Consider the following 57,671-nt stretch of genomic DNA (forward strand, 5'->3'; position numbering starts at 1 on the left):
GAGAACGAGTGAAACGTTATATTCTTCCAGAAAAAAGAAAACGGCCCAAAAGTAGGACCGTTCGAATTTCAAAAACTCGGTACACCATTAAGTCAAAGCATGCTTAACTGAATGGTGTTAAGCCTATAGCTGGGTTTATAATACCAATTTTATTAAAAACATGATCATTCTAGCGTATTAAATAACTCACTAACGACGTTAAAAATTATTTATATAGAACAACTATGTATCATAATTTTAGCCTTGTTATTGAGCTATTTTCTTATCGCTATAATAGATCACTAATTTAATGCAATTGGTATAAAAATAACTGAGGTTTTATTTTATCAAATTTAAACTAAACGGGTAATTAAACTCTTTACCTTCGTTAGCTTTAATACTCGCCATTACAACCATTACAAACCCAAAAATTGCCACTATAGGTAGTAATATTAAGCCTACTGCTACAAACATCAGTAAAAAACAAACTACATATGCAATTGCCATCGTTATTTGAAAGTTAAGCGCCTTTTTACCGTGCACGTCAACAACTGGCATCTCATCTCTTTTAATTAACCACACAATTAATGGCCCAATTATTGAGCCAAACGGCACAATAAATCCGGCAAGCGCACTCAAATGGCATAACATAGCCCACATACGGTCATCTTTATTAACTGGTTCAACCTGTTGATTTTCTTCCATAACACTCTCCTTTTTGTTTTATGTATGTTGCCTCTTAACTAAACAAATGTCTACAAATCAACCAACGTATTTGTATTTAAAAATCACAGCGTAAAATCTTGTGATAAAAAAGTGATAAGTTTGTGAGAGTTTCTGGAGACGATTATTCAATACTTAACTCGAATCATCACTTACAGGAATAATAATGAAAACTTCTACATTAACAATTGCAATTCTTTTAGCGGCAGCTAGCCAATCGACTATGGCCGCAGAATTAGACCTAAAAGTTACTAACCTAACCAAGGGTATTCACTTCACTCCACTGTTAATTACAGCACACAACAGCGAAGACACACTATTTGAAGTAGCAACAGAGGCATCTACAGCATTACAAACAATGGCTGAAGGCGGCGATATTGCAGAGCTAGTTGCACAAGCAACTGCAGCGGGCAGTGATATGGCTGCAAATCCAGCTGAAGGCTTACTTGCACCAGCCGCATCTACAACGGCAACACTTACCACTACCGACGGTAACGAGTACCTATCATTAACTGCAATGATGCTACCAACTAATGATGGCTTTGTAGGCTTAAACAGCTGGAAAATCCCAACAGAAGCGGGTACTTACACAATTAATTTAAATGCTTACGATGCAGGCACAGAACAGAACAATGAGCTTGTAGTTGAAGGCTCTGGCGCTCCAGGTACTCCGGGTATTCCTGCGGCTCCAGGTGGCGACGCTGGCACTGGCGGTACAGGTATATTAAGTGGTGATACAAATACAAGCATCCATATTCACCCAGGTAGCTTAGGTGATGACGATTTAGAAGCGGGTAATAGCGATTTAAGTAATACAGTACACAGATGGTTAAACCCAGTAGCGCAATTAACCGTTACAGTTAAGTAGGAGCATGATTATGTCATCTGCTAACAACCTTAAAAAAAGTCTACTAGTGCTTGCACTTGCAACCACACTTGCAGCGTGTAGCGATAATGATAACGACCCAGTGGTTGAAGAGCCGGTCGTTGTTGAGCCAATTGTTGTAGAACCTGTGATCAGTGAGTTTACTATTACTTTTAGTAACTTAACTGCAGGACAGCCTTTGTCACCACTCTCTGTCATTGCTTTTGAAGATGAAGCACCTTGGTCATTCGGTACTACAGCTTCTGTTGGTTTAGAAATGCTTGCAGAAAGCGGTGCAAATGAAGAATACCTCAGCTACGAAAGTGCACTTGCTGCAGTTTCAGCTGAAGGCGCTATTGGCCCTGGTGAAACCACCACAGTAATCATTACTGTTGAAGAGCAAGAAACGCTTAATTTGTCATTTGCTGCCATGCTTGGGAATACAAATGATGCTTTTACCGGTCTTAGTTCTTTAGATGTATCAACATTAGAAGTTGGCGGTTCGTTATCACGCACTACGACTGCTTATGATGCGGGTACGGAAGCAAATACAGAAACAGCTGAAACTGTGCCAGGTCCTGCCGCTAGCGGTGAAGGGTTCAACGAAATACGTGACGATACAGCCGATATAATAACGATGCATCCAGGCATTGTTTCAAATCAAGATGGATTATCTACATCAGCACTTGGTGTTGAACATAAGTTTGATAACCCAGTATCGAAAATAGTAATTACGCGCACGCAGTAACGTTTCAGCTTGTAATGGGGAAGTAAGGGAGCACGGATGCCCCCCTTTTTACGAGGTAATACATGCGTCACGAAAAAATATTAGTAGTAGAAGATGACAGAGAAATAGGTAAGTTAATTACCACGCAGCTAACGTCGCTTAACTTACATGTTGATCATGTTGTAAGCGCAGAACTTGCCTTAAAAAAAATAGCTAAGCATCCCTACGGACTTATTTTACTCGATATAAACTTACCCCAAATGGATGGTTTGAGCTTATGCCGAAAAATAAAAGAGCATTACCCAACTACCTCCGTAATTTTACTCACCGCGCTTAGTAGCGATATGGACAGAGTTATTGGCCTTGAAATGGGCGCCGATGATTATATTTGTAAACCCTTTTTTGCACGCGAATTACAAGCCAGAGTAAAAACCCAATTACGCCACAGAGCACAGCTACTCGCTAACCAAAATAACGACAACTCCCCCGTTGATAGCGAACAAACACTAAATGTAGGCTCACTCAATATAGAATTTAGTTCGCACCAAGTGTATTTAGGCAAGCAAGCCCTTAACCTTACCGCCACCGAATTTGATTTACTCGTTTACTTTGCACGCCATCCTAATCATGTTTTTAGCCGCCAGCAGTTACTCGATAAAGTATGGGGTTACCAACACAGTGGGTACGAGCATACGGTTAATTCACATATAAACCGCTTACGTGCCAAGCTAGAAGAACACCAACAAGCGCCTATCATCGAAACAGTTTGGGGTGTTGGTTACAAACTAAACCCTAGCCAACTCAATTAAGACACCTATTATGAAATTATCTTTGTATCAAAAATTAGCTATATCGCTAGTCGTGATTTTTTGTTTTATTTGCGCCCTAGTTTACGGCTGGAGCAAGCAATTAGAACTGACTTCAAAACACCACGCCGAACAAAATCTGCACTTAGCGTTAGCGGAACATTTAGTACAAGATAACCCACTAATAAAAGAAGGGGTTTACGACTATAAAGCGCTTGAAAACCTCTTCCATACCTTAATGTTATTAGGCCCGGCGTTTGAATTTTATTTTGTAGACGAAACCGGAAAAATTCTTACTTACTCAGCAAAGCCGGGTAAAGTTAAACGCACGCATATTAGTTTAACGCCTTTAAAAAGGCTGATTAACGACCCAAGCGCTGCACCTATTTATGGTGATAATCCTCGTAATAAAGAGCAACAAAAAATATTTTCAGCCGCGCCAGTATTTAATCAAGATAAGCTACAAGGTTATTTATATGTAATTATTGGTGGTGAGGCTTACGATACCTCACTAAGCACTGTAAAAAATAATGATAAGTTATGGCTAGCTGCTTTATGGCTTGGCTCTGCACTCGCATTTTTATTTATTGCGATGCTAATTTTACTACGTTTTTTTACCAACCCAATTCAGCGCTTAGCACGCGATGTTAGTAATATTGAAGCCGCTAACTACAGCCTTACCGACACCAAGCTAAGTAACTATTCAACGCAAAAAAGTAACGAAGTGCATAGTTTAGGGCGAAGTATTCAAGCCATGCTAACGCGTATTAACGAGCAGTTTAAAGCGCTTGAACAAGGCGATAAACAACGCAAAGAGTTGCTGACCCATCTATCGCACGACCTACGTACACCACTTGCTTCACTGCAGGGGTTTTTAGAAGTATTAAATCAGTCAGGCGAGCAGCTAAGTAAACAAGAGCAGCAAGAATACTTACAGGTATCGCTTAATAATTGTGGGCAATTAAAGTTACTCATAGAACAAATATTTGAACTTGCTCACTTAGAAAATGGCGAAATAAGTATAAATAAAGAAACCTTTAATTTAGGTGAACTCATTTACGATTGCATGGCAAAATTTAGTTTAGCCGTTGACAAAAAAGGCATTAGTTTGTCGGTAGAACCTGCGATTTGTGATTTTCCTGTGGTTGCCGATATAGCTAAATTAGAGCGCGTGTTAAGTAACTTAATTGATAATGCAATTAGGCATACCCCTCGCGGCGGCAGCATTGCAGTACATGTAAAACGCAGTGACGATAATCAACTATTTGTGCATGTATCAGACACGGGCGTAGGCATAAAAGAAGATGAGCTGAATGCTATTTTTGATCCGCACTACCAAGCAAGTAATTCTAATAAAGAAGGGCGCCAGCAAGGTGGTTTAGGATTGGCTATTTGCAGAGGGTTATTAAAACTGATGGATAGCGAAATTTACGTACAAAGTGAAATTGGTAAAGGCACAATGTTTAGCTTTAACTTGCCACAAAAAAAGGTGCTTTCTTAAAAAGCACCTTACATTTTTGTTTATTTTAAATATATAAATTAATTACTTTTTAATACCCGCTAAATTAAGCATAAATGCATAGTTTAGCGCGGTATCTTCTAAGCGCTTAAAGCGACCCGATGCGCCGCCGTGCCCTGCTTCCATATCTATTTTAAACAGTAACTTATTGTCATCAGTTTTATAGTCACGCAGCTTAGCAACCCATTTTGCAGGTTCAAAGTATTGAACTTGTGAATCGTGCAAGCCAGTCGTTACCAACATATTAGGATATGCTTGCTTAGATACTTGGTCGTATGGCGAGTAAGACAGCATGTAATCGTAATACGCTTTTTCGTTCGGATTACCCCACTCGCCGTATTCATTTGTTGTAAGCGGAATGCTCGCATCAAGCATCGTTGTTACTACATCTACAAACGGTACCGCAGCAACCATGCCTTTATAAAGCTCAGGCGCTTGGTTTGCTACTGCGCCCATTAATAAGCCACCAGCACTGCCACCTAACGCAAATATTTCATCTTTTGCGCCATACTTTTGAGAAACCAATGCTTTGGTTACGTCAACAAAGTCATTAAACGTATTCTTTTTAGTGAGTAGCTTGCCGTCTTCGTACCAAGGTCGACCTAGCATTTGCGAGCCACGTACATGGGCAATTGCAAATACAAAACCACGGTCTAACAAGCTCAAACGTGAGCTTGAGAACGTTGGATCCATGGTTGCGCCGTACGACCCATAACCATATTGCAGTAGCGGGTTAGTGCCATCTTTTTTAAACGCATCTTTACTGTAAACTAAACTTACCGGTACTTTTATGCCATCGCGTGCTGTTACAAAAATGCGCTCTGAAGCGTAATTTTCAGCATCAAAATCACCTAACACAACCTGTTGCTTAAGAAGCGTTTTATCGCCAGTCGCTAAATTTACATCGTACGATGAGCTTGGAGTGGTCATGCTTGTGTAGTAAACACGTAACGTGCTGCTATCTATATCGTTATTGCCATAAGTACCAATTGTATAAGCGCTATCGTTAAAGCTCAGTGGTAACTCTTTACCTGTTTTTAAATCACGCGCAATCAACTTTGATTGGCCCATTTCACGTTCTTGGTAAACTAAGTAGTCATTAAATAAATCAATGCCTTCGAGTTTAATATCATCGCGCGCTGGGATCACACTTTGCCAATTAGCCTTGTCGCCTGCTTTATCAATATCAACTTTCATCAGCTGAAAATTTACAGCATCTAAGTTAGTTACAATGTAGTAAGTATTCCCTAGCTTCGAAATATCATATTCAAGCCCTGCTTCGCGCTCAATTAAGCGTTTAGGCATTGCCTTAGTATCATCAGCACTTAATACAGATACGCCTGATGCAGCCGTGCTACTGTGCCAAATATAAATCTCTGACTCATCTTTGCTTTTACTCATACCCATGTAGTAACTGGTATCAGTTTCTTCGTAAATTAGCTCATCATCAGCTTGCGATGTACCTAATGTATGACGATACACTTGGTAACCTAGTAGAGTTTGTAAATCTTTTTTAATGTAGTAAACCGTTTTATTATCGTTTGCCCACACAATGCCACCGTTGGTGCCTTCAAGTGTGTCTTCGAGTAATTTACCGGTAGTTAAATCTTTTATTTTTACGCTATAAATACGACGGCTAACAGTATCTTCGCCATAAGCCATTAAATTGCCATTAGGGCTTACATCTAAACCACTTACTGCATAATAATCATGACCTTTAGCAAGCTCATTTACATCTAAAATAACTTGCTGATCGGTACCTGCAAAATCGCTGCTGCGTAAGTAAGTAGTGTACTCGTTATCGCCACGTGTTTGTGTTGAGTAAAAATAATCACCGTTTTTAACTGGGACCGAATCATCGTCTTTTTGAATACGCCCTTTTAGCTCTTTAAACAACTCACTTTGCAGCGTTTTAGTATGTGCGAGCATTGCATCAGTGTATGTGTTTTCAGCTTCTAAGTAGTTAATTACCTCAGGTGCTTTACGTTCATCATCACGCAGCCAATAGTAATCATCTATACGTGTATCACCATGAATAGTCATTTCATGTGGCACTTTTTTAGCTACCGGCGCTACAGCTTGGGCTACTTGAACCGTTTTAACTTGTGTATTACTTTTTTTGGTTTCTTCAGGGGCTTGATTACAGCCACTTAAAATAGCGAGCGATAGTGCTGCGAGTGCGAATGGAGTACGTTTCATCAGTCAAAGTCCTTGTTGTATTTTTATTTTTTATTAAGTAATTAAATATACCTAAAAATAACCTATGTTGTGATTTAGTTTGTGAAGCTATGTAAAGTAAATCAACGTAATTCCTCTTTTCTTAATAAGCCTACATCAGGTACTCTGTAGATATATAAATCACTTTTAAGCTCAACTGATTAAGGGTAGTAATGAATAACGAAGTAATAAACATTTTAACCATGGCCAAAGTGATTCAAACAGCTGTCGCTCCTGTATTCTTAATCACGGGTATTGCTGCTACTTTAGGTGTTTTATCTAATCGCTTAGCACGAATTACCGACAGAGCGCGTTTACTGGAGCGAAGATTAAAAGTAAATACAGATGACGATTTTAGTAAGTCGCTAGCAACAGAACTGCGCGCTTTATTAAAAAGATCTCGATGTATACATATTGCTTTTAGTTTAAGTGTATTAAGTGCCTTACTTGTATGTGCTGTGGTTATGTTTTTATTCTTGTCGCACATTCAATCAATTAACTTAAGCGTGACCATTGCTTGTTGTTTTGTAGCTGCCATGGCGTTACTCATTTGTGCATTTATTTCGTTATTAGGTGAAGTATTTTTAGCAACGCGCAGCATGCGACGAGGCATGATATTTGCCGATATAGGCATTAATGATTAACTTTTCATTAAATCCGTCGTATTCGCTTGAATAAAAATGACGTTGCATACAAGATATTAAATTAGGAATAATACTCAACAGGGGCAAACTATGAAATTAAAAAAAATATTAGCAGGTGTAGCATTAGCTACATGTGCATTTAGCGTATCGGCAAATTCTGCATTTAAAGAACCAAGTGACGCGATTGAATACCGCCAAGCTGCGTTTTCAATGATCTCAGTGCAAATTGGTGACATGGGCGCAATGCTAAAAGGTAAAGTACCTTTTGACGCAGAGCAATTTAAAATGCGTGCTAACAACGCTGCTGCACTTTCAAAAATGCCATGGGAAGCGTTTTACGAAGGGACAGATAAAGGCGATACAGCTGCACTTGCTGCTGTTTGGGCCGAAAATGCAACCTTTGTTGAAAAAGCGAATGCTTTTGCAGCAAATGCAGATAAGCTAGCGTTAGCAGCCCAATCGGGCGATAAAGCCGTAATTGGTAAAGCTTTTGGCGCATGGGCTAAAGGCTGTAAAGATTGCCATAAGCAATTTAAAGATTAATTATTGTTGTAGCCAGTTTAACAACAATAAATAGATAATAAAAAGCACTGAGCGTTAATAACGGTCAGTGCTTTTTTATGTTTTTTATCTACGAGACTTTCACAGCTCGGCTTTTAAATGGGCGTTTAAATACGGCACCAATATCACCTAAAATAATATATAAACACGGTACTAATATAAGCGTTATTAACGTTGCAAACATAACAGCAAAGCCAAGTGCTACTGCCATAGGTATTACAAACTTAGCCTGCAGGCTTGTTTCAAACATAATAGGTAATACACCAGCAAAGGTTGTTATAGACGTTAATAGTATTGCTCTAAAGCGGGCACAACCGGCTTCTATTACTGCATTTTTAACGCTAACACCTTCGCGGCGAACTTGGTTTACATAATCTGTCATTACAAGTGAATCATTTATAACAACACCTGCTGCGGCAATTAAGCCAAATCCCGACATTAAGCTCATATCTAAATCAAACCAGTAATGACCCCAAATAGCCCCGGTTAAACTAAACGGAATAACCGACATTACAATAAGCGGTTGTGAATAGCTTTTAAGCGGCACAGCTAGCAGTATGTATACTAAAATCATTCCGCCAATAAAAAACATTATTTGCTCATTAGCTTGAGCTTGCTGCTCTTCTATTGCGCCACCGAGCTCTGATTTAACACTTGGGAATTCTTCTATTAGCTGTGGTAGTAGATTTTCTTTTACTTGCTTAACCACTTCGCCTGGCTCAATTTGCTCTTCATCAATATTGCCATAAACATACACGGTACGGTAACCACCTTCGCGGCGTATATAGCTAATACCAGGCGTTTCTGTTAGCTCTACTACATCACCAAGAAGTACTTCTCGCCCTTGTGGGGTGGTAACAACGGTGTGTTTAAGCGATGAAAATGCCTCACGAGTCAGCTTAGGGTAACGTACCATTACGCGTACTTCTTCGCCGTTTCGGATTACGCGCTGCGCTTCGCCACCATAAAAACTGGCTCCCACTTGATTTGCAATACCTGCCAAATCTAAGCCTAAATCGTAAGCAACAGGTTTAAGGCTCATTTGCACTTCTTTGCTCGCAGGATCTATGGTTGAGCTAATATCAAACAACCCTTTTTGCTGTTGAAGTAATTGAATAAAACGACGACCCGCTTGATTTAAAGTATCTATGTCTGAGCCATACAGTAAATAGCCAAACTCGCCGCCGCCATTACCACCGCCGCCACCAACATCGTCTTGAATAGTTAACGACTTAATACCAGCAATAGTCGGCATAGCCTCACGCCACCGGCGAGAAAGTTCAAATGCATTGTATGGACGTGAATCTTCGTCAACTAATGGAGCTAGTAACTGCGACTCAGTTCTGCCTTGATTAAATACCAATACATCACGAATAATTTTTTGGCCAAACTCACGCTCAGTTTCTTCATCGACTCTAAGTACCATAGCTTCTATTTCACGAATAGCAGCAATGGTTTGTAAGTCAGAAACGTTGTCGTTCATTTCTACTTGAATTTGTGGAAAGTCGTGCGGCACTTTAGGAGTTGGAACTGTACGTACTTTATTAGACGTAATAAGTGCAATACTAATTATAAACATTGCAATAAAAGCAAACAAAACAGTCCAGCGCCAATCAACACACTTAGCAATAAAACGTTTGTATGGGCCATTTACGAAACCAAAAAAGCGTGTATTGAAGCGATCGCGCCAGCTACCTTTTTTAATCGGCGAAAAGTGCGTATGAGCAATGTGAGCTGGCAGTATCAGCTTTGATTCAATCAAACTAAATACTAAACACAGCATTACCACAACGGCTATACCATAAAAGAAGGCACTTTCTGGCCCGCTCGACATTGTGAATGGTGCAAATACAGCAATCGTTGTTAACACACCAAAGGTTGCTGGGGTCGCGACTCGGTTAGCGCCACGCACAACATTTTCTACACCACCGCCGCTTTTTTCAACTTCGGTGTAGGCAGCTTCCCCTATCACTATGGCATCATCCACCACTATGCCGAGCACCATTATAAAAGCGAATAACGAAATAATGTTAATGCTAATGCCAAATAGTGGCATCATCATCATGGCCCCTAAAAAACAAACAGGTAAGCCAATCATTACCCAAAGCGCTAGTTTAAAACGCAAGAATAACGACAACATAATTGCCACCAAAATGGCACCTTGAAACAGGTTAGCTTTCATCATATCAAGGCGAGCATTTAGGTAGTAGGTCATATCCATTAATGGCTCTAATCGAATACCCGGCGGTAGTTGCTTATTTTTTTGATCAATAAACGCTTTAACCGAATCCGCAACGGGAATCATGTTTTGCTCTTGCGTTGCTTTTACCGATAAATACACCGCGTTTTCGCCATTAAACTTAAAGTAGCGCTCACCTTCGGTAAATTGATCTTTAATAACTGCAATATCTTGCAGTAAAACTTTAGCGCCATACTCGCCAATTTTTACCGGAATTTGCCTAAACTCTTCACCCGAGTAAAACTGATTCTCGACGCGAACAGAAATAACACCTGCGTCTGTTTTTAGCTGCCCCGCCGAAAAGTTAGCTGAGTAACGGCGTACCGCATTCATCACATCACTAAGGGTTAGATTATATTGGCGCAGCGTATCGGGCTCTATTTCAATTGCTATTTCATCAAGAGGAACATCGTTTACCACTAACGACACGTTAGATAACTGTAGTAACTCATCCTCTATTTGGTTTGCTATAGGCTTAAGCTCTGTAAGTGGTAAGTCAGCAACGAGCGTCATACCTATTACGTCTTGCCTAAACTCAACCTGACTTATGGTGACCGGTTCCATACCCGCCGGAAAAGTCGCAATACCATCAACACGCAACTTTACTTTATCAAGCACATCGGTAAGTTTTGCATCGGTGTTTATTTCCAGGCTGGCTGTACCACCATTTCTAAATGCGCGATACACGCCTTTTTTAATTTCGGTTATATCTTTAAGTGACTCTTCAACTTTTATAAGAATACTTTCTTCTATTTCCTGAGGAGAGGCACCTGGGTAATTAGCCTCAATATTAATGTAGTTAATCTCTACATTAGGAAACATTTGACGCTGAATCGTAAAGTAACTTATAGCCCCCATAATAATGATAAAAAACATCATTAAATTAGCGGCTACTGAATTATTAGCAAAGTAGGCAATTAGCCCTGTTTGTTTTTGTTGTATTGACTCGCTCATAACTATTACACCCTACAGCTGTTGCGTGTTTGAAGTGCTCGTTTCTGAGCTTTCAGGTTTTGCAGCTACACCTGCAATTTTAACCTGCATTCCTTTTTGCGGGTATTCAGGTAGAGTAATAACAAGTTTGTCATCGACATTTAAACCACTGCTAATATAAAAATACTCACCCTCTTCACGAATAACCGTTACTTTGCGAGGCTCTAGTTCTTGATTTTCGTTTACTACCCACACAGTTTGGTTGTTAACCAAAGCTTGCGGTAAACGGTAAATATTATTAAGCATTGCACCTGCAAAATTCACCTGTACGTAGCTGCCAAACTTAATGGCTGGTTGTATGTTTTTAAGACCGTATGGGTCTTCTATACGCACTACTAGACTGCTCATACGCGTAGCGTTATCAACAATCCCTAGGTCGCGGTCAATTACACCTTCACGGGTGAAGCTGTTTAGGCCCTTTTGAATAATCGTCGCGGTAATGCCTTTAATACGTTCTGGCAAAAAAACGCTATCGAACCCTGCTATAGGAATAATCACTTCAGCAGTTTCAATATTATTGAGCTCAGCAACTTGCGAACCCATAGTGACAAATTGACCAACACCTACATTTCGGCTAATAACCAATGCATCGTAAGGGGCTGTAACTTCACAATTATCTAAGTCACGTTGTGCACGTTTTAATGCAGCTTGCGCCGACTTTACAGATGCCTGCGCACTTAACACTTGAGGCTTACGTAAAAATAAGTCGGTACGCGCTTTACTTGGAAAACGCTTTGCTTCATCTGCGGCTACTTGAGCTTGGGCCTGCTCTTCAATTAAGCCTGCTTGTGCACGAGCAATTTCTGCCTCTGCAACAAGTACTGCTGCTTCGTAGTTGTCTTTTTCGATAGTGAATAACGTTTCACCGCGAGCAACGATGCCACCGGCTACAAAATTAGGATGCCAACTTAACACTTCACCCGACACCTGCGCCGAAAGCTGTGTACTTTCAAGAGGCTTTACTTCACCGTAGCTATTAATAATAACTTGATGATCGTTTGCAGCCACTGGCTCAACTTGCACTGTTGGACGAGTATCAATTACTTCTTTTTTTTCTGGCTCTTGTGCAATGGCATTTATTCCCATAAAGCCAACAACACCAACAACTAGTGCTACAAATGGAAAAACCCATCTAAGTGAATTTGTTTGCATATCCTATTATCCCCAAAATTCTATTAACGTCATAATACCAGAGCCATATGAAACATTAAGGTGACATTTGTAAGCAACTGTTACAAATGCGTATATTAATAGATAAAATAAAGGAAGTAGCTTAAAAAAACGACTAGTATAATAATAAAAAACAAGCAGTTGGTATGATTTTGAAATGAATAATTAAACCTTGTTCCTTGTCAAATATAAAGCTCCTAATTAAATATAAATAGTGCCTTTTAAATACCTTACAGCATGCCCCGTTAAGGTGACGGTTGTATCACCCACTTCACATAGTAAATACCCGCCTCTGCTTGAAGCCTGATAAGCGCTTAACGTAGTTTTACCCAATTGCTGCGCCCAGTAAGGTGCCAAGCCAGTATGAATAGAGCCTGTTACATAATCTTCGTCGCCACCGCTTGCAGGCCAAAAATAACGAGATATAAAATCATATTCAGCACTTGCAGCAGTGGCAACTACATCAAGTGGATAAAGCGTTTTTAAAAGCTCTGAGCTAGTTTTTAATTCAAGTATTTGATCGGCGTTTTCATAAATAACAAAGTAGGCTTGGCGATTTTTAAGCACTTTACTCGGTTGCATAGACAGGCCATCAAGCAGTTGCTGAGGCACATTTTGCACTTCAACCGGTGCTTGTTTTGGAAAGGTCATTGCAAAGCTACCATCAGCGTTTTTATTAACGATTAGCTCGCCCACCGCATCAGCAATAAAGCGAATTTGCGATATGTTATGCTCTTCACATAAAACATAGGCAGCCGCAAGTGTGGCGTGACCACAAAAATCGATTTCCATTAACGGCGAAAACCAACGAATAACAAAACTTCCATCGTCTTGCAGGCAGGTAAAAGCAGTTTCAGATACGTTATTCTCAGCGCCAACCTTTAGCATTAAATCGTCACTTAACCACGATTCTAGTGGGATCACTGCCGCATAGTTACCTTTAAATAACTCATTCGTAAACGCATCAATTTGATGAATAGCTAATTGCACTTTAATCCCCTAAACTATTTTATATACACGCTGAAGGTAAAATTTCTTTTGGTACTGTTGTTTTATTTTCGCCAACCGCTTGCATGCCAGTTACCGGTTCGTCAAACCCACATAACCACGCAATCGGGCTTGTAGGGCTTCCCGTTACAACTGCGGGTCTGAATGTTAAAACTGTATCTTGCAAAAGCTGTGAAGCTTTATTACCCAAGCTAATATGAATAGCACCATTATCAACTGTAATACCTGTTACCCGATTGCCAATCAAAAATTTACTTGCAGGCACACCGGCTTGTTCATTACTTGCTGGAAAACGCCTGTTTTCAAGATAATAAACCGTAACGTCTTCTCTAATGGCAGCTGCCATTGCAAGTGGGTCAACAAGTTCTGCTCGTTGTATATACTTACTGTATTGAGGTAGCGCAACCGCAGCTAAAATACCAATAATGGACACCACCACCATCAACTCTATTAACGTAAATCCTTTTGTTCTCATAGCACTTCTCCTAGCATAAATAGTGGTTGATAAGCCGCTTTCACAAATAAGCAAATAGACACAACAATGACCAAACCATAAACAATAACGAGCTTACTTATAAAGCTTTTAATATGTGTTTTAAGTAACTTTAGCTGCTGCTTTAATAACGCTTTAAATTCTTCTTGGGTTTCTAAACCTAGCAGCTCGCATTGAGCTAAGTGCTGGGTTTGAGGTGTAGAGGCTTTAACACCCTTTTTATGATTACTTGGAAATAATAGCGTGGTAATTAAAGAGTTATGCTCATTAATTAATTGACGAGGAATAAGAAATTTAAATAAACCCGAAAAAGGCTTTAGCTCTGTGAGAGCACTTACATTTTTTAGCTTTAAAATAACGGTAAAAATAATACTCAGCAATAAAACGAGTAAAATAATTGGCACATACCAGTAAGTAAAATAATCATCAAACACATGATTTAAAGAAATAGTATGCTTGCTATATATCTCTACAAAAGTAGGCACAACAAAAGACTGATACAACAAAGAGGATAAAACATAAATAACAAATACAATGGTTAAGTAACTAAGCCAGCCCTTGTGCTCAAACTTAAATTCGTTAACTAATTCCGGTAAACATTGATAATACGTAGCTTGCTTTTGCGATGTTGCTTCATCTTGGGATGCAATTTGCGTCACCAGATTATGCGCTAATTTACTATGCGACCCGCTATTGGCATACATATTTAAATGGGACTGTGTACTTAGCTCATCTTTTTGCTCTGTACTTAGTGTTTTAGAGCTATTAACACGGCAAATATAGCCAAACTGATTCCAATTCATACTTTATCCTTTTATTAGATAAAGTAATTTGCCATAAATTAAGCTAAATAGGAACTTAAGTAGCTTGTTTTCAAGCCATTACAGGTCGCATTCTATAATATTGCATACAACCAAATTGCACAGCATTGGTAAGCAATAGCATAATAAACATAAGTAAGTGCGCCGTGCTTGGAGCAACTGTTGTAAGCTCAACAACTAAGCCGCAAATACCAGCAATAAACTGCAAGCTAAAGTAGCGCGCGCTTAAATTACTCACATTACCCGTACGCAATGTTTTATAAGTTTGCGGCATAACACGTACCGAACTCATCACAAGGCCAACATACGTTAAAGCGCTTAATACCGTTGCAGTATCGAGGCTTGAATTCAAAAGCAGTGAAAAAGGCAGTAACGAAAAACCTAGCATAGTAAACAACTGTACCCGTTCTCGTTTAGCTGCGTTATAACGTGCAAAAAAATACAAAATAAGTCCGCTTAACGCACCAGTTACAATAAATGGTAACGCAATATAAAAACGCTCAAAATAAATATTGTAGGTTATAAAATAAAGGCTTTGTGCTAACCCAAACGTCATCATCAATAGTGATAAACCTGAGACACTACGATTTTTTCGAATTTTGTTTAGTAATGGTAAAAAACTAAAAACCAAAATAAATGAAGACAATATAGGCAAATAATGCGCCAAAGCAACCTCGCTCGTTACATAAATGTTAATTAATCACGAAAATAAAAACATTTAATAAACATTTGTTTTAAAAGGCTTTTACTATGAGCGCGGCATTGTAGAGCCGGGTAAATTTAACTCAACTAAATAAGAAATTCTTGTTTTAGGTACTGGCAAGCTAGGTATACAAAAACCGTAGAATTAAGTTCACGGTTTACCGGTTTAATAGAAAGCCTCACCGCCTAACTATTAAATAAAAATGATAGTTGTTATCATGCGCAAGTCATTAACTGCTGTATATAAAACTACCTATGAGAAAAACTCTTTTTAAAATTCACAGTTGGATCGCTCTAATAGCTATCATTCCATTGATTGTTATTAGTATTACAGGGAGCGTATTAGTTTTTAAAAGTGAAATAGATGGCTTACTTATGCCAAGCAGCCACTTTGTTGTAAATGCACTGCCAGAGCGCATGCCAATCGACACGTTAATTGCAAAAACAGAGCATGCTTACCCTGAATATGTAGTAGGTAGTTGGGAAATATTTAACGATGATACAGCTGATCGGGTTTACTTAGTCAAACGCGGCACAGAGCAATGGTATAAGTTTCATTTAAACCAGTATACGGGTGACATTTTGTCTGAACCTGTTGGTACCAGCCATTATTTTACCGATTGGTTTTTAGAACTACATTACACTTTTTTACTGAACGACTTTAAAAACCTGCCAGGGCAAACAGGCACTGTACTAGGCTTCTTTTTTGCTCTGTTTTTATTGGTATTAGGTATTACTGGGCTTATTATTTATCGTAAATTTTGGCAGCGTCTATTTAGTGTGCGCTGGCGTGCAACACTGCAAATTGTACTTAGCGACATTCATAAAATGACGGGGGTTATAGGATCTCCCATCATTATTATTTTAGCTATCACAGGTGGCTACTTTAACTGGGCGGTGTGGTATCACGAAGTTATTGAACACGCAGAGGAAGAGCACTTTGTACTAACCAAAAACCTACACAGTAGCGATATTTCGTTTCAACGCATACTTGATGACAGTAAAAAGCAAATACCCACTTTTAACGGCACGTTTTTAGTTATGCCACTCGAGCCTGACGAAAACATTACCTTATTCGGCGAAGTCGATACCGCCAACCCACTTGCTAGTGAGTATGCCAATACGGTTAGCTATAACAAGCTAACAGGCGAGCACATAGCCAACTGGGATATTCGCGAAGTAGGTGTTGGCTGGCAGGTAATTGATAGCTTTAGAAAGCTTCATTTTGGCTACTTTGCAGGGCTAATAAGTAAAATACTGTGGTGCGTAATTGGTTTAAGCCCAGTGTGGCTAGCAGGTACTGGTTTTTACTTATGGTTTACTCGCCGAAAACGTAAAAAACAATCACAAAAAAACCGCTTAAGTAAACGCAGTACAGCAAGTGCTTGATTAAAAACCCACCACATTGTAATGTAAAATTTAACAATGGAGTGGGTTTATGATGTTTTATAAAATAGCAGTCTGTATTACTTTTTTATATTTAGTTGGATGTAACACAACCAAGGTTCAGCAAGTAGAACAACAAATAGAGCTTGAACAACTATTAAACCATTCTTTGTTTAATAAACTCGACACACCTTCTGAGCACAGTATTTTTGAGTTACCAAATGCTGAAAAAGAAAAATTTTTAGCCTATGCCGAAAAACAAAAACAGTCTGAAATCCGTCATGACCGCATTATTTACAACTACCTCGAAAGCCAGATAGCTAACTTTAAATACCATGGCGATACACTTACTTCAGCTCAAACCTTAAAGCGTTCGCAAGGTAATTGCATTAGTTTAGCCATTTTAACGCAAAGCTATGCACAAGCTCTCGGGTTAGAAACAAGCTTTCAAGAAGTAACAAGTCAGCCTGTATACGCAAAAGAAAATAATGTTGTTTATGTAGCAAGCCACTTTAGAACAAGAGTATACGCCCCAAAAGTAGAGAAAAAAGATGATAATATTGTTGAATTTTTCAGAGCGGGCACCTTAATCGACTACTTCCCTACCCGTCGCAGTTTTTATTCAAGCAGCGCAGACTATAACGATTTAGTTTCTAAGTTTTACAGTAATTTAGCTGCAATAGCGCTAGCAGACAAACAGCTGGATATTGCTTACTCACTTATTTTACAAGCAAACAAATACACTCCCAATGATCCTGAATTATTTAATATAGCGGGCGTTTTGCATCGTCGGGCTGGTGATTTACAAAGCGCTAAAAACATCTATCAAACAGCACTTAGTAATAATGAAATAAGTATTAATTTAATCAGCAACTATCAGCTTTTAGCTAAAAAATTAGGCGACAAAGGGCTTGTTAAAGAGCTCACCTCACAATTAATTAATAAAGAGAAAGACCCATACGAATTACTAGTGATCGCTAAAAACAACTTACAAGCTGGCCACGCTCATCAGGCTAAAGCACACCTTGAGCAAGCGATTACTAAAGCGCCTTACATTGCTGAGCTATACTTGGAACTCGCAAAAGTTCGCTATCAACAAGGTAATATTAAACAAACACAAACCTTACTTGAGAAAGCAATTGAACTAGAACGTGATAATCAAAAACTCGATGTATATCAAGCTAAGTTACTATCCTTGCAGATGGATAAGTAACTTAGCCAATTAATATTTATAACGAATAATAAAAGCTCAGCCACGCTCGCATTTCATCTTCAAAACTGTCGCCTTCTACTCGCGACAGTCCCATATTAAACGTTAAATCGTTTACACCTGCTGGCCCCATTCCAAAACTAAAGTCACCTTGGTATTTTAAGCCGTAGCTTTGTGCGTATACGGTGTCGTCGAGTTGATGTTGCTTATAATAAAGCCACGGCATGCCTTCTTTAAAGCTAAAGCCGCCACCGTAGCCTTGATAGCGCTTTGCAGTTGCACTGTAAAAAGGCAGCTCAGATGAAAGTACATATTCACTATTTTGCTGCTGATTAATAAGATTTGAGCTAAAGCCACCTAATGCAAGGCTGCTGTCGTCACGTTGCTTTTGATCAAAGTTTGCATAAAGAGGAATACCAAACGCTTTACCAAAAATTTTGGCGGCTAAATCATAACCTTGCCAATTATTACTTTTGCTACTGCCATCGTACCAACTCGCATAAATACTTTGGCCTATAGCAAAGTCTTGACGATCATATTGCCAATTTTGAGCAATACCTAAACGCGTCCAACTTTTATGGCTTTGCTTATAATCAGTGTAATTGTAGGCAAGCTCTGGCGTTAAACTTAACTGCCCAAATATAACGGGGTAACTTATTGCGGCAAAACCACCACGGGCATCCATGTCTGCACTTAGACTTTGCTGATACTGGCGCGATGTATCTAAATTGTAGTCAAACAGTGCAAGTTTCAGTTTTACATCAAGCGCATTATATTTTGCCTGCACATAACCACCGTGCAATGCCCCATCGTGTAAATCAGTGCTATAACCCGCTTGTAAGTCGAGCTGCTTTAATAAGTCGCTACTTTTAATGCTTAAATCTAACAAACTGGTAGAAGCCGAATAATATTGAGAGCCAATCGCGAAAGTAGCGTGCTGGTCGAGCACGTTGTAATTTGTTTGCTCTGTAATTTCGTGCTTATATATTTTAGCTTTTGGAAGTGTATGTTCGTTTACTATTAGCAGCGGTGCTTTTTTGTTAGCTGCAAACTCAGTAACTACAGTGCTTTTTATAGCTTTTGGCAGTGTTATTACATTTGGCCCATCTGCAGTTATCGAAAAATAGAGTAACGAGCCATCAGCCATTTCAATTGGGTGGGCAACGGCCTCTTGCCCTTGGGTTAACTTGGTGAGTGTTTTACTCTCTATGTTGTAGTTATAAATATCGGTGGCGCTATTTAAACCTGCAACAAAATAAAGTGACTCGCCATTATGGCTAAAGCTTGGCTGACTTAAATATTGATACCCGTTTGGCATAGGTACTGACAGCTGTTGTTCGCCGTTTACACCTTGTATATACAATTGCCAATTTTCATTTAATGACGTTGATAAATAAGCTAATTTAGTTTCATCAGGACTGAGTATTGGGTAATCGTAAGTTGTCTCAAGGCTTTTTGTAAATAATGGTGTGATGGTTTGCGTATTGAGATCAACCTTTACTAATTCAGAGTAGCCATCTCTTATTTGCTCGCCATACAAGGTTTCGCCGTTACTGGTTACGCCAAATCGTCGTATACCAGCAAGTTCGGTAAGTTGTGTAATATTTCCAGTGTCAGTGTTATAGCTAAATATGTCAGACACTTTGTTATAAATACCCGACTCTTCATTGCTGTACGCATTGAAATATAAAGTTGTGCTATTTACCCATTGAGGATTTGCAATACCGGCTCGGTTAATTTGATTAAGCACTTGTTTTTGTTCGCGCTTAAACACACTGGGCGCTGTATCGGGAATATCTTGTGCATCGTTTTCGAGTAGCTCTTTTTGCGCTTTAGTAAACTCTTCTTGCGCTTTAATGTTGTCATCCGTGCTATAAATTATAAGCTTGGTATTACTCTCTTTATCTCGCTCAACAATCGCAATTTTACTACCATCTTTTGAAAGTACTGGGTTACTTGCATATAAGTTAAGCTCAAGCCAAAGTTCACTATTAAGTAACGGCTCCCCTTGCTCTATTTGCATTGCTTTATAGGTATATTCAGCTATAAATCGGCGATATAGCTTGGCTGCACTTTGCCCAAACACACCGCTAAATGCCTCATCAAAATTCCGCGTTTTTACGCCTTGCATTCGCGTCCAAACACTATCGAGTGTTTGTTCTGAATAGTTTTTCTCTAACCAATTTAAAAAGCGACTACCCATTAAATACGCCATTGAGCCGCCCATAAAGCCCTGCTCGCCATTTAACTGCCCATAGGTTGGCAGTGCGCCCTGTTGAGCAAATTCTCGCAGTATTGACTCTGAGTAGTTATCAAACAAACGTCCACGCCCCGTCATTTTAGACTCAATCAATGTGGCATAACCTTCGGCTACCCAGCGCGGCGTATCACTGTAGGTTAAGTCGTATAAATCCCATATACCACGTACTTTCTGCTGCCAGTGATTGCGTGTAGGCTGTGCTAAGTGCACTAAGTGAATATATTCATGCAACACAAGCAACTGCTGCCAGCCAGAGCTGTTTGATATAACTGTGTCGGATTGTGGTGGGGTTGTAAAAAGTGTCATTACAGGGTTACTTGAGGTAGGTAACGCAAAGCCGTTTGCTGCATTTAGGGGATCAAACACCACTACATCAACTGTTTTATCAAGTGCTCTGTTTTGCTGCTCAAGCACTTTGGTGCGAACTATTTCAAGCTCTGTTGCAGTTGATTTAGCAAAATCAGCATGCTCAACACTGTAGTGAATGTTGAAATGTTCGGTATGAATAGTTTGCCAATCGGCTGCAAAGCTTGGTGCTGCTAGTAATAAAGCTGATGCGATAAGTGTTTTTTTCATGAGCGTCCCTAAAAGAATTCCTTAATACCATCTAGGGTATTATTAAATGTCTTTCATGGGCAGTAAGAAAGTGTAATAAAGCATGTGCAAATGTGTATTTACACATGTTTTACTAGGGGAGTTTACATCCAGCTGCGAGTATCTGACTCAATCTGCTTAATTGTAAAATCAATAATAAAGTCAGCATCTTGCTGCTTTATGTAGGGCATAAATGCAAACCCTGAAGCAAGTTGTATATACAGGCTTTTTAAGCCTGACTTTCTCATTAAGTACGTGCTTATACTGCGTGCACTTTGCGCTTTATAAAGCTCAAAAACACGGTAATGAACGCCAATCATACCTTTGCGTACAACCATGTAAAATCGACCATTATCCTCATGCATGTAATAACCATAACGCTGATACGACAAAGTTACCAAGCCAGAAAACACCACCAAAACACCAAGGCTTATCAAAGTATTAATATCAGCAATAAAACAAAAGCCAAACACTAATACACTGGGTAACAATGAATAAAAGCCTAAATTTTTATACAAAAGCGCTCGCTCTGCGCGCTTAAAAGCGAGTTTTTTACTATTAAACCACGGGTAAATCCATTGGCATACACTATCAACTTGTTCGCTATTTAATACAGGTAATACTAAGGTTTGTTTATTTTTTTTAGCCGCAACACCGGCTGCTATTCCGCCGCTACTTGCTTGCAAGCACTCAACGGTAAATCGCTTTAGCAATCGCCCCATTAGGTTTTGCTTTATAACAATAGATTGCACTTTATCCATGCTCATTGAAAGCTGATGACGCTCTAACAAGCCAGCAATACGTTTAAACTTTTGACCTTTAAAATAAAGCTCAAAGTTATAAAAACGAATAAGCGACATAGTCACCGATAGCATTACAGCCACCAAAACTAACAAAACAATTAAGGTGATCATCGCAAAGGTAGCAGCACTTGCCAGCATACCAAGCTCTTGTTGGTAAAAGCCTTCTACTTTCGCAATAATTTGCTTCTCTAAAAAATCAACAATCAGGTTTATAAAAGGGGCCAAAGCAGCGATTGCTAAAATAGCCATATTCGACATCAAACCAAATTTGGCTATTTCTTTATTGCTAATGCTTAGGCTGTTTTCGATAGTGTCTGTTTCGCTTTGTTCAGTATTTTGTATTTCTTGCTGTTGCTGCGCTTTAAAATCAAATATTTGTTTACGCATTTGCTGTGCGTAATCTTTAGTGACGCCAGGTAAAACAACTTCTTGCGACACACTGCCAGCTGCATCAAAAATACAATTAACTAAGTTTACGGGGGTAAAATAAAATGGCTCGGCAATATTAACGTTTTGCACACGGCCAAATTTAAGCGTAAGTCGCTCTTTTTTAAATACACCTTTGTTAAGCAATATTTCGTTGTCGCTACTAATACAAAACTTAAAATTTAAATAATATAAAAATGAGTAAATAAGCAACGAAATTAGCGCAATCCCACCTGCAACCTGTGCCCAAAACAACTTATTTTCTACTTGAGTAACAAACACGACAAGCATAGGTAGTAAGTTTAAAAGGCCATCTTTTACAAAGCGCACACTAAAGTGCACAACAAAGTATAAAAGCGCCCAGGGCGATACTTTTTGCCAGTAAATAGGGCTCGCTTTATCTTCGATAGTTGTATTACTCATCGACTAAAGTTGCCTGAGTAGTTGCGTCGTCTTGGCGGTAGTTTTGTACAAATTGGCGCATATTTTTACAATCATCATGGGTTAGCCCACTAATTTGTAAATCGGCACTTACACCGCCAGCGCTAAATAATTTAATACTCGCAAGGCTAAGTTTTCGCTCTATTGGCCCTTGGTGTATTTCCATATGCTGTACACGCGCTAAAGGTAATACCGTCACTTGTTGCCAAATAACGCCTTTTTTAAAAGCAATGTCATGATTTCGCACTGCAAAACCTCGCAGCCTCACACTTATCATGTTGTACGCCATAGATACTGCCACCAAAATAGGCATACCAATTAGCAAATACGTTTGTGCATTATTAGCAAAGGCTTCATTAAAATAACAAACAGCAATAAGCGCTCCAATTAGCGGTATATAAAACAGAAGCGAGCTAAGCTGTGTATGTAATAAGGCTTTATCAGCCAATGGCTTAAAGCTAATATCACTATGCTTTGGTAAATCCATTATTTGTTGATTGTTAAACACTATTTGTCCCTATTCCTGCTTTTAATTATGGCTAGCTTACCAACCAATGGTGGTTATTAAGGTGTGGCTTTGTTTTGGCTCAAGCGTTACTTTATCTGTCAGTACATTAGCAGCCTCTAAGCAGAGCATTGTTTTATATTCATCATCAGCAAAGTTAGATAAGCGTTTTGATTTTTCTATCCATGGGTTCCACAGTACACACGAACTTGAGTTTTCGCGGCTCACATTAATAACACCTTCTGGCGTTTTAATAGTTTGCATTGTATTTGCTTGTGTATAAACCATGTCGGTTTCGCGATTAAAGCTTACAACATCATTTTGTACAAATGGCCCTTCTCTAAACTCAATATATTGCGCGCCTTGCAAACCATCTACATGGGTATTTGTAATGTCTGATGTAGGAAAATAGGTATGTAGCGCTTGAGTAAAGCTAAATGGCGCACTCCCTAAGTTAGCGGTCGTTAAGCGAACCTGTAATTTGTCGCTTAACACAAACTCAACTTTTAATGCTGACTGATGTGGCCAATACGTCGTATTAACAAGCTTCATGGGTAGCTTTAAACTAACTGTAATTTGCTCATCAGATTCGTGTACTTCATCAGCTTGCCACACGCTTGTGCGCGCAAAACCATGGGCAGGCCAGCCATCATTCGCGTGTGTACCAAACCACGGCCAACAAATAGGAATACCACCTCGAATACTTGCCCCTTCTTGATAAGTTTCGTCTTGTGATACCCATATAAGTGGCTTGTTATTTTTAGGGATAAACTCGGTAATTTGCCCACCTTGCAAAAATATTTTTGCGTCGCACTTTGAGCTAGCTATTTTAATAAACTCAAGACCGGTTTCGCTTTGCTCAATGCTAACTGATGGCGATAATTTCATACCTTCCCCTATAATACTGATACTAAAGATTTTTAATATTTGTGCAGAAACAATAATGCATGCTTAAAGTATACGCTATTGATATTAAATATTGATTGCTGAATTTGTTCATTGCCGATTAATACATATACAGTAAACTCACAAACAATTACTTTGTACTAACAGCTGTAAATGAATAATACTAAAGTCTATACAATAAGACTTGCCAATTATTCACAACATACGTACTGTGCGCAACTTAATGCACACAAGATGCTAAGAAAATTTACTATAATTTAAACAATATAATTTTACATTAGTTACTGCTCTAACTATTAAAAACCAACAAAAGCGGCCTAATGTGCAATATATTGTTTGAATTCAATTTATTTGATGTGTAACATTTCGCGATTACGGCAAACTACCGCCCCATCGATGAGATAAGCAAATGCAAAAATATGACGAGTTATTGGTTTCTTTACGTAAAGTGATCCGCGCGATTGACTTACATTCTAAGCAGCTAAATAAAACTTCGGGTTTAACTGGCCCACAATTGCTTATAATGCAAGAAGTTAAAAAAACCGATGGAATAACGGCGAGCCGTATTGCTCAAAACGTAAATTTAAGCCCAGCAACGGTCACCAATATTCTCGACAGAATAGAAAGCAGAAACTTAGTAACACGCGTACGCAGTCAAATGGATAAACGCAGAGTGAGCTTATACCTCACCGAGAAAGGAAAAGAGTTACTTGATAAAGCACCTCAGCCATTGCAAGAACACTTTATTGAAAAGTTTTCTGCGCTTGCTGAGTGGGAACAGAGCCTTTTACTCTCATCAATGCAGCGTGTAGCCGCGATGATGGATGCAGATAAATTAGATGCATCGCCCCTTCTAGAAGTTGGTGCACTTACTCAAGCTCCTAAAGAATAAACAATAAAAAAAATACATAGTTTTGTACTTACTCTAAACGTAAGGCGTTTTTTGACGTCTTGAATTTTTTATTTTTTAATCACAAGCAGAGCGGCTATTATGACTAAACTCTCAAAATTAACACTAGCACTAGTCCTAGGTGGTGTTACAAGCACTTCTTATGCGTCTGATGATCTAGACACACTACAAAGCCAACTTAAACAGCTAAAGCAACAAATGCAATTGCTTGAAAATAAGTTAGCTGATGAAAAAACAAAACAACAGCAAATTAATAAGCAGCACGAACAACAAGTTGCAAACATCAGTAAAAAATCTGATCAAAAAGTAGTTGAAGTTGCCGCAGCTGAACCTGAGAAAAAAGATGAAGGCATTAAAGTTGGTGGAGCAATACGCTTTAATTACAGCACCAACACATACGATGAAGATACCCAAGATCGCGGTGGCGATTTTGATTTTGATATTTTCCGTATAAATGTATCTGGTGAGATTAACGATATTTCACTTAACGGCGAAATACGTTTTTACGATTACATGACCGTTGTTAAGTATGCTTACTTAGGTTACGAGTTTGCAGATGGCTGGGAAGGACAAGCAGGTATTGCACCTGTGCCTTTTGGTAATGGCCCATACAACTCACACAGCTACTTTTTCAGTACTAATTATTACGTAGGTCTAGAAGACGACTTTGACTTAGGTGTAGTAGTAAAACGTAAGCTTAAAGATAACTGGAAACTAGACCTAGGCTTTTTCAAAAATGATGAGCTAGGTGGTATAGACGGTGGCTCTTCAGATATTAACCATCGTTACTCTTACGACATTATTGGTAGTCGCTCAGCAGAGGAAGGTACATACGATGCTCCAGGCTCTCGCATAGGCGAATACAATACCTTTGCCGGGCGTGCAACATACCAAATTGAACACAGCAAAAATATAACTACCGATGTGGGTGTATCATTATTAAGTGGTGGCTTACATGACGGTAACGATCGTGCAGGTAACTACGGCGCATGGGCATTTCATGTTGATAGCACAATTAACAACTGGAATATCCAATTTCAACACGGTGAATACGACTACGATCTAGACGACAGCAGCGACCGTTTTGTTGTTGGTGCGTATGCTTATTACGATACCGTATCTAGCGAAGCAACTATGACTAACTTTAACGTTGCTTATAATTACTCGCTTGATTGGGGCCCAGTTACCGACATTCAATTTTACAACGATTACGGCATTATTTATGACAAGTCTGACGATAGCGCAGATACATGGATGAACGTAACGGGTATGAGTGTTGCTGCAGGTGGTTTCTTTAGTTACTTCGACTTTATTCAAGCACGTAACCAGCCATTTATTGGCGGAACAATTATTGGTGATGGCGATACAGAACGTCGCTTCAACATAAATATTGGTTACTACTTCTAAACTGTTAACCGCATTTATTTTTAAAAGGGCAAACTTAGTTTGCCCTTTTTTATTGATTTTAAGCTTCGAATTAATAGCTATTTAGCCTACAATTAGAGATACCATAACACGCCTAAAAAGAGCCTAAGTGAATATAAAAGCAGTGTTTATTTGTTATAAAAACTTATGGTTTAAAGCGCTTGGCTTAATACTTGTAGCCTTGGGTATTATTGGCATTGTGCTGCCGGTCATGCCTACCACTATATTTTTTATTTTAGCGCTCACCTGCTTTACTCGCTCATCACCCGCGCTTGAACAATGGCTGTTAAACCACCCTCGTTACGGTGTAACTCTGCAGCAATGGCAAGCCCATAAAGTAGTGCCTGTTAAAGCCAAATGCTACGCCGCCATTGGCATGTTAATTGGATTTATATTTTTACTGTATTCAGCCGCCCCTATTTGGGTTATTTATCTCGTTGCAGTAATAGAAGTATCGGTAATGATTTACCTTATTTTAAGACCCTCCAGCCCCCCTAAGCATTAAATATTCATTTTTTACCTGCATACCACCTCTGTTTTAAAGTTTTTATGTAAAGATAAGTAAGTAAATTTGTAATAGCTAATGCAAATCATTATCATGTTGTAAATTTAATTTATTTACTGTTTTTATGTCGTTTATTAATAAGCGGGCTTTGTATAGTACAAGCCGAGCTCTACATATTTATATTTCTACAGCTTTGTTTTTTTTGCTTATTTTATTTTGCGTTAGCGGCATTGTGCTCAACCATATTGATTGGCTTAAAAACGATAAAAATAACGGCCAAGTAACCGCGGTAATTCCAGCAGAGCTAGTTACCAAAGCAAATGAACAGCTAAATACGTTGCCAACGCTTTACCCAGAAATAGAAGCTTACTTAGCCGACCAATATGCACTTACTAAAGTAAAAAGCATTGAGTGGGAAAAAGAAGACGCGCTCGTGATGCTCGACTACCCACTGCCTGCAGGGTTTGCCTACGCAGAGCTTGATTTTACAACTGGCGAGCTAAACCTTGATTACCAAACAGGTGGCTTTTTAAGCCTTATTGGCGACTTACATAAAGGCCGCCACAGCGGTGAAGTATGGAGTTGGGTAATTGATATATCTGCCGTACTAATGATTTTATTTGCCATCACCGGCATGATTATTTTGTTTCAAAATAGAAAAAAACGCTTAGCAGGAATATGGATAACCTTACTAGGAGTCGTAACTCCACTGGTTATTTATTTATGTTGGGTTCCACAAATAAAAGGAGTGTCTTAATGGTTAAATTTAAATTATTTATAAGCGCCGCATTACTGCTCGTAGCTGCGTTTTTTCAAACAACAGCGCATGCACAAACACCACAGCTAGAGGTTGAATTAACGCTTCCCGACTTAGAAGTACAACCGTATCACCGTCCATACGTTGCAGTTTGGCTTGAAACACCAGAGCGCAAACACGTTACAACGCTTGCACTTTGGGTGCAAAAAGCAGAATGGTTTAAAGACTTACGCCAATGGTGGCGTAAAGCCGGTAAAAGTGACGCCAACTTTGACGGCATTAGCGGCGCAACAAAGCGCGCGGGTACTTACACTATAAATTGGCAAGGTAACGATTTAGACGGTAACCCAGTAAAACCAGGTAAATACTTACTAAATATTGAAGTTGTACGCGAAGAAGGCGGCAGAGATTACACCCGCGTTGAGCTCGATTTAACCAAATCAGGCAAGCTGACAATTGATGGTAAAAACGAGTTTTCACAAAGTTTCGTCACTGTAAGCACTAAGTAACTGCTACTTAATTATTTGAATTTAAGGAAATACAATGAAAATTAATTTATTAAAAACTGCATTAATCGGCGCATTGAGCTTATCTGCTTTAGTGTCAACTTCGGCAAGTGCACACGGACGTTGGTTACTACCTTCGCATACATCTTTATCAGGCGATAAAGCGCATTACGTAATGATTGACGCAAGTATTTCAAACGAAATTTTTGCACCAGACAAAGCCTTTAAACCTAAAGAAAAAGGCGCCGAGTACGACGACACATTATTAATGGCACTTGCGCCTAATGGTGAGCCAGTAAGCGACACCATCCGTGCTTATTACTTAAAACGTAAAAGCTCAGCTGCGGTAAGCTTAACAGAGCAAGGTACTTACCACATTGCAATGACCCAAAAGCCAATGTACATGACCTTCTATAAAAACGAAGAAGGTAAGCGCAAGCGCGTATTTGGTAAAAAAACAGACGCCGAGCTACCTAGCAATGCAAAAGATGTAACTACAACGAAGGTTGTTTCAACAGTAGATACATTTGTTAGCCGAAATGGCACCTCAAAGCCTGCCCTGTTAGGTTTAGGCTTAGAGCTTAGTGGCCCAACGCATCCAAACGATTTATTTGTAGGTGAGCAAGCACGTTTTCAATTACTACAAGATGGTAAATCTGCTGGTGAAGGCATTGAAGTAAGTATTTTAAAAGGCGACACACGCTACCGTAACGACCGTGGCGAAGTAAAAGTAACGACCGATAAAGAAGGTATGTTTACAATTACGTGGAAAGAGCCAGGCCTATACCTAATCGAAACCTCTAACAAGGTTACCGTAAATGAAGAAGGCGTAGATGCAGGACGTTATGCATTATTTACAACGCTTGAAGTTGCCCCTGAATAATTTTAATTACTAAATTTAAAAAATTGAAAGGCCAAGCATTTGCTTGGCCTTTTTACGTCTTACTAACTTTTATCTAAAATTCCCTTGAATTCGCAACCATTCGACACAAGATTGCAACTACAACGATCCAAACGCCTATATCGCGCGTAAACAGTGACCTTATATGTTAACAACTTAGAATATCTTAGATAGTTTTTATCTTTGCACTAGGGTAGTCGCTTCTATATGATGCGCTCCTTTTCGACTAGCAGCTCTTGGGGAACAATTAATGACTTTTAAGCGTTTATCTGCAAATAAACTAGCACTTAGCTTGGCCGTTACCACTGCACTTAGCACACCTTACTCTATGGCCGTTGCCGCAGAGCAAGATAATCAAGCAGAAAAGAATATCGAAGTAATTTCGGTTACCGGTACTCGCAGAAGCTTACGCAGTATTGCCGAAAGTACGGTACCCGTAGATATTATTACCAGCGGTGATATGCAAAGTACGGGTCAGCTAGAAATAAGCCAAATACTAGCAAACCAAGTACCTAGCTTTAACTACCCAAGTGCCACTATGGGTGATGGTACTGACCATGCAAAACCAGCTGTTTTACGTGGATTAGCACCCGATCACACACTAGTGCTTATAAACGGTAAGCGCCGCCACGCTGGTGCGCTATTAAACTTAGCAGGTGTTGTTGGTCGAGGCTCTACCGCTGTTGATTTGAACATGATCCCAACCTCTGCAATTAAACGTGTTGAAGTACTACGTGATGGCGCAGCCGCACAGTACGGTTCTGATGCAATTGCTGGGGTAATTAACATTGTACTTAAAGATGCCTCAGAAGGCGGTAGCGTAAGCGTAACGTACGGTAAATACGATACTCAAATGGCTGGCGTACCTCAGCTAGAAAGCACCTACGCAGATGCAAACGGCGACTTAGCGTTTAATACCGGTGGTGACAGAGAAGTAAACGACGGTGCAACACGCACTGTTAGCGCAAACTCTGGTTTTGCGTTATCTGATAACGGCTTTGTAAACGTATCAATTGAATACCGCGATAACGACTCAACGCAACGCTCAGGCTTTGACCCTCGCGAACAATACAGCCGTCTTGATGATGGCAGCCTAGACCCACGCGAATTTACTATCGATCGTTACAATCACCGTTTTGGTAAAGCCGACCTTGAAGATTACGCGTTGTTTTACAACATGGGTTACGATTTAGATAACGGCTTAAACCTTTATTCATTTGGTAGCTACTCAAAGCGTGAAGGTAATTCAGGTGGTTTTTACCGCCGAGCAAAAGACAGCCGTAACGTTTTAGAAGTGTACCCAGATGGCTTTTTGCCGCAAATTGAAACTGACGTACAAGATTACTCATTTGCATTGGGCTTACAAGGCGAAACAAACGACTGGACATGGGATGTAAGTACCAACTACGGCCGTAACGACTTTGGCTTCGGTGTTGTAAATAGTATAAACACATCACTAGGTGCCGACAGCCCAACCGAATTTGACAACGGTGCACTGGTTTACGATCAGTTTTTAGTAAACGCAACGGCCAATACCACACTTGATTTAGGTTTACCTGATGACGTATTTTTTACCGTAGGTACTGAATACCGCCACGAAAGCTACAAAATTGAAGAAGGCGAAGAAGCGTCTTACATCACCGCACTTGATAGCGACGGTAACCCAATTGCAGCCGGTGGCGCCCAAGTACTTGCTGGCTTTGGACCAGAAAGTGCGACTGACGAAAGCCGTCATAACATCGCTTTATTTGTTGAGTTTGATACCTACTTAACAGAAAAATGGAACGTAGTTTTAGCGGGTCGTTATGAAGATTACAGCGACTTTGGTGACACATTTACCTCTAAACTTGCCTCGCGTTACAGCATTACTGAAAACCTATCACTGCGCGGAGCAATTAGCACAGGTTTCCGTGCACCATCTTTAGCGCAAAGCTCGTACCGCCAAATATCAACAGTACTTGAAAACAACCAACCATTTGAAGTGGGTTTATTCCCGACAGATTCAGCCGCAGCGCAAGCACTTGGTGCTCAGCCGTTAGATGCTGAAGAGTCAGTAAACGTTACAGCGGGCTTTATGTACACGCAAGGCAGCTTTAGCTTAACGGTTGATGCATACCGTATTGATATTGATGACCGTATTGTATTGTCTGAAAACTTAGAGGGCGATGCCGTAGTAGAAATACTACAAAATGCAGGTGAGCTAAATACCGAAAGCGTACGTTACTTTACCAACGCTATCGACTCACGCACGCAAGGTGTAGATATAGTTGCCACTTATAACCTAGATTTAGACAACTTAGGTGATTTACGTTTAAACGTAGCAGCTAACTTTAACGACACCGAAGTAACGCACGTAAACGACAACCCAAGCGAGCTAAACTCACTAGGTGACGACTACGTAGTGTTTGCACGTCGTGAAGTAGGTCGCTTTGAAGAAGGCACGCCAGATAGCAAATGGAACCTATCAGCAGTGTGGAACTTTAACGAATGGCAAACTACCCTGCGTACCACACGTTATGGTGAAGTCGCTGATATTTCAACTACAGCTGACCGCGATGAATACCTAGACCCTAAGTGGATCACCGACCTAGAAGTGGCATACCGTCCAGACGAATATTGGAAGTTTGCCGTTGGTGCAAACAACTTATTCGATCAATACCCACAAGCAACCGTGGATAACATTGGTTACTCTGACTTTGGCCAAATATTCCCGTACACGCCATATGCACCGTACGGATTAGACGGGCGTTTCCTATACGGTAACATTACTTACAGCTTTTAATAAATAACCTAAAAGCAAACACTTAAAAAGGATGCCATGTGCATCCTTTTTGCTAACTTTTAGTGTTTTTAACCAATCATTAGTAAACCGGCTTTTTAAACACACCCATCAAATCAATAAAATCAACAACTTACAGTTGGTCTCGTTTTTGCTCTACTATGCTTATACAAAACAAGCATAAATAACAAACACAAAGGACTAAACATGAGCTCATCAACTGTATCTAGCATTACAAAACCACTTTCACTTATTGGCGGCATTTTATTATTAAGTGGCTGTGTATTTCATATATCGCCAAGCGTTGCCTCGGTAAAACAAACTAAACAGCTATCACTGCCAAGCAATAATCTTGAGTATTTAAATGTGTTAAGCGGCGCAGGTAGCCTTGAAATAAAAGGCTCAAAAACGGCCACCAGCATTAGTGTTGATGCCACTATTTACACAGCCGACATTGAAGACGAATACGAGCTAACGCTCGAGCAAGACGGTAAACAGGCAAAGCTTGTTGCCCAAAATAAAAGCCGTAATGGTATTAGCTTTTACAATGGTCAATCTCCACATATTGATTTAGTTGTTACTGTGCCAAGTAATCTAAATTTAGATATTGATGATGGCTCAGGCGACATTTTAATAAATGCTATGCAAAGCAATATTGATGTAAAAGACGGCTCAGGAGACTTAACTATAAGCGGTGCTAAAAACCTAACTGTTGACGATGGCTCAGGTGAAGTAAACTTTGAAAACATCGCGGGTAATCTAGAACTAACCGACGGCTCTGGCAGTATTCATATTAACAACGTAAGCGGCAATGCAACTATTGACGATGGTTCTGGTGAAATGCACGTGAGCAACATAAGCGGTTCGCTAAACGTTGAAGATGGATCGGGTGATATAGTAATAAGCCATATCAGCGGTGCAGTTAATGTTGATGATAACTCTGGCGACCTGCTTATCGAGCATATTGGCTCAAACGTAACAATTGAAGACGGTTCGGGTAATATTCGCGTTAACCATGCAAAAGGGCTGACTATTACTGAGTCGGGCTCGGGCGATGTAAGTATCGATAATATTACTGGTTCAGTAAAAGTAGCTGACTAACTCTATTTAACCCTTATTCAACTGCCCTTTAATGTACTTTATGCCCTATCAATCAGGGTATAAAACACTCCTCTCAAAGTATAAATGATTCAAAAGTAGCACTGTTTCGCGTTAACTATTCCCCCAAATAATACAAAAGTACTTATTTGATTTATTTTTTTGCTTAATAGCTAATTTGGGTACATATTAATATTCAACTTTTTAAAAGGATATTGATATTATGAAATGGAAGTTATTAATTTTACTTACTGCTTTATTCACCCTCGTAGCATGTGGCTCTGGAGGATCAGACTCTAAAACAGTAGCTAAACCGGTCAGCACTAACACAAAACCTATTGCGGTTATTACCACCGAACAATCGGGGTTTAAAGTAAATACCACCCTCGTTTTTAGCGCAGCACAAAGTAGCGACCCCGATGGCGATGCACTCACCTATCAATGGCAATTAACCAGCAAAAACGAACAAGTAGAAATACCGATTACGGTTAATAACGAAAGTACCGTTGAGTTTTCAGTATCTGATGCACAAGAATACCAATTAGTATTAACCGTGAGTGACGGTAAGCTTTCCAGCACACCGGCACAAAAACAATTCACCGTTACTGCAAATACCCAACTAATAGCTAACGCAGGTAGCACACAAACCGTTAAGCAAGGTGATGTTGTGCTTTTAAATGCCGCGCAAAGTAGCACAACCAGCGGCGCCATTAATCAATACAAATGGCAATTTATTACCAAGCCCGTAGCAAGTAATACAACGCTTGAAAATGCGACTCAAGTTAAAAGCCAGTTTGTTGCCGACGAAATAGGCGATTTTAAAGTTGAGCTTACCGTTACTGATTCACAAGGTGATACAGCAAGCACTGTCGTACTCATAAAAAGTGAATCGCTTAATTCTAACTCATCGCCACAAGCGGTTATAAACGTAGAAAATAATACAATTGCCCCAAATGAAGTTGTTACGCTTTATGGTAACCAAAGTACTGATCCCGATAAAAACGATACGCTTAGTTATGCCTGGGCAATTACATCAAAACCCGAGGGCAGCACGCCGGCTCTTTCAAACATGCAAAATCATACCGCTGGGTTTTCAGCGTCAACAGCTGGAGATTACACGCTTTCACTCACTGTTAACGATCAACAAAACGAAAGTGATACCGCATCAGTTACTTTAACTGTTACCACAAGTAATAAAGCCCCCGTTGCAACACTTGAATCCGAACGTGATATTACGTTAAACGAATCTACCACTTTGCAGTGCCAACAATGTAGCGACCCTGACGGAGATACACTGAGCTATAACTGGCAGTTACAAGCTAAGCCTGTAAATAGTGCATCACAACTGACTAACAGCACATCAGCAACGCCCTCTATTGTTGCCGATAAAGAAGGCGACTACGTTGTAGTGCTTATAGTGTCTGATGGGCAATTAAGCTCAAACCAAGCAACCTCAGCACTGCATGCCAGTAGTAATAAAAAGCCTGTTACTCTGGTAACTTATGAAACCTCTATAACGGTTGATGAACAAGTTTTACTTGATGCTTCCAATAGTTACGATCCAGAAGGCCAACCACTAAGCTACCAATGGGAAATCATTTCGTCGCAAGGCCAAGCAACGCTTAGCAGTAATACAATATCAAAACCAACGTTTAGGGCATCAGTAGAGGGGCAAGTGGTTATTTCGTTACGCACTAACGATGGCGTGCAGTACTCCGACACAAAAACCCTAACAATTGATGTAATACAAAATGCACTGCCAGTAATTAGTTTCACGGGGGAGCAATCACGCTACGATGTAGTGGGCAATGCAGTTAAATTTGATGTAAGCCAAAGTTACGACCCAGAGGGAACCACTCTCGATTACGCTTGGACGCTATCAGCGCCTTCAGGCTCGAGCACCAGCTTAAGCAATACAAACCAAAGTATTACCGAATTTATCGCCGATATGACAGGTAGTTACACGCTAACCGTTATAGCAACTGATGCTGATGGATTTTCAAAAAGTGTGCAATTTTCAATTACAGTAACCAGCTCTGCCCTACTTACCGGTCGTATTAAAGGGCAACTCACTAATGTGCAAAAAGCGGCTATAAGCAATGCACAGCTAACAATTAATGGACAGCAATACAGCACCAACACAAATGGCTTTTTTGATGAAGAGGTTAATTTAGCGCAAGGTGAAAAAATAACGATAACAACAGCGGATCAAAGGCTTGCAGCTGGGGAATACAACTCTGTAGCGATTACGCAAAGCAACTTTACTGTGGATATAGGCCAAAATAGCATGCCCGTTTTACAAGCTGTTGAGGTTTCGGTATTTGTGTGTGCTGAGTTTTCAGGCCCCGACACCATTAACCTACGCTTTAACATGGTAGATACACTTTTAGCGTCAGATAGCTTTCAATTTAGCTTTGATCAAACCAAACCACTTACTTTGCAAAAAAGCGGAAGTACTTACCTCGATAGCGAATTGGATATCGACCTACCTGCATCAGCCGAATTTGAAGTAACAGTAATTGAAACAAGCATTGAAAATACAATCAGCTCAAACATTACTATTTACCATTCTGATTCAGGCCAACCAAGCTCAGCAATTATAAGTATTTGTAATATTTAGTCCCCAACAAGCCCTTCAACATAAAGTGCTATTTTTAGCCCAGTAGTTATAACCATTAGTGTTATAACTACTGATAAATAAGCAACTTTGAGCCATATAATCCATTGTATTTTATAAGCAGCTAAGCCATTCTAAAAGCCTTGATGTTATTAGGATAAACGCGTGTTAGAAATTGCTTTAATTTACTTAGCAGCAGCCATTGTAGCTGTCCCCATTGCAAAACGAGTCGGACTTGGCTCTGTGTTAGGTTATTTAATTGCCGGCATACTCATTGGCCCTTATGCGCTGGGTGTTGTGGGCGATCAAACCGATGTAATGCACTTCGCTGAATTTGGCGTAGTAATGATGCTGTTTTTAGTGGGCCTTGAACTACAACCTTCGCGTTTATGGACATTACGCCACTCTATTTTAGGGCTTGGTGGCTTACAGGTTGTGCTATCGGCAGCGGCTATATTTGCATTTTGTTACTGGTTTTTTGCCATGCATTGGCAAACCGCACTCGCCATTGGTTTAATGCTGGCGCTCTCCTCTACCGCTATTGTACTGCAAAGCCTTGAAGAAAAAGGCTGGCTAAAGCAAGAAGCCGGACAAAACGCGTTTTCGGTATTGCTGTTTCAAGACATCGCCATTATTCCTATTTTAGCCTTGTTACCACTGCTTGCATTTGCCCCGCAAACTAGCACAAAAGAAATCAGCGATTCGATTATTGCAAGCTGGCCTGTATGGCAACAAGTATGTGTATCGGTCGCGGTTATTGCCGCTATTATTGCCGGCGGTAAATATGTATCGGCGCCGTTATTTAGATACATTGCCCAAACACACATGCGTGAAATATTTACTATTTTTGCACTCTTTTTAGTGGTCGCTATTGCGCTAGTTATGCAAAGTATTGGTTTATCGCCTGCTTTGGGGACTTTTTTAGCAGGCGTTGTACTTGCCGAGAGTGAATTTAGACACGAATTAGAAGCCGATATAGAACCCTTTAAAGGCTTACTGTTAGGATTGTTTTTTATAACGGTTGGCGCATCAATTAACTTTGAGCTGCTATTTAACGAGTTTAGTACCGTTATAGGCTTAGTGGTTTTACTCATAGTAGTTAAAGCCTGCATTTTATTTGCCCTTGCCGTTACCTTTAAAATTAACAGTAAACAGCAGTTATTATTTGCCCTAGCCCTTGCCCAAGGGGGTGAGTTTGCCTTTGTACTTTTAAGCGTAACCACCACCTTAAGTATTTTAACGCCCGAGCAAACCAGCCTTGTTACCTTAGTTGTGGCGGTATCAATGCTAATAGCGCCGCTATTACTTATGGTTTATGAGCAAATACAAAAACGCAGCAGCAGTGCTTTACCTGAGTTTGATAAGCCAGAGCAAATTAGCACCGCTAAGCACGTAATTATTGCGGGCTACGGACGTTTTGGCCAAATTATGGGGCGCTTACTGCACGCACAAGGCTACGAAATTACCGTACTTGATCACAGCCCTAGCCAAATAGAATTACTACGCCGTTTTGGCAACACCGTATTTTATGGTGATGCCGCACGCCAAGAACTCCTTGAAGCCGCAGGTGCGCACACCGCGCAAATGCTGGTAATTGCAATTGATAACCCCGATAAAACCATTGAGATAATTAAGCTCGCGCATAAAAACTACCCGCAGCTTAAAATAGTTGCTCGCGCAGTCGACCGCCGCCATGCGTATCAGTTACTTAATTTAAAAGTAGATGCGTTTAACCGCGAAACAGTCGACTCAGCTATTAACCTTGCCGTAGAAGCTCTGGAGTTACTAGGTAACACTAAGCAAGATGCAGAGCGTGCAGGTAAACTATTTAGAGACCACGACCGCGCTGCAGTACTGCAACTTGCTGCGTTATGGGGAGACGACGCCAGCTACGGCGTAGCCGTGCGCCAACGCATGGAGGATTTAAAACAAGTTCTGCAACAAGATAAGCAGGCACAAAGTGATTTAAATACCTGCGACAGCGGCGATTGCGAAGACGGCTTAACAGAAGTAGCGAGTAAACCTAAAAAGCCTGATGATGCTCATCTTGAGTAGCATCAGGTGGTTAGGGTTTTGTTGTTAGCCGATGATGAATGGCTGGTTTGAGGGCAGTTTGAATAATGTACGTTCGCTATACGCTTACTTTGAGTTCTTTTCCGTAGCCATTTTGGCTACCTTTTCAAAACTTTCAGTTATTGTATCTACTAAGCCATTGTCCTTTGCTTCCATATCTTTTCTTGAAAATGCACTGCTTCCACTAATATTCCAGTTTTCAAAGGCCTCTTTTAGCTGTTCCCATTCCGCATCTGCTCCATATGCGTCTAGGTAAAATTCACCAAATTTAATTGCGTGCAACCTTTCCCCACTTTTCAAAGATTCATGCATAAAAGAGTTACTAAGAACAAAAGCATATCTTGATAACGCACCAAAAAGACTTACGACTATAAGTCCTCGAAAAAGTGAATACAAATAATATGAGAGGCTACTATTTGAAGTTTGGTGAAATAAATCTGCACTAGATACCATCGTATAAATAGCAAAGCATATTGCAGAAATAATGGAGCACGCTCCTAATATTGCCCAATTTTTAGAAATATCATGAAATTTTGATTCTTTTTTGCCAAGTAACTGCAACGCCGAGTCTACAAATTTTTGCGATTTTGATTCAATGGATTTACGGCTCTCCTCACGATAACGCTCTTTTTCACGTTCAGTCTCAACAAGAAGGTTTTTTAGCTCAGATTCTTTCTGAAGAAGCTCTTTTTGCAAGGATTCACGAAGCTCTTCTGTTTCTTCGAATCTTCTAGAAAAGTGTTTTTCCATTTCCTTTTGCCGAGCATACAACTCTTTCTCTCGGCTTTCTATGAGCTGATCTCGCTCACTGAGCTCTTTTCTAAAATATTTCTCTCTTTCAAGCTGTTCTGCTTTTAGATGGTTTTCATATTCTTCTAATTCACGCTCTCTTGTTCTTAATATATCTCTATATTTTGCAAGCTCAGATTCTCGCTCTTGGAATTCAGAATATATTCCTTTTTCTTTTTTTAAGCGATCGCGCTTTTCTTTTTCACTATATTCCATCATATCTTCATTCATTTTATTCTACCTAATAATCCATAAGCGCAAAGACGAATGGCAATTTTATCAGAGAACATATTTCATGTATTAATGTCCCTATTGTTTGAACTTCTATTAATATCAAATAGTGTAAGTTATTACCAACTATAAATATTATGCGGCTGATGGTGTGTGTTTTATAAAAATAGGAAAGCGTTTGTTGTATTACTTGGGTAGGAATGGCCTAAATTAATCTATTTTTGAATATTGGCTTGTAGCTCATAGCCGCCTGTCATTTTTTAGCTATGAACTACAACATTTAAAAACCTAGTGGTGATGTCCGCCTTGAATAGCCTCGCCTTGCTGGTTGTAAAAACCTGTTGCACTGTGCTCAATAAAACCAAGGTTTATCATTTTAGCTAAAAACGGGTCGTTTTCGTTATCGCCAATGTCGGCGTAATCGGTGGTTTGAAAGCGATCCCACTGTGCAAATTGAGCAGTAATTAATGGCTTATCAGTGTTTACATTATTAAGGCTTAGCAATGTAGTTGTTTGGCTTTTTTTATTACTAATACTAAATGTTTTAACTAATTTTGAACGCGTAAAAAAGGCGAGGTTAAAGTCGTTGCCATTTTCGCTCAGTGTATAGTTTTTTACTTCATCACAGCCGCTGCCTTGGGTGTTAACTAGGGTCATTTTTTCGATTAAATGTGTATCCACCAGCTGGTTTTTAGCACTCCAATTTTGTACGCCGCGTACCTCAGATGGTTGGTATTCAATACCGCGTTGCTGGGCGTTAAAGTAACGTATTGGTCGTATTTGATTATTGGCTAAGTGCTGCCAAAGCTCGGTTATTACTTCACTTTGATGTGCTACTTGCTGGTTGTTTCGCCAAAGGGTAAGTGACTCGCTACTTTGCTGCGCTTTATGGCTGTTGGTAATTTTATAATCCGCTTTTAAATGCTTGGCATCAATATCACATTGCGAGGCAAAGCTACTTGTACTTACAAGCGTGGCAATTATTAATAACGCTTTTTTCATTTAGCTATCTCTTATTTATATTTCAAGTTTATGGCAATAACATAACGATTATAAATGTCAGTTTAATGACAAAAAACCCGCACAGTATGCGGGGTTTTTTATTTAGATATATTTAACTAAATTTATAACTAGCCGGTATTTATTGCGCTAGTTTTTCGTCTGCTGTTTTTACAAAGTCAGCGGCAAAGTCCATTACATGGAATAAAAAGCTTTGCTCGTTTGTGCCTGTTACCAAGTGTGCACCTGGCCCCATTGCATAAACGCCTACGTCTTCACCGGCATGTGTTTCTGAGCCCATTGGTACCAGCGCTTCTTGATGAAAACCAGGTGTTGTTGTATCAACATCAGTTAAATCAACACGCCCTGTTACTGGCGCAAAGGTGTAACCTGCATCGGCATCGGTCTCGCTGCCTAGGTTTCTAAAACCACCACCATTGGTGTAACCAACCGTTGTATAAGGCATATCGTCGGCGGCTAAGCTTGGCTCAGTAGCGCCCACTGCAACCACTTTACCTAAAATTGGGTTACCGCGTTTAGGGTAACCGGCAATGGTAAATACATGGCTGTGATCGGCAGTTACAACTATTAATGTTTCTTCTGGGTTGGTGTTTTCCATTGCCACTTTAACGGCTTTGGCAAGCTCAATAGTGTCGTTTAACGCGTTATAAGCGTTACCCGCATGATGCGCGTGGTCAATTCGACCCGACTCAACCGTTAAGAAAAAACCTTGCTCGTTGTTATCAAGTACGTTTATTGCTTTTTCGGTCATTTGTGAAAGCGAAGGCTCGCCTGCTACATCGTTTGCGCGGTCAGCTTCGTACTGCATGTGGGATTCGTTAAATAAGCCAAACACTTTAGTGGCGTCGTCACTTATTGCATCAAAACCGGTTTGATCCATTACGTACGTGCCATTTGGATATTGCGTTTTCCACTCTGCGGTTAAGTCGCGGTTATCTGTACGATCCCCTTCAACAGCACTTACTGCATCGGTTGAATTAAACGCGGCATCTTTTGGTAAAAAGTGACGACGACCGCCGCCCATTACTACATCAATACCGTCTACATCAACACCACTAAAGCGTGCTTCTAGGTTGGCTTCAAAGTTAACCAGTTGCGATGCAATATCTTCACACGTTGCGGCACTTTCTGGCATATCGGAGATATCTTCCCAGTTACGCTCTGCCGATTTAGCATACGTTGCAGCGGGTGTTGCGTGAGTAATACGCGCTGTAGAAATAATCCCTGTTGCTTTACCTGCAATTTCAGCAAGCTCTAACGAGGTAACAAGTTCGTGCCCTTTGCCTGATGCACAATTACCACGTTCAACTGCTTCATCAATACCAATAACGCCTGCGTCGGTTTTAACGCCCGATGCCATTGCGGTCATAGTGCCTGCCGAATCTGGCGTTTGCGCATCTACGTTGTATGTTTTTACAAAGCCCGAAAAAGGCATAGTTTCAAAGCTTAACTGGTGATCTTCACCCATTTCACCCTCTAACTGACCCGCTAAAATACGTGCTGCGGTTATGGTAGAAATACCCATACCATCGCCCACAAATAAAATAACGTTTTTAGCTTTGCCTGATTCAGTAACAATGTTGCTACTGGCTGTTTGTGCAGCACCCAATTTTGTTTGTGCTTCACTAAACCAAGTATTACTAGTGAGCGAGGCTAACTGCTCGCTTGTTAACGACGTTGCAGGTGCATTACACACTAAATTAGTTGAGTTAACTTCGTCGCTATCTAGCACGTCGTTATTATTGGTATCTGCGCCTACTTGCGTCTCTACACCGCCATTAATGCACTGCTCAGAGCCCACTGCAATAGCGTTATCTACTGCGATAATATTGTTTTCATTTTTGTTATCGTCACTCGAGCAACCTGCTAGCGCGACCATTACTGCCAAAGAAAGTACCGTTAATTTGTTCATGTTAGCCGCCATTATTGCTGAGTTAGTTCAAGAGCTTGATTAATTAGATGAAACACTACGTTTTGTTCAATTACGCCTTGTGCTAGCTGAGCACCAGGACCTTTTGCATGTAAAGATATGTCTTCACCTGCGTGTGTTTCTGAGCCCATTGGTACAGTTGCTTCTTGGTGAAAACCTGGGGTTGTTGTATCTACGCCATTTAGCTCAACACGCCCTGCTACAGCAGCACTTGTGTAACTTGCATCAGCATCAGTCTCGTCGCCTAGATTTCTAAAACCTAAGCCATTTGCGTAACCTACTGTGGTGTACGGCATATCGTCGGCGGCTAGGCTTGGTGTTGTTGCACCTACTGCAACTACTTGACCTAAAATTGGATTACCACGCTTAGGGTAGCCTGCAATAGTAAATACATGGCTGTGATCGGCGGTTACTAAAATAAGGGTTTCTTCTGGGTTGGTGTTATCTACCGCAGCTTGTACGGCTTTAGCAAACTCAATGGTGTCGTTAAGCGCATTGTATGCATTACCCGCGTGGTGCGCGTGGTCAATTCGACCCGACTCAACCGTTAAGAAAAATCCGTTATCGTTTTTACCAAGCACTTCAATTGCTTTAGTGGTCATATCGGTAAGTGAAGGCTCGCCCGCTACATCGTTTGCGCGGTCAGCTTCGTACTGCATGTGGGATTCGTTAAATAAACCAAATACTTTAGTGGCGTCGTCTGCTATTGCATCAAAGCCTGTTTGATCCATCACGTACGTAGCATCTGGGTATTGTGTTTGCCACTCAGTTACTAAGTTGCGCTCGTCAGTACGGTCGCCTTCTATAGCGCTTACTGCATCTGTTGAGTTAGCCGTTTCGTCTTTTGGTAAAAAGTGACGACGACCGCCACCCATTACAAAATCAAGGCCGTCTACGTCGGTACCTACAAATCGTGCTTCTAGGTTTTTTTCAAAGTTAACCAGTTGCGATGCAATGTCTTCACAGCCACCTGTTACTGCATCTTCTGGCATATCTGATACGTCTTCCCAGTTACGGTCAGCCGATTTAGCATACGTTGCAGCAGGGGTAGCATGAGTAATACGTGCTGTAGAAATAATACCGGTAGATAGCCCTTTAATTTCAGCCAATTCAGTCGCGGTAAGAAGCTCGTTACCTGCCACTGTTGAACACACACCGCGTTCAATATCTTCGTCTACACCAATAACGCCCACATCGGTTTTTACACCCGAAATAATAGCCGTCATCGTACCGGCTGAGTCGGGAGTTTGCGCATCTACGTTATACGTTTTAACTTGTGCAGAGTATGGGAACTCTTCAAAACTTAAATAACCTTCTTCGCCAGATTGATTATTACGCTGCCCTTGTAAAATGCGCGCGGCGGTAAGTGTAGAAATACCCATGCCATCGCCAACAAATAAAATGACGTTTTTAGCTTTAGTGGCTTGTGTAGCCTGCGCTTGTGCTGTTTTTGTTGTTAGTTTAGTTTGCGCAGCGCTATACCAGCTGCTGTCTTTTTGGCTTTGCGGTAGTACATCAGCATGGCTAACTGCGCTAAACGCAAATGTTAGCGCGATTGCCGCAGCGACTTTTTTAATTTTCATCCGTAATTCCCATTGTTTAGTGGTTATTTTTTGAAATGTGTAAACACAAAAAAGATCAACCGCTGCACTATAGAAAACAGATGTGACTAATAAAGGTAATTTTGATGAAAGTAAAATGACTAAACCATTACAAAGATAAGTCACAAAAAAAGCGCAACGTGTTAAACGTTGCGCTTTTAAGGGAAATTATTAAGAGAATTATTTAAATATTAAAAACGTGCTTTAAACGATACCCCAAAGTAGCGCTCTGCATCACGTGGGATTTGGTAACGGAAGTTATCGCCACTGTAGGTAGTTACGTAGCTTTCGTCGGTTAAGTTTTTAGCAATAAGCGACACTCTAAACGCGTCATCTTTAAACGATAAACCCACACTTGCATTTAAAATACCGTAATCTGGTAACAAAGCGGCTGGGTTAAATTCGCCTACGTTGTCTGGTAGGTCTGAGTATTGCTCGTCGGTGTAAATATAAGAGCCATTTATATGTACGTTAAAGCCATGGTCGGTTTCAATAAAGTAGTCAGCCGTTAGTGAGTATTTTAAATCTGGCGAAAATGGTACATCTAAACCTGAACGGTCAGTACATGAACCTGCGGCTACCTCTGCCGGACAATTAAACTCGTCAATTTCAGCTTTAATGTAAGCAACACCACCGGTAAGCGTTAGCGACTCTGTTGCAGCCCACATAAAGTCAACTTCAACACCTTGCGTACTTACATCACCCGCATTGGTTAAGCGCGTAATACAAGTGCCGTCTGAACAGTCAAAGTTGTTAGCTTGAAAACCTTCAATTTCGGTTCTGAAAAGCGCCATGTTAAATACAAATTCGCGGCTTGCGTATTTGTAGCCTATTTCATAAGCGTCAGACTCTTCAGGTGCTATTTCGCGACTATCGGTGTCTGGGTTAAAGTTATAATAAATATTAAAACCAGGGCCTTTGTAACCTTGCGAGTAAGTACCGTATACCATTTGACCATCGCCTAAATCGTATTGCATACCTAAACGACCCGATACGTTGGTTTCTTCGGCTTTACCTTCATCATCTGTATTAAGTGTTGCTGGGCGCACGCCTACACCGGTGCGGCCATATACATCATTACTTACACGGCGATGCGTGTACGACACTTCATCGTCGGTGTAACGAATACCAAATAATACGCGTAAATCTTCAGATAAATCGTAAGTACCGTCGGCAAAAGCGGCCCAGTTGTTAAATTCTGTGCTCATAAAAGCAGTGGCCGATACAATATCGTTTGCATTGCAGCTAACACCTAGACCTTGTGTATAACCATCTAGGTCGTTAAGTGCTGCATCAAGTTCAGCGCCCGATAAGTTATTTTGCGCGTAAAATGCCATTGCGCTATCAAGTTGACCACCATTATTTTGACAACTAGCATCACGAGTAAAGTTACGTTGTGAATCCATGTTCCAATAAAATAAGCCAGCAACATAGTTAAATGGCCCAGCTAGGTTTGATGTAACTCTAAATTCTTGCGAAAACTGATCCCATTGCTGTGCACCTAAATCGTGTAATTGAAACGGCGCGTCAAATACCGGCTCGCTGCTGTCGCCAGCAATAGAGGTAAAGTCGCCTTCACGGTACTCTGTGTTATCCCACGAACGCTGCGCTGTAATTGAAGTATATGTATAGTCGCCAATTGTTTTATCAACCTGTACCGAAAACGCGCTATGTTCGTCAATTGTGCGCGACTCGTAGTCGTGATCAACGCTGCGTTGGTCTAAATCAATATCGGCTACGCCATCAACTATACCGTTACTGTTTGGTACTGATTTTGAATCTGGATTACGGCCACTTGGTAGTGCTTCTAAGTCGGCACAACAATCATCGTCAGCGTTATAAAATTCAGCAATAAATTTTACGCTTAAGTCATCCTCTGGCTCGTATTTAAATACAGCACGTGCACCTTCACGGTCGTAACCGTTTACTTTTTCGTTGTTGTAAACGTTATCAATGTAACCGTCAAATTTACCTTTAAATACCGTTAGGCTTGCCGCTAGGTCGTCGGTTAAACCGCCGCTTATAAAGCCTTTAAAACGGTATTCGTTATCTTGATAAAACGAGGTTTCTACGCTGCCTGTTGTGTCGTACGAGGGATCTTTTGTTGTTATGTTTACCACACCTGCTGAGGCGTTTTTACCAAACAATGTACCTTGTGGCCCGCGTAATACTTCAATGCGGTCTACGTCGTATAAATCGGCAAATGCTTGACCCGAGCGCCCAAGCACCACGCCATCAACAACAGTTGCTACACTTGGCTCGGCAGCAATACTAAATGAAATAGTACCAATACCGCGCACTGTTAGCGCTGAGTTACGGGTTGTGGTGCCTTTTCTAAAGCTAACCGAAGGAACAAGTGACTGTAAGCCTTCCATGTTATTAGCAAAAGCTGAATTAATTTGATCGCTATTAAGTACCGATACCGCAACAGGTACTTCGTTTAAACTTTGCGTTCTTTTTTGTGAAGTAACGACTATTTTTTCAAACGTATCGTTTTTAGCTGTTTCTGTTTTTTGTTGTTCTTGTTCGGTTTGCTCTTGCTGCGCATGTACCTGCGCGCTAAGCGCTAAACCGGTTGTCATTGCTAACGTGACTGCCAAGCTTAAGACGGACTTTTTAGCTCTCATGTCATTCTCCATATTGTGCGTGTGTGCTGTGTGGTACCGCGCTAGCAATTGTGTGTGTTGCTAATAAAGCGGTGTCAGTGTGTGGTACTTTCTTTAAAGCTCTTATATCTTATATAAGAGCTTTAAATTTAAACAAACTATCTTACTAATGCAAACATTATGTGAATTAAATGTGATTTAAGTTTGGTATACAGATTATAGCCGCAGGTTATGCGGCGTTTTTAGCACCAATACGCGCTAAGCTATTTTCGTAACTAACCTGCCAACGACGTACACTCCACCAGCTAAGCACTAAGGCTGTAGACCATACAGCAGCTAAACTTGGTACAAAGTACACACTGGTTCCACCAACCAATCCGAGTGGCGAAAATAATATATATAAGCTAACAATCAAGCTTACTAATACAATTGCGCAAGGTAATGCGTATTTCCAAGGGTTAAGGTCTACCTCAGCTTTGCGTGTAAATTGCCATGGTGTTTTAAGTGGTTTGTAGTAACCAATACCCAGCATTATCGCCAATTCAATTAAGAACAAAATGGCGTAAATATGAATAAAGTTTATGTCTACATCCCACACAAATTTAAGCAAGGTGTAGGCAATAATATGGAATATAATCGCGACTTTAGCGCCCAGTGCAGGCACTTTTCGAGTAAACAAACCTACCAATACAATTGTGATGACCGGAATGTTGTAAAAGCCTGTAAACACACGAATTATGTGCCATAAACCTTCAGGTGCGAACATCAATAATGGCGCAGTTATAAACGACAATATGGCAATAACAATACTAGTAATTTTGGCTACTTTTATAAGTTGGCTGTCTGTTACCTTATTTTTTTTCATTGGCTTATAAACGTCTAAGCAAAATAAGGTTGCCGCGCTATTGAGCAGTGAATTAAATGAGCTAAATACAGCACCTAGTAATACGGCCAAAAAGAACCCAGATAAATACTGTGGAAGCACTTCTTTCACTAAATGTGGGTAAGCTAAATCGATAGTGGGTAGGCTTTCGTGTTTATAAAGATGGTAAGCAATAACGCCTGGGATCATCATCATAAACGGTACTAACACTTTAAAGTACCCTGAAAACAACACGCCTTTTTGCCCTTCTACTAAGTTTTTAGCGCCCAGCGTACGCTGGATCACGTACTGATTAGTACCCCAATAAAACAAATTAGCGAGGATCATACCTGTAAAAATAGTGCCAAATGGCACGGGATCATCCTCGCTACCAATAGCGTTGAGTTTTTCTGTATCGGTGTTTACAAGGGTGCTTAACCCTTCTGAAAAACTACCGTCGCCTAGTGCTATCAAACCTAGTGTGGGCACTAGAATACCAATAATTAATAACCCAACACCGTTAATGGTATCTGATACCGCAACCGCCTTTAAACCGCCAAAAACAGCGTATATAGCGCCAACTGAGCCCACTGTAATAATGGTCACAATCAGGCTTGCTTCGTAACTCATATTTAATAAGGTAGGAACATCAAACAGCCTAAGTACGGCTATTGATCCTGAGTACAAAACCGAAGGGATCGTTATAAAACAATACCCTACCATAAATAAGATCACCGTCATGCGGCGTACGGTATCATCAAAACGATCTCGTAAAAATTCAGGCAAGGTAGAAAACGCACCCGCTAAATAACGAGGCAAAAAGATCAACGCCATAATGATGGTTGATACTCCTGCGGTTACTTCCCAAGCCATTGAGCTTAGGTTGTAACCATAGGCTGAGCCATTAAGGCCAATTAGTTGCTCTGCTGATAAATTTGTGAGGATCATCGACCCTGCTATAAACGTACCCGTTAACCCACGACCCGCTAAAAAGTAGCCATCTTGGGTGTTAACTTCTCCTTTGGTTTTTTGGTACGAGATATATCCCACCAGCGCCATAAACGCCAAGCACGATAGCAGTGTCATGGTAATGTTCATACCTTCCATCTTGCGCCCCTTTTAGCTTACTTTACTCGGTAAAAAGTAAGCTAATATCTTTATTATTGTGTGTTGTATGTGTGTAGTGTGTGTTTTTTATTAAGCCGAGATTTATTTAGGCCATGCTGTTAATTGGCTCATGTCTTGTTCTGTGTGTTGAACCTCTGGGCCAAGCATTAGGCTGTCGCCTTCGCGTACAAATACTGCCATTTCTTCAAGTGCGAGTGTGTGCTCGTAGTACTTACCACCTTCGTAAGATTGTTTATCAGGAAAGCGAATCCAGTTGCCTTGTGGTAAATAAAACTTCACTTTACCGTTTGGTACGACACACGGCACTACTAACAATTTTTCACCGCACATAAATTGCTGATCAAAACTATGCGCTAGCACATCATCAGGAAATGCTAAAACCATTGCACGCTGAATTGGCAAGCCAGTTTGCTGTGCTTGTATGGCACTTTGCTCTAAATAAGGAATAAGTTGGTAGCGCAATTTAAGTGCTGCAAATACCGCATCACTTGCTTGCTCTGTGTAAGACCAAGGTTCGCGAGGACCAATACCATGTAAGCGCATATGTGCGCTAAATACCGAGGCTTGTGCCCAGCGCACGTAAAGTTCTGCGTCGCGGGTGTCTTTGTAAAAACCACCAATGTCGGTCGCAAAAAATGGCCCACCCGACATACCCCACGCTAAACTGCCACGAATACTTGCCGCTAAACCCTGCCAATCGGCCTGTGGGTCGCCGCCCCATTGTGCAGGAAAACGTTGGCTGCCAGTCCACGCTGAGCGGCTAAACAAAAATGGCCCTGTTTTACAGTATTTTTCGGCGGCCTCAAAAACGCAGCGGTTATACAACATGCTGTAAACGTTGTGTAATCTTATGCCGCTGTCGCCACTGTGCGATACCATATTTTCGTCTTCTAGCTGTTCGCCAAAGTCTGCTTTTATCATATCTACGCCCAGCTCAAACAATGGCTTATGCGATTCGAGCCAATATTCGTAAGCGTCGGGGTGAGTAAAATCTAAAATACCCGACTCTGGTAGTGGTGTAAGTACTTCGCCAAATGGGCTTAAATCCCACTCGTATTGATACGCTTTACCGGTGCGTTTATCTTTTATAAGCCAGCCATTTTCGGCCGCTTTAGCAAATAATGGGTTATTTACCGAGATCATCGGGTATTCCCATACGCAAATTTTAAAATCCATGGCTTTTAGTTCATCAAGCACTGGTTTTGGGTCGGCGTAACGTGTTGGGTCCCATTCAAATGCAAAGCGGGTGTCGGTGTCTTGCCATGCGCGGCCATCAAGAGTAATTACGTCGCACGGCATATTTTTAGCACGCACTTCGCGGGCAACACTAAGTAATTCGTCAGCATCTTTGTAATACGCTTTTGATAAAATAACACCAAAGCTCCACTGCGGTGGCACCGGTGCAAAACCTGTTAGTTCACAGTAACGGTTAATGCTTTGAGCAGGTGTTTGTTCTTGATATAAAAATACATCTAGCGCGTCATCTTCAACTAAACATACATATGCGCGTTGCGACCACAGTGCGTAACCTACGCCATGAGTTACCGGTGCAGGTGTATGTACAAATAAGTTCCAGCCTTCTGGGCTCCATGCATACGGTGTGTTTTTATAAGACTTTTCGGCGTTAACGCCTAGCGCATCGTGGTTGTATGAACGAATAAGTTGGCCGCGTTTATCAAGCTTTCCCCATTTTTCGCCAAGACCATACACGGCCTCATCGTAGTTAAGCTCTAAGCTTAATATCCAGCCGTTATCAGTTTTAGCCAGTGGCGGTAAACGATGCTGGCGTACAAAGTGGCCATCGGTTGCTGATTGCTGCACTAGCTCATCGTTTTTATAAAGTTTGAAATGAAAAGGGTCGCAGTAAAACTCTAGGCGATATTCGCCACCACTTACACTGTAATCATTATTGTTTTTGCTAAGTGTGAGGGGGTATTCTGATGGGGTTGTGGTTAATATTTTAAACTGCTCGTCATGCGTGGTGCCTGCATTTAAACGTAAACCAAACTGGCTTATCGTTACGCTAATATCACCAAACTGAGTGGGCAAAACCAACACATTACCTTGTAACTTTGGCTGTGCGGTTAAGCGTGCTGGCTCTATTGCGTTCCAGTCTGGCTCACGTAATTCAAATGCATTCATGGGAGTTCCTTAACCAATTATTAGTCTTGTATAAGACACAAGTTAAATAATTGTAATCCCCATGTCAACGTAAATAAACTCAAGATGAATTATTTACATCGCAATTTTTAAAAAATGCCCGGTGCCGATGTAGCCACCAGCGATACGCCGCTCAGTCCTAGTAACGTAATAGCTATAATGCGTATCCATTTAGCGTCAACGTAAGGCGTTAATTTACGAGCAAAATGCGTAACTAACAACACTAAGGGAATAGCCGCTGCAATTAAAAACATAATGTCGAGCCCCGGCAAAGTACCAAATAAGGCGATACCTACACGTACTAGCCCGCCAATAGTAAATACCGCTAATAACGTACTGCGAATAGCTTCAATAGACCAACTTTGCTTATAACACTGAAACACAAGCGGCGGCCCTGAAGTTGAAAACAACCCACCAAGTAATCCACTCACCCCTCCAGCTATTAAAAACGAACGAGGGCGGCTTTGTTTATTAGCACGATCGCGGCCAATCAGCATTAAAGCGCAGCACAGCAGAATACTTACACCTAAAATAAAGTTTAAATAGTGCGTTAAATGCGACGACATAAACTCAAGCAGCACAAAACCTATCAGCATTAACGGTATACCGGTATACAACATAAGTTTTAGCTCGGGTACTTTTACCGAACTGCGGTTTTTAACGACCACGGTTGTTGAATTAACTAACCCTAGCAAACTCACTAAAAATGTAGTTGCCGTAAGTGGCAATACATCAAGCAACGTAAAGCTTGCAACCACCAGCAACCCAAAGCCAAACCCGCTAAGAGTTTGCATTACAGTGGCAAGGCTTAGGCACAACGCCATAAGCAAAATGAGTTCAAAAGAAATACTGAGCACTTTTAATTTCCTAAGGGTGAGCTATTGTAGTGTAACGATTTGTTTTTAGGCATAATGTATATTTTGCGCCTATAAAACATTACAGCGGTAGTTCACGTTTAATTGAGCTAGCGCAAATATGCGTAAAAGGTTTCACCTATGATATAACTACAGGTGGATTAAATTTAATGGTAAATAATAATGAGTAATTCTATGTTTGATCACAAATTAAGTGGCCCAAGCTTGGCTTTTCAACCGCTTTACTTACAAGTGGCTGATTATATTAAACAGCTCATTGTTGAAAGACGCTGGGTACCTGGCGAAGCACTACCAAGCGAATTTCGCCTTGCTGAAGAATTTAACGTAAGCCAAGGTACGGTTCGTAAAGCACTTAATTTATTAACCGACAATAAAATAGTGACTCGTCGCCAAGGCGTTGGTACGTTTGTATCAGAGCATACTGCGCAAGATGCCTTATTTAGGTTTTTTCCGTTACAAGCCGACGGTAAAGGCGCTGATTTACCAAAGGCTGAACTGCTATCGGTTGAGCTTTGTGCTGCGCCAATTGAAGTAACAGAAGCGTTACAACTCAATAAAAAAGACAAAGTTACCAAGCTTGTTCGTAGACGTATTCTTGATAACGAATTTTGCATGAGCGAAACTATATACCTACCGCAAAGCTACTTTCCTGATATACATCAAAGTAGTGATATTCCGCATACATTGTACCATTACTATCAAACCAAATTTAACCAAACTGTACACAAAACCCAAGACAGTATTAAAGCTGTACTTGCTACAGCTGATGATGCCAAAATGCTTGCTATTAAAGCTGGCGACCCACTGCTGTTGGTATCACGAATTACCGAATCAATCGAAGGTAAGCTAATTGAATACCGCCAAAGCAAATGCCGTAGCGATCATTACCACTATCAAATTGAACTTGATTAATTAAAAGCGTGTTTAGTGCTAAAAACTCACTTTAGCGCATAATAATTAAATATTTTTTAAAGGCAGCAAACGCTGCCTTTTTGCTGCCTGTAGGTTTTTTAACCCACCCATTTACTACTTTGCTGTTAACACAGTATTGACACTGTTTGATTCGTATAATAACTTATGTCTTATACAAGACCTAAGTCATTATGCATTTTTAACAGGAATTCCCAATGAGTTCATTAAATAATATCCCTCCAGTAGGGTTCGGTTTATGGAAAGTAGCACAAGAAGATTGTGCGCAAACGGTATACCAAGCCATTAAGGCAGGTTATCGCCATCTTGATTGCGCATCAGACTACGGTAACGAAGAACAAGTAGGCGATGGCATAGCCCAAGCAATAAACGATGGTTTATGTACTCGCGAAGAATTATGGGTAACATCAAAACTGTGGAATACCTTTCATGCACCAGAGCATGTTGGCCTCGCGATTGATAAAACACTGAGTGATTTAAAGCTAGATTACCTAGACTTATACCTAATTCATTTTCCGATTGCGCAAACATTTGTGCCAATAGAAACCCGCTATCCACCAGAGTGGTTTGTTGACCCAGACGCGCAAAATCCACAAATGGAGCTGGCAAAAGTGCCGCTATATTTAACGTGGCAAGCAATGGAAGAGCAAGTACATAACAACAAAGCTAAACGCATTGGAGTATGTAATTACTCAAGCGCACTGCTTCACGATTTAATGACCTACGCAAATATCAAACCCGCTATGTTGCAAATTGAGTCGCACCCTTATTTAACGCAAGAGCGATTAGTAAGATTAGCTAAGCAGTACGATATTCCGGTTACTGCGTTTTCACCACTGGGTGCGCTTTCATACCTTGAGCTAGAAATGGCTGATAAAACTGAATCAGTTCTTGAGCAAAGCGTTGTTAAAGCGGCCGCACACAATCATGGCAAAACGCCAGCACAAGTAGTTCTTCGTTGGGGCGTGCAACGCGGCACTGCCATTATTCCAAAAACTTCAAAACTTGAACGCATGAAAGAAAATCTCGCACTGTTTGATTTTGAATTAACAGAGCAAGAAATGGCGCAAATTTCTGCGCTTAACAGTAATCGCCGATTTAACGACCCTGGGCACTTTTGTGAAGCTGCCTTTAACCGTTTTCACCCAATTTACGATTAGGAACATACAATGTCAGCTACCGAAATTAACTACGCCTCAGTGCCAACTCAATTAACATTCGATGATTCGGTTTTTCCGTGCATTGTGGTTAATAACAATAACGCCAGCACCGTTGAAGAAGCGGTAGCTTTCATTCGCGCGAATAAAAGTGAACTGGCTACAAAGCTTCGCAGCTCAGGTGCTGTGCTGTTTCGTGGCTTCCCGGTAAATAGCGCCGAAACCTTTGATACTTTTTCAGCAGGGTTTAATTACGACAATTTTACTTATAAAGAGTCTCTGTCTAACGCGGTACGTATTAATTTTACCGAGCGTGTATTTACAGCCAACGAAGCGCCAAAAGATGTAGAAATATACTTACATCACGAAATGGCGCAAACGCCTATTTCGCCAAGTAAGTTATTCTTCTTTTGTAAATCGGCCGCAGAAGAAGGTGGTGCAACACCTCTTTGCCGATCAGATAAGCTATTTAGCGCATTAAAAGAATACGATAGTAAACTTGCCCATGATTTTGAACACAAAGGCCTAAAATATACCACCTATATGCCAGCCGCTGACGATGCAACATCAGGCCAAGGCCGAAGCTGGAAAAGTACGCTAAGTGTAGAAACCAAAGACGAAGCACATAATAAATTAACCGAACTTGGTTACGAGTGGGAATGGCTTGAAGACGGCTCACTAAAAGCCGTTACACCGGTACTGCCTGCTGTAGTAACTCTTGAAAACAATGTACAGGTTTTTTATAACCAACTGATTGCCGCTTACATGGGCTGGAAAGGTGTACGCGATAACCCATCAATTGCCATTACCTTTGGTGATGGTAGTGCCATTCCTAAAGCAGGACTTGATAAAATTGTTGAGCTTTCTAAAGTATTTACCTTTGATCTTGCATGGCAAGACGGTGACGTTGCTTTAGTTGATAACGAAATGGCTATGCATGGCCGTCGACCTTTTACAGGTGAACGTAAACGCCAAGTGTTAGTAGCACTTACCGCAGCAAAAGCGTAATGCAGCGCTTAAGTGGTAAATTAAGCAGTAAAATATCACCTTTATGGCAAGGCGCCAGCATTGCTGCAATGACTGGCCTTGCCGCTTTATTTTTGAGTGAGCATTACGGCGCGCCAGCCATGCTGTTTGCTTTGTTACTGGGTATGGCAGTCTCATTTTTGTATCAAAGCGATAGCCCTTGCGCCAAAGGTATCGATTTTACCGGCACCACGGTTTTGCGTGTAGGTATAGTACTGCTAGGCACACGCATAGCGCTGGGAGATTTAGTAACACTGGGTTGGCAAACAGCACTTATGTTAGCGGGCGCCATATTTACCACTATTATTTTAGGCGTAGTAATAGCGCGCGCATTTGGCTTACAAAAACGCTTTGGTGCACTAACAGGTGGCTCGGTTGCTATTTGTGGAGCGTCTGCTGCGCTGGCCATCTCGTCTATTATGCCAAACAGCGAACATAAAGAGCGCGACACCTTATTAACCGTTATTGGCGTAACAGCTATGTCGACCCTTGCTATGATCCTCTACCCTATTGTGGTTAATTATCTTGAGTTTGACGCCCATAATGCAGGCGTATTTTTAGGTGGCACAATACATGATGTAGCCCAGGTAGTGGGTGCAGGTTATTCGGTATCACCTGAGACAGGCGATATCGCAACTCTAACTAAACTTGTACGTGTTGCCATGCTACTACCTGTTGTACTTATTATGATGGTCGTTATTAATCGCTCAAACAAAGAAAAACACGGAGAATTACCTAAAGTACCTGGTTTTTTAATTGGCTTTGTAATACTCATGATAATAAATAGCTGCTTTTCACTTCCTACAATAGTACTTGAAACCGCTAACGAACTTTCGCAGTTCTTTTTAATTGCGGCTATTTCAGCTATAGGAATGAAAACTAATTTAGGAAAGCTTACCGAAGTAGGTATGAAACCCATTATTTTAATTGTGGCTGAAACACTTTGGATTGCATTATTAATACTTGGATTTGTAATTTGGAGCTAATGAATCAAGTTATTTAAGGTATATATCAAAAAAATCAGTAGGTAATTAGGTCATGTTTTAACCACTTAAAACTTGCATTTTACCTACTCTAGAACCTCGTGCTAATACAAACATAAAGCATTGATTAAATTGAAATTAACTCAAATTAAGACGCAAAAAAGATCACCTTAATCATGACTAGTTAGTTAAAAAACAAACAAACTAATAAAGCACTTACTCTAAAATAAATTTACAATAGGGCTTGGTATATAGCTCAATTTACTGTTATCCTGCTTGGCATCGGGTTGACAGAAAACCCTATTTATTTGTAAGTACCACGTTGTTTTAGTAATAATCCTTCGCGTTATCCTCAGTTAAATGTATGTTTTCTTCCTGTTAAATTGCCTAATTTAAGGCGCACTTTTATTAATTCTTAGGATACTATTATGTCTAATACTACAACTGGTACAGTTAAATTTTTCAACGAAGCAAAAGGTTTTGGTTTCATCGAGCAAGAATCTGGTCCTGACGTTTTCGCACATTTCAGCGCAATCTCTGGCGACGGTTTCAAAACTCTAGCTGAAGGCCAACGTGTACAGTTTACTGTTACTCAAGGTCAAAAAGGTCCACAAGCTGAAAACATCGTTAGCATCTAATTGCTTTCGTTAAAATGGGTTAGCAATAACCCATTTTGAATACTAGTTTGAAAGAAGTTTTGTTTTATTTGTTAGTACCCCGTTGTTTTAGTAATAATCCTACGCGATATCCTCAAGTTAACTATTTTTTCCGGCTCAATCGCCTCTTTTCAGGCACACTTATATTAATTTTTTAGGATACATATTATGTCTACTACAACTACTGGTTCAGTAAAATGGTTTAACGAAGCAAAAGGTTTTGGTTTTATCGAGCAAGAATCTGGCGCAGACGTGTTCGCACATTTTAGCGCTATCTCTGGCGACGGTTTTAAAACTTTAGCTGAAGGCCAACGTGTACAGTTTACTGTTACTCAAGGTCAAAAAGGCCCACAAGCCGAGAATATTGTTAGCATCTAATTGCTACACAATTTAATGGGTTAGCAATAACCCATTTTGAATACTAGTTTGAAAGAAGTTTTGTTTTATTTGTTAGTACCGAGTTGTTTTAGTAATAATCCTACACGATATCCTCAAGTTAACTATTTTTTCCGGCTCAATCGCCTCTTTTCAGGCACACTTATATTAATTTTTTAGGATACATATTATGTCTAATACAACTACTGGTTCAGTAAAATGGTTTAACGAAGCAAAAGGTTTTGGTTTTATCGAGCAAGAATCTGGCGCAGACGTTTTTGCACATTTCAGCGCAATCTCTGGCGACGGTTTTAAAACTCTAGCTGAAGGCCAACGTGTACAGTTTACTGTTACTCAAGGTCAAAAAGGTCCACAAGCTGAGAACATTGTTAGCATCTAATTGCTAAACAATTTAGTGGGTTAGAGATAACCCATTAATATATTTACCTTTATAATTATTTAGTCGAATATCTTCAAAACCTCCTCTGTAAATATTTTCCAAGCGCAATCTCATTTGTATACACAACTCATTAATTAGTACATTTTTAAACACATTTACTACTATCTCTCTTGAGCGAAAGCTTTGTATTGCCTACAATAGCGCATACTTCATTCAATATAGAATATGACCATGAACGACACTACCGCAAAACCTGCTTTACCAGATCGCCTTTCTATTAATCCACGCAGCCCACATCATGTGGAAGAAGTTTTTGAACACGATATTGGTATCACGTTCAACGGCAAAGAGCGTTTTGATGTTGAAGAATACTGCATCAGCGAAGGTTGGATAAAGTTTGCATCTCCAAAAGGCCTTGATCGTCGCGGACAACCACTTTTACTTACAAGAAAAGGCACTGTTGAAGCCTTTTATAAGTAAGCTAATACTACTTACTAAAAAAGCGACACCATATTGGGTAGTCGCTTTTTTTGTGCCCTTTTAATAGGTTGAGCTTTTTTCATGCCCAACCTGATGAAGTTTCATTATGATTTTTTAAAAAATATGTTTGAATAGCGCCATAATATTTAGACATATAGAAGTCCATAAGTGAAAAAGGTAACGATTTTAGATGGCGGCATGGGACGTGAACTTAAGCGCATTGGCGCTCCGTTCTCACAGCCACTTTGGAGTGCACAGGCACTTATAGAAGCTCCTCAATATGTAGCACAAGCTCACCAAGGTTTTATAGATGCTGGCGCCGAAATAATTACGGTTAATAGCTACGCTTGTGTGCCGTTTCATTTAGGTGAAGAACGCTACGAAAGCCAAGGCGCGTTACTCGCAGAGCAAGCTGCCCTTATTGCTAATAAAGCAGCAAATAATGCAAAGCAAAACGTACTGGTTGCAGGATCACTACCACCTGCATTTGGTTCATACCGTCCCGATTTATTTGAAAGTGAACGTGCTTTTACTATTTTAAATACCTTATACAATGCACAAAATCTCCATGTAGACCTCTGGCTTGGCGAAACAATATCGAGTATTGAAGAAGCACAAGTAATGGCAAGCGTACTTAAAGGCTCAACTAAGCCATGTTATTACGCATTTACCCTAAGTGACGAAGTAACTGAGCAGGCAACGCTGCGTTCAGGTGAGCTGGTAACCGATGCCATAACCGTACTACTTGAGCAGCAAAACATTGCAGGTATTTTCTTTAATTGCTCTATTCCTGAAGTTATTGAGCAAGCACTGCGTGATACTAATAACGTATTAACTAAGCAAAATAAAAAAGTAACGTTAGGCGCATTTGCTAACAGCTTTACTCCTATTTC

47 protein-coding genes (1 of these 47 running past the window's edge) are annotated in these 57,671 nt (G+C 40.4%); 27 read left to right on the forward strand and 20 right to left on the reverse strand.

Annotated elements, in window-relative coordinates:
- Window positions 1–318: 318 nt before the first annotated feature.
- Window positions 319–684 carry a DUF4870 domain-containing protein gene (locus I6F44_RS15000; RefSeq protein WP_007580507.1) on the reverse strand — a complete coding sequence of 122 codons (366 nt, stop codon included), beginning with the start codon at window positions 682–684 and terminating at the stop codon, window positions 319–321.
- 184 nt (window positions 685–868) lie between these two features.
- Here I6F44_RS15000 and I6F44_RS15005 point away from each other — a divergent pair, with 184 nt between their 5' ends.
- The 4 genes from I6F44_RS15005 (at window position 869) to I6F44_RS15020 (ending at window position 4,601) form a co-directional block, all read left to right on the forward strand.
- Window positions 869–1,570, forward strand: coding sequence for a spondin domain-containing protein (locus I6F44_RS15005; protein ID WP_197174085.1), 702 nt, complete (start codon window positions 869–871; stop codon window positions 1,568–1,570).
- A gap of 10 nt (window positions 1,571–1,580) precedes the next feature.
- The gene (locus I6F44_RS15010) at window positions 1,581–2,315 is read left to right on the forward strand and encodes a spondin domain-containing protein (RefSeq protein WP_002962335.1); all 735 of its coding nucleotides are present in this window, start codon (window positions 1,581–1,583) and stop codon (window positions 2,313–2,315) included.
- A gap of 62 nt (window positions 2,316–2,377) precedes the next feature.
- A complete protein-coding gene (locus I6F44_RS15015) occupies window positions 2,378–3,103 on the forward strand; it encodes a response regulator transcription factor (protein ID WP_197174086.1) in 726 nt (241 codons plus the stop codon).
- Between the two features lie 10 nt (window positions 3,104–3,113).
- A complete protein-coding gene (locus I6F44_RS15020; protein ID WP_010554544.1) occupies window positions 3,114–4,601 on the forward strand; it encodes a sensor histidine kinase in 1,488 nt (495 codons plus the stop codon).
- Between the two features lie 42 nt (window positions 4,602–4,643).
- Here I6F44_RS15020 and I6F44_RS15025 read toward each other — a convergent pair whose 3' ends face one another.
- The gene (locus tag I6F44_RS15025) at window positions 4,644–6,818 is read right to left on the reverse strand and encodes a S9 family peptidase (protein ID WP_197174087.1); all 2,175 of its coding nucleotides are present in this window, start codon (window positions 6,816–6,818) and stop codon (window positions 4,644–4,646) included.
- A gap of 191 nt (window positions 6,819–7,009) precedes the next feature.
- On the opposite strand from I6F44_RS15025, the gene I6F44_RS15030 reads away from it, so the two are divergent.
- Both I6F44_RS15030 and I6F44_RS15035 read left to right on the forward strand, forming a co-directional pair.
- Window positions 7,010–7,480, forward strand: a complete 471-nt coding sequence (locus tag I6F44_RS15030; RefSeq protein ID WP_197174088.1) for a DUF2721 domain-containing protein — start codon at window positions 7,010–7,012, stop codon at window positions 7,478–7,480.
- A 90-nt stretch (window positions 7,481–7,570) separates the two neighbouring features.
- The gene (locus I6F44_RS15035) at window positions 7,571–8,023 is read left to right on the forward strand and encodes a c-type cytochrome (protein WP_197174089.1); all 453 of its coding nucleotides are present in this window, start codon (window positions 7,571–7,573) and stop codon (window positions 8,021–8,023) included.
- Window positions 8,024–8,111: 88 nt separating this feature from the next.
- On the opposite strand, the gene I6F44_RS15040 is transcribed toward I6F44_RS15035, so the two are convergent.
- From I6F44_RS15040 to I6F44_RS15065, 6 genes are all read right to left on the reverse strand, one after another.
- On the reverse strand, window positions 8,112–11,234 hold the full coding sequence (locus I6F44_RS15040; RefSeq protein ID WP_197174090.1) for an efflux RND transporter permease subunit: 3,123 nt from the start codon (window positions 11,232–11,234) through the stop codon (window positions 8,112–8,114).
- 12 nt (window positions 11,235–11,246) lie between these two features.
- Window positions 11,247–12,425, reverse strand: coding sequence for an efflux RND transporter periplasmic adaptor subunit (locus tag I6F44_RS15045; protein ID WP_197174091.1), 1,179 nt, complete (start codon window positions 12,423–12,425; stop codon window positions 11,247–11,249).
- 219 nt (window positions 12,426–12,644) lie between these two features.
- On the reverse strand, window positions 12,645–13,433 hold the full coding sequence (locus I6F44_RS15050; protein WP_197174092.1) for a PhzF family phenazine biosynthesis protein: 789 nt from the start codon (window positions 13,431–13,433) through the stop codon (window positions 12,645–12,647).
- 19 nt (window positions 13,434–13,452) lie between these two features.
- Window positions 13,453–13,926 carry a pilin gene (locus I6F44_RS15055; protein WP_197174093.1) on the reverse strand — a complete coding sequence of 158 codons (474 nt, stop codon included), beginning with the start codon at window positions 13,924–13,926 and terminating at the stop codon, window positions 13,453–13,455.
- Entirely contained in the window at window positions 13,923–14,747 is an 825-nt protein-coding gene (locus I6F44_RS15060; protein ID WP_197174094.1) for a hypothetical protein, read from the reverse strand. Before I6F44_RS15060 ends, I6F44_RS15055 begins: the two co-directional genes overlap by 4 nt.
- Before the next feature lie 70 nt (window positions 14,748–14,817).
- The gene (locus tag I6F44_RS15065) at window positions 14,818–15,432 is read right to left on the reverse strand and encodes a PQ-loop repeat-containing protein (protein WP_165729355.1); all 615 of its coding nucleotides are present in this window, start codon (window positions 15,430–15,432) and stop codon (window positions 14,818–14,820) included.
- A 290-nt stretch (window positions 15,433–15,722) separates the two neighbouring features.
- Here I6F44_RS15065 and I6F44_RS15070 point away from each other — a divergent pair, with 290 nt between their 5' ends.
- Entirely contained in the window at window positions 15,723–16,856 is a 1,134-nt protein-coding gene (locus tag I6F44_RS15070; protein ID WP_197118339.1) for a PepSY-associated TM helix domain-containing protein, read from the forward strand.
- 49 nt (window positions 16,857–16,905) lie between these two features.
- Window positions 16,906–18,066 carry a tetratricopeptide repeat protein gene (locus I6F44_RS15075; protein ID WP_197174095.1) on the forward strand — a complete coding sequence of 387 codons (1,161 nt, stop codon included), beginning with the start codon at window positions 16,906–16,908 and terminating at the stop codon, window positions 18,064–18,066.
- Window positions 18,067–18,082: 16 nt separating this feature from the next.
- Here I6F44_RS15075 and I6F44_RS15080 read toward each other — a convergent pair whose 3' ends face one another.
- From I6F44_RS15080 to I6F44_RS15095, 4 genes are all read right to left on the reverse strand, one after another.
- Window positions 18,083–20,899 carry a TolB family protein gene (locus I6F44_RS15080; RefSeq protein ID WP_197174096.1) on the reverse strand — a complete coding sequence of 939 codons (2,817 nt, stop codon included), beginning with the start codon at window positions 20,897–20,899 and terminating at the stop codon, window positions 18,083–18,085.
- 122 nt (window positions 20,900–21,021) lie between these two features.
- Entirely contained in the window at window positions 21,022–22,569 is a 1,548-nt protein-coding gene (locus I6F44_RS15085; protein WP_197174097.1) for a PH domain-containing protein, read from the reverse strand.
- Window positions 22,562–23,095, reverse strand: coding sequence for a PH domain-containing protein (locus tag I6F44_RS15090; RefSeq protein ID WP_007580462.1), 534 nt, complete (start codon window positions 23,093–23,095; stop codon window positions 22,562–22,564). The genes I6F44_RS15085 and I6F44_RS15090 overlap by 8 nt, the downstream gene beginning before the upstream one ends.
- A 36-nt stretch (window positions 23,096–23,131) precedes the next feature.
- Window positions 23,132–23,980, reverse strand: a complete 849-nt coding sequence (locus I6F44_RS15095; protein ID WP_197174098.1) for a D-hexose-6-phosphate mutarotase — start codon at window positions 23,978–23,980, stop codon at window positions 23,132–23,134.
- Between the two features lie 427 nt (window positions 23,981–24,407).
- Here I6F44_RS15095 and I6F44_RS15100 point away from each other — a divergent pair, with 427 nt between their 5' ends.
- The 10 genes from I6F44_RS15100 to I6F44_RS15145 all read left to right on the forward strand — a co-directional run bounded on the left by I6F44_RS15100 (window position 24,408) and on the right by I6F44_RS15145 (window position 37,551).
- Window positions 24,408–24,890, forward strand: coding sequence for a MarR family winged helix-turn-helix transcriptional regulator (locus I6F44_RS15100; protein ID WP_010554531.1), 483 nt, complete (start codon window positions 24,408–24,410; stop codon window positions 24,888–24,890).
- A gap of 99 nt (window positions 24,891–24,989) precedes the next feature.
- The gene (locus I6F44_RS15105) at window positions 24,990–26,315 is read left to right on the forward strand and encodes a hypothetical protein (RefSeq protein WP_007580455.1); all 1,326 of its coding nucleotides are present in this window, start codon (window positions 24,990–24,992) and stop codon (window positions 26,313–26,315) included.
- Between the two features lie 127 nt (window positions 26,316–26,442).
- Complete coding sequence (locus I6F44_RS15110) at window positions 26,443–26,838, forward strand: YbaN family protein (RefSeq protein ID WP_007580453.1); 396 nt, start codon at window positions 26,443–26,445, stop codon at window positions 26,836–26,838.
- Between the two features lie 124 nt (window positions 26,839–26,962).
- Window positions 26,963–27,595 (forward strand): PepSY-associated TM helix domain-containing protein, encoded by a 633-nt coding sequence (locus I6F44_RS15115; RefSeq protein ID WP_197174099.1) that lies wholly within the window; start codon window positions 26,963–26,965, stop codon window positions 27,593–27,595.
- A complete protein-coding gene (locus tag I6F44_RS15120) occupies window positions 27,595–28,104 on the forward strand; it encodes a DUF2271 domain-containing protein (protein ID WP_165722677.1) in 510 nt (169 codons plus the stop codon). The genes I6F44_RS15115 and I6F44_RS15120 overlap by 1 nt, the downstream gene beginning before the upstream one ends.
- A gap of 34 nt (window positions 28,105–28,138) precedes the next feature.
- Complete coding sequence (locus I6F44_RS15125; RefSeq protein WP_197174100.1) at window positions 28,139–28,984, forward strand: DUF4198 domain-containing protein; 846 nt, start codon at window positions 28,139–28,141, stop codon at window positions 28,982–28,984.
- 268 nt (window positions 28,985–29,252) lie between these two features.
- Window positions 29,253–31,784: a TonB-dependent receptor plug domain-containing protein gene (locus I6F44_RS15130; RefSeq protein WP_197174101.1), complete on the forward strand. Its 2,532-nt coding sequence runs from the start codon at window positions 29,253–29,255 to the stop codon at window positions 31,782–31,784.
- A 204-nt stretch (window positions 31,785–31,988) separates the two neighbouring features.
- Complete coding sequence (locus I6F44_RS15135) at window positions 31,989–32,882, forward strand: hypothetical protein (RefSeq protein ID WP_197174102.1); 894 nt, start codon at window positions 31,989–31,991, stop codon at window positions 32,880–32,882.
- Window positions 32,883–33,102: 220 nt separating this feature from the next.
- The gene (locus tag I6F44_RS15140) at window positions 33,103–35,499 is read left to right on the forward strand and encodes a PKD domain-containing protein (protein WP_197174103.1); all 2,397 of its coding nucleotides are present in this window, start codon (window positions 33,103–33,105) and stop codon (window positions 35,497–35,499) included.
- Window positions 35,500–35,661: 162 nt separating this feature from the next.
- Entirely contained in the window at window positions 35,662–37,551 is a 1,890-nt protein-coding gene (locus I6F44_RS15145) for a monovalent cation:proton antiporter-2 (CPA2) family protein (protein ID WP_197174104.1), read from the forward strand.
- An 84-nt stretch (window positions 37,552–37,635) separates the two neighbouring features.
- Here I6F44_RS15145 and I6F44_RS15150 read toward each other — a convergent pair whose 3' ends face one another.
- The 8 genes from I6F44_RS15150 to I6F44_RS15185 all read right to left on the reverse strand — a co-directional run bounded on the left by I6F44_RS15150 (window position 37,636) and on the right by I6F44_RS15185 (window position 50,753).
- Complete coding sequence (locus tag I6F44_RS15150) at window positions 37,636–38,589, reverse strand: hypothetical protein (RefSeq protein WP_197174105.1); 954 nt, start codon at window positions 38,587–38,589, stop codon at window positions 37,636–37,638.
- 288 nt (window positions 38,590–38,877) lie between these two features.
- A complete protein-coding gene (locus I6F44_RS15155; protein ID WP_197174106.1) occupies window positions 38,878–39,591 on the reverse strand; it encodes a hypothetical protein in 714 nt (237 codons plus the stop codon).
- A gap of 139 nt (window positions 39,592–39,730) precedes the next feature.
- On the reverse strand, window positions 39,731–41,521 hold the full coding sequence (locus tag I6F44_RS15160; protein ID WP_197174107.1) for an alkaline phosphatase: 1,791 nt from the start codon (window positions 41,519–41,521) through the stop codon (window positions 39,731–39,733).
- Between the two features lie 11 nt (window positions 41,522–41,532).
- Complete coding sequence (locus I6F44_RS15165; RefSeq protein ID WP_024607249.1) at window positions 41,533–43,122, reverse strand: alkaline phosphatase; 1,590 nt, start codon at window positions 43,120–43,122, stop codon at window positions 41,533–41,535.
- A gap of 209 nt (window positions 43,123–43,331) precedes the next feature.
- Window positions 43,332–45,767, reverse strand: a complete 2,436-nt coding sequence (locus tag I6F44_RS15170; RefSeq protein WP_197174108.1) for a TonB-dependent receptor — start codon at window positions 45,765–45,767, stop codon at window positions 43,332–43,334.
- 208 nt (window positions 45,768–45,975) lie between these two features.
- The gene (locus tag I6F44_RS15175) at window positions 45,976–47,715 is read right to left on the reverse strand and encodes a solute:sodium symporter family transporter (RefSeq protein WP_197174109.1); all 1,740 of its coding nucleotides are present in this window, start codon (window positions 47,713–47,715) and stop codon (window positions 45,976–45,978) included.
- A 102-nt stretch (window positions 47,716–47,817) separates the two neighbouring features.
- Window positions 47,818–49,878: a glycoside hydrolase family 31 protein gene (locus tag I6F44_RS15180; protein WP_165723771.1), complete on the reverse strand. Its 2,061-nt coding sequence runs from the start codon at window positions 49,876–49,878 to the stop codon at window positions 47,818–47,820.
- A 107-nt stretch (window positions 49,879–49,985) separates the two neighbouring features.
- Entirely contained in the window at window positions 49,986–50,753 is a 768-nt protein-coding gene (locus I6F44_RS15185; protein ID WP_024595864.1) for a sulfite exporter TauE/SafE family protein, read from the reverse strand.
- A 180-nt stretch (window positions 50,754–50,933) separates the two neighbouring features.
- On the opposite strand from I6F44_RS15185, the gene I6F44_RS15190 reads away from it, so the two are divergent.
- The 9 genes from I6F44_RS15190 to I6F44_RS15230 form a co-directional block, all read left to right on the forward strand.
- Window positions 50,934–51,683, forward strand: a complete 750-nt coding sequence (locus I6F44_RS15190; protein WP_024600661.1) for a GntR family transcriptional regulator — start codon at window positions 50,934–50,936, stop codon at window positions 51,681–51,683.
- Between the two features lie 215 nt (window positions 51,684–51,898).
- Window positions 51,899–52,861, forward strand: coding sequence for an aldo/keto reductase (locus tag I6F44_RS15195; protein ID WP_076925524.1), 963 nt, complete (start codon window positions 51,899–51,901; stop codon window positions 52,859–52,861).
- 9 nt (window positions 52,862–52,870) lie between these two features.
- Complete coding sequence (locus tag I6F44_RS15200; protein WP_121953480.1) at window positions 52,871–53,866, forward strand: TauD/TfdA family dioxygenase; 996 nt, start codon at window positions 52,871–52,873, stop codon at window positions 53,864–53,866.
- Window positions 53,866–54,870 carry a YeiH family protein gene (locus I6F44_RS15205; protein WP_121953481.1) on the forward strand — a complete coding sequence of 335 codons (1,005 nt, stop codon included), beginning with the start codon at window positions 53,866–53,868 and terminating at the stop codon, window positions 54,868–54,870. The genes I6F44_RS15200 and I6F44_RS15205 overlap by 1 nt, the downstream gene beginning before the upstream one ends.
- A gap of 425 nt (window positions 54,871–55,295) precedes the next feature.
- Window positions 55,296–55,505, forward strand: a complete 210-nt coding sequence (locus tag I6F44_RS15210; RefSeq protein ID WP_006792548.1) for a cold-shock protein — start codon at window positions 55,296–55,298, stop codon at window positions 55,503–55,505.
- Window positions 55,506–55,691: 186 nt separating this feature from the next.
- Window positions 55,692–55,901, forward strand: coding sequence for a cold-shock protein (locus I6F44_RS15215; protein WP_010554515.1), 210 nt, complete (start codon window positions 55,692–55,694; stop codon window positions 55,899–55,901).
- A gap of 187 nt (window positions 55,902–56,088) precedes the next feature.
- A complete protein-coding gene (locus I6F44_RS15220) occupies window positions 56,089–56,298 on the forward strand; it encodes a cold-shock protein (RefSeq protein WP_007580429.1) in 210 nt (69 codons plus the stop codon).
- A gap of 231 nt (window positions 56,299–56,529) precedes the next feature.
- Window positions 56,530–56,778, forward strand: a complete 249-nt coding sequence (locus I6F44_RS15225; RefSeq protein WP_002963088.1) for a DUF3297 family protein — start codon at window positions 56,530–56,532, stop codon at window positions 56,776–56,778.
- Window positions 56,779–56,946: 168 nt separating this feature from the next.
- Window positions 56,947–57,671, forward strand: the 5' portion of a protein-coding gene (locus I6F44_RS15230) for a homocysteine S-methyltransferase family protein (RefSeq protein ID WP_121953482.1). Its footprint extends 181 nt past the window's final position; the window shows 725 of its 906 coding nt (coding positions 1–725); the start codon lies at window positions 56,947–56,949; its stop codon lies off the right edge, out of view.

The sequence above is a fragment of the Pseudoalteromonas sp. NZS11_1 genome (genome assembly GCF_015864275.1).
GTDB lineage: Bacteria > Pseudomonadota > Gammaproteobacteria > Enterobacterales > Alteromonadaceae > Pseudoalteromonas > Pseudoalteromonas arctica.

Excerpts from the sequence above, each read along its gene's own strand:
- I6F44_RS15000 (WP_007580507.1), bottom strand. The coding sequence starts at position 684 with ATGGAAGAAAATCAACAGGTTGAACCAGTTAATAAAGATGACCGTATG.
- I6F44_RS15005 (WP_197174085.1), top strand. The coding sequence starts at position 869 with ATGAAAACTTCTACATTAACAATTGCAATTCTTTTAGCGGCAGCTAGC.
- I6F44_RS15010 (WP_002962335.1), top strand. The coding sequence starts at position 1,581 with ATGTCATCTGCTAACAACCTTAAAAAAAGTCTACTAGTGCTTGCACTT.
- I6F44_RS15015 (WP_197174086.1), top strand. The coding sequence starts at position 2,378 with ATGCGTCACGAAAAAATATTAGTAGTAGAAGATGACAGAGAAATAGGT.
- I6F44_RS15020 (WP_010554544.1), top strand. The coding sequence starts at position 3,114 with ATGAAATTATCTTTGTATCAAAAATTAGCTATATCGCTAGTCGTGATT.
- I6F44_RS15025 (WP_197174087.1), bottom strand. The coding sequence starts at position 6,818 with ATGAAACGTACTCCATTCGCACTCGCAGCACTATCGCTCGCTATTTTA.
- I6F44_RS15030 (WP_197174088.1), top strand. The coding sequence starts at position 7,010 with ATGAATAACGAAGTAATAAACATTTTAACCATGGCCAAAGTGATTCAA.
- I6F44_RS15035 (WP_197174089.1), top strand. The coding sequence starts at position 7,571 with ATGAAATTAAAAAAAATATTAGCAGGTGTAGCATTAGCTACATGTGCA.
- I6F44_RS15040 (WP_197174090.1), bottom strand. The coding sequence starts at position 11,234 with ATGAGCGAGTCAATACAACAAAAACAAACAGGGCTAATTGCCTACTTT.
- I6F44_RS15045 (WP_197174091.1), bottom strand. The coding sequence starts at position 12,425 with ATGCAAACAAATTCACTTAGATGGGTTTTTCCATTTGTAGCACTAGTT.
- I6F44_RS15055 (WP_197174093.1), bottom strand. The coding sequence starts at position 13,926 with ATGAGAACAAAAGGATTTACGTTAATAGAGTTGATGGTGGTGGTGTCC.
- I6F44_RS15060 (WP_197174094.1), bottom strand. The coding sequence starts at position 14,747 with ATGAATTGGAATCAGTTTGGCTATATTTGCCGTGTTAATAGCTCTAAA.
- I6F44_RS15070 (WP_197118339.1), top strand. The coding sequence starts at position 15,723 with ATGAGAAAAACTCTTTTTAAAATTCACAGTTGGATCGCTCTAATAGCT.
- I6F44_RS15075 (WP_197174095.1), top strand. The coding sequence starts at position 16,906 with ATGATGTTTTATAAAATAGCAGTCTGTATTACTTTTTTATATTTAGTT.
- I6F44_RS15080 (WP_197174096.1), bottom strand. The coding sequence starts at position 20,899 with ATGAAAAAAACACTTATCGCATCAGCTTTATTACTAGCAGCACCAAGC.
- I6F44_RS15085 (WP_197174097.1), bottom strand. The coding sequence starts at position 22,569 with ATGAGTAATACAACTATCGAAGATAAAGCGAGCCCTATTTACTGGCAA.
- I6F44_RS15095 (WP_197174098.1), bottom strand. The coding sequence starts at position 23,980 with ATGAAATTATCGCCATCAGTTAGCATTGAGCAAAGCGAAACCGGTCTT.
- I6F44_RS15100 (WP_010554531.1), top strand. The coding sequence starts at position 24,408 with ATGCAAAAATATGACGAGTTATTGGTTTCTTTACGTAAAGTGATCCGC.
- I6F44_RS15105 (WP_007580455.1), top strand. The coding sequence starts at position 24,990 with ATGACTAAACTCTCAAAATTAACACTAGCACTAGTCCTAGGTGGTGTT.
- I6F44_RS15115 (WP_197174099.1), top strand. The coding sequence starts at position 26,963 with ATGTCGTTTATTAATAAGCGGGCTTTGTATAGTACAAGCCGAGCTCTA.
- I6F44_RS15120 (WP_165722677.1), top strand. The coding sequence starts at position 27,595 with ATGGTTAAATTTAAATTATTTATAAGCGCCGCATTACTGCTCGTAGCT.
- I6F44_RS15125 (WP_197174100.1), top strand. The coding sequence starts at position 28,139 with ATGAAAATTAATTTATTAAAAACTGCATTAATCGGCGCATTGAGCTTA.
- I6F44_RS15130 (WP_197174101.1), top strand. The coding sequence starts at position 29,253 with ATGACTTTTAAGCGTTTATCTGCAAATAAACTAGCACTTAGCTTGGCC.
- I6F44_RS15135 (WP_197174102.1), top strand. The coding sequence starts at position 31,989 with ATGAGCTCATCAACTGTATCTAGCATTACAAAACCACTTTCACTTATT.
- I6F44_RS15140 (WP_197174103.1), top strand. The coding sequence starts at position 33,103 with ATGAAATGGAAGTTATTAATTTTACTTACTGCTTTATTCACCCTCGTA.
- I6F44_RS15150 (WP_197174105.1), bottom strand. The coding sequence starts at position 38,589 with ATGAATGAAGATATGATGGAATATAGTGAAAAAGAAAAGCGCGATCGC.
- I6F44_RS15155 (WP_197174106.1), bottom strand. The coding sequence starts at position 39,591 with ATGAAAAAAGCGTTATTAATAATTGCCACGCTTGTAAGTACAAGTAGC.
- I6F44_RS15160 (WP_197174107.1), bottom strand. The coding sequence starts at position 41,521 with ATGAACAAATTAACGGTACTTTCTTTGGCAGTAATGGTCGCGCTAGCA.
- I6F44_RS15165 (WP_024607249.1), bottom strand. The coding sequence starts at position 43,122 with ATGAAAATTAAAAAAGTCGCTGCGGCAATCGCGCTAACATTTGCGTTT.
- I6F44_RS15170 (WP_197174108.1), bottom strand. The coding sequence starts at position 45,767 with ATGAGAGCTAAAAAGTCCGTCTTAAGCTTGGCAGTCACGTTAGCAATG.
- I6F44_RS15175 (WP_197174109.1), bottom strand. The coding sequence starts at position 47,715 with ATGGAAGGTATGAACATTACCATGACACTGCTATCGTGCTTGGCGTTT.
- I6F44_RS15180 (WP_165723771.1), bottom strand. The coding sequence starts at position 49,878 with ATGAATGCATTTGAATTACGTGAGCCAGACTGGAACGCAATAGAGCCA.
- I6F44_RS15190 (WP_024600661.1), top strand. The coding sequence starts at position 50,934 with ATGAGTAATTCTATGTTTGATCACAAATTAAGTGGCCCAAGCTTGGCT.
- I6F44_RS15195 (WP_076925524.1), top strand. The coding sequence starts at position 51,899 with ATGAGTTCATTAAATAATATCCCTCCAGTAGGGTTCGGTTTATGGAAA.
- I6F44_RS15200 (WP_121953480.1), top strand. The coding sequence starts at position 52,871 with ATGTCAGCTACCGAAATTAACTACGCCTCAGTGCCAACTCAATTAACA.
- I6F44_RS15205 (WP_121953481.1), top strand. The coding sequence starts at position 53,866 with ATGCAGCGCTTAAGTGGTAAATTAAGCAGTAAAATATCACCTTTATGG.
- I6F44_RS15210 (WP_006792548.1), top strand. The coding sequence starts at position 55,296 with ATGTCTAATACTACAACTGGTACAGTTAAATTTTTCAACGAAGCAAAA.
- I6F44_RS15215 (WP_010554515.1), top strand. The coding sequence starts at position 55,692 with ATGTCTACTACAACTACTGGTTCAGTAAAATGGTTTAACGAAGCAAAA.
- I6F44_RS15220 (WP_007580429.1), top strand. The coding sequence starts at position 56,089 with ATGTCTAATACAACTACTGGTTCAGTAAAATGGTTTAACGAAGCAAAA.
- I6F44_RS15225 (WP_002963088.1), top strand. The coding sequence starts at position 56,530 with ATGAACGACACTACCGCAAAACCTGCTTTACCAGATCGCCTTTCTATT.